Annotated in this window: 53 protein-coding genes and 6 pseudogenes; 44 read left to right on the forward strand and 15 right to left on the reverse strand. The window is 35.0% G+C overall.

The window, feature by feature from the left end:
• Together H280_RS23240 and H280_RS0107625 are read left to right on the forward strand one after the other, a co-directional pair.
• On the forward strand, positions 1–262 hold a 262-nt coding region (locus H280_RS23240; RefSeq protein ID WP_020060526.1), incomplete at its 5' end, for an IS30 family transposase.
• A 348-nt stretch (positions 263–610) separates the two neighbouring features.
• Complete coding sequence (locus tag H280_RS0107625; protein WP_020060527.1) at positions 611–1,558, forward strand: DNA-binding domain-containing protein; 948 nt, start codon at positions 611–613, stop codon at positions 1,556–1,558.
• 228 nt (positions 1,559–1,786) lie between these two features.
• On the opposite strand, the pseudogene H280_RS23245 reads toward H280_RS0107625, so the two are convergent.
• A pseudogene (locus tag H280_RS23245) lies at positions 1,787–2,613 on the reverse strand (flagellin N-terminal helical domain-containing protein).
• A 446-nt stretch (positions 2,614–3,059) separates the two neighbouring features.
• Between H280_RS23245 and H280_RS24875 the strand changes: the two are divergent.
• The gene (locus H280_RS24875) at positions 3,060–4,955 is read left to right on the forward strand and encodes a tetratricopeptide repeat-containing glycosyltransferase family 2 protein (protein ID WP_020060529.1); all 1,896 of its coding nucleotides are present in this window, start codon (positions 3,060–3,062) and stop codon (positions 4,953–4,955) included.
• A 250-nt stretch (positions 4,956–5,205) separates the two neighbouring features.
• Here the strand turns inward: H280_RS24875 and H280_RS23250 are convergent.
• From H280_RS23250 to H280_RS23255, 3 genes and pseudogenes are all read right to left on the reverse strand, one after another.
• Positions 5,206–5,597, reverse strand: a pseudogene (locus H280_RS23250) (sugar phosphate nucleotidyltransferase); the annotation flags it as partial.
• Positions 5,598–5,817: 220 nt separating this feature from the next.
• The gene (locus tag H280_RS0107645; protein ID WP_020060530.1) at positions 5,818–6,633 is read right to left on the reverse strand and encodes a flagellin N-terminal helical domain-containing protein; all 816 of its coding nucleotides are present in this window, start codon (positions 6,631–6,633) and stop codon (positions 5,818–5,820) included.
• Between the two features lie 891 nt (positions 6,634–7,524).
• Positions 7,525–8,840 (reverse strand): annotated as a pseudogene (locus H280_RS23255) (IS1380 family transposase).
• 991 nt (positions 8,841–9,831) lie between these two features.
• Between H280_RS23255 and H280_RS0107655 the strand changes: the two are divergent.
• From H280_RS0107655 to H280_RS23260, 16 genes are all read left to right on the forward strand, one after another.
• Entirely contained in the window at positions 9,832–10,539 is a 708-nt protein-coding gene (locus H280_RS0107655; RefSeq protein WP_020060531.1) for a lytic transglycosylase domain-containing protein, read from the forward strand.
• Between the two features lie 53 nt (positions 10,540–10,592).
• Positions 10,593–10,817 (forward strand): flagellar motor switch protein FliN, encoded by a 225-nt coding sequence (locus tag H280_RS0107660; RefSeq protein WP_020060532.1) that lies wholly within the window; start codon positions 10,593–10,595, stop codon positions 10,815–10,817.
• Positions 10,818–10,831: 14 nt separating this feature from the next.
• Positions 10,832–11,818, forward strand: a complete 987-nt coding sequence (fliM, locus tag H280_RS0107665) for a flagellar motor switch protein FliM (protein ID WP_020060533.1) — start codon at positions 10,832–10,834, stop codon at positions 11,816–11,818.
• A gap of 17 nt (positions 11,819–11,835) precedes the next feature.
• Positions 11,836–12,183, forward strand: coding sequence for a FliM/FliN family flagellar motor switch protein (locus H280_RS0107670; protein ID WP_020060534.1), 348 nt, complete (start codon positions 11,836–11,838; stop codon positions 12,181–12,183).
• A gap of 12 nt (positions 12,184–12,195) precedes the next feature.
• A complete protein-coding gene (locus H280_RS0107675) occupies positions 12,196–12,519 on the forward strand; it encodes a hypothetical protein (protein ID WP_020060535.1) in 324 nt (107 codons plus the stop codon).
• Entirely contained in the window at positions 12,516–13,274 is a 759-nt protein-coding gene (locus H280_RS0107680) for a flagellar type III secretion system pore protein FliP (RefSeq protein WP_020060536.1), read from the forward strand. Before H280_RS0107675 ends, H280_RS0107680 begins: the two co-directional genes overlap by 4 nt.
• A 56-nt stretch (positions 13,275–13,330) precedes the next feature.
• Complete coding sequence (locus tag H280_RS0107685; protein WP_020060537.1) at positions 13,331–13,606, forward strand: flagellar biosynthetic protein FliQ; 276 nt, start codon at positions 13,331–13,333, stop codon at positions 13,604–13,606.
• Positions 13,607–13,622: 16 nt separating this feature from the next.
• Positions 13,623–14,384 carry a flagellar biosynthetic protein FliR gene (locus H280_RS0107690; RefSeq protein WP_020060538.1) on the forward strand — a complete coding sequence of 254 codons (762 nt, stop codon included), beginning with the start codon at positions 13,623–13,625 and terminating at the stop codon, positions 14,382–14,384.
• Positions 14,385–14,394: 10 nt separating this feature from the next.
• Positions 14,395–15,441 (forward strand): flagellar type III secretion system protein FlhB, encoded by a 1,047-nt coding sequence (gene flhB / locus H280_RS0107695; RefSeq protein ID WP_020060539.1) that lies wholly within the window; start codon positions 14,395–14,397, stop codon positions 15,439–15,441.
• A 23-nt stretch (positions 15,442–15,464) separates the two neighbouring features.
• The gene (locus H280_RS0107700; RefSeq protein WP_020060540.1) at positions 15,465–17,531 is read left to right on the forward strand and encodes a flagellar biosynthesis protein FlhA; all 2,067 of its coding nucleotides are present in this window, start codon (positions 15,465–15,467) and stop codon (positions 17,529–17,531) included.
• Between the two features lie 17 nt (positions 17,532–17,548).
• On the forward strand, positions 17,549–18,820 hold the full coding sequence (locus H280_RS0107705) for an ATP-binding cassette domain-containing protein (RefSeq protein ID WP_020060541.1): 1,272 nt from the start codon (positions 17,549–17,551) through the stop codon (positions 18,818–18,820).
• 46 nt (positions 18,821–18,866) lie between these two features.
• Positions 18,867–19,640 (forward strand): flagellar hook-basal body complex protein, encoded by a 774-nt coding sequence (locus tag H280_RS0107710; RefSeq protein WP_020060542.1) that lies wholly within the window; start codon positions 18,867–18,869, stop codon positions 19,638–19,640.
• Between the two features lie 340 nt (positions 19,641–19,980).
• A complete protein-coding gene (locus tag H280_RS0107720; RefSeq protein ID WP_020060543.1) occupies positions 19,981–20,667 on the forward strand; it encodes a hypothetical protein in 687 nt (228 codons plus the stop codon).
• 307 nt (positions 20,668–20,974) lie between these two features.
• Complete coding sequence (locus tag H280_RS0107725) at positions 20,975–21,694, forward strand: AzlC family ABC transporter permease (protein ID WP_020060544.1); 720 nt, start codon at positions 20,975–20,977, stop codon at positions 21,692–21,694.
• Complete coding sequence (locus H280_RS0107730) at positions 21,685–22,005, forward strand: AzlD domain-containing protein (RefSeq protein ID WP_020060545.1); 321 nt, start codon at positions 21,685–21,687, stop codon at positions 22,003–22,005. Before H280_RS0107725 ends, H280_RS0107730 begins: the two co-directional genes overlap by 10 nt.
• 117 nt (positions 22,006–22,122) lie before the next feature.
• Positions 22,123–22,335, forward strand: coding sequence for a DUF3951 domain-containing protein (locus H280_RS23260; protein ID WP_020060546.1), 213 nt, complete (start codon positions 22,123–22,125; stop codon positions 22,333–22,335).
• Positions 22,336–22,530: 195 nt separating this feature from the next.
• On the opposite strand, the pseudogene H280_RS23265 reads toward H280_RS23260, so the two are convergent.
• The 5 genes and pseudogenes from H280_RS23265 to H280_RS0107760 form a co-directional block, all read right to left on the reverse strand.
• Positions 22,531–23,321: pseudogene (locus H280_RS23265) on the reverse strand (DUF4240 domain-containing protein).
• A gap of 312 nt (positions 23,322–23,633) precedes the next feature.
• Positions 23,634–24,230, reverse strand: coding sequence for a dienelactone hydrolase family protein (locus tag H280_RS0107745; RefSeq protein WP_020060547.1), 597 nt, complete (start codon positions 24,228–24,230; stop codon positions 23,634–23,636).
• 3 nt (positions 24,231–24,233) lie between these two features.
• Entirely contained in the window at positions 24,234–24,554 is a 321-nt protein-coding gene (locus tag H280_RS0107750) for an antibiotic biosynthesis monooxygenase family protein (protein WP_020060548.1), read from the reverse strand.
• A gap of 366 nt (positions 24,555–24,920) precedes the next feature.
• Positions 24,921–25,100, reverse strand: a complete 180-nt coding sequence (locus H280_RS0107755; protein WP_020060549.1) for an H-type small acid-soluble spore protein — start codon at positions 25,098–25,100, stop codon at positions 24,921–24,923.
• Positions 25,101–25,206: 106 nt separating this feature from the next.
• Complete coding sequence (locus H280_RS0107760; protein WP_020060550.1) at positions 25,207–26,421, reverse strand: helix-turn-helix domain-containing protein; 1,215 nt, start codon at positions 26,419–26,421, stop codon at positions 25,207–25,209.
• 116 nt (positions 26,422–26,537) lie between these two features.
• Between H280_RS0107760 and H280_RS0107765 the strand changes: the two genes are divergently transcribed.
• From H280_RS0107765 to H280_RS0107780, 4 genes are all read left to right on the forward strand, one after another.
• Positions 26,538–27,812 (forward strand): MFS transporter, encoded by a 1,275-nt coding sequence (locus H280_RS0107765; protein ID WP_020060551.1) that lies wholly within the window; start codon positions 26,538–26,540, stop codon positions 27,810–27,812.
• Between the two features lie 97 nt (positions 27,813–27,909).
• Entirely contained in the window at positions 27,910–28,071 is a 162-nt protein-coding gene (locus H280_RS0107770; protein ID WP_028411150.1) for a peptidase, read from the forward strand.
• Positions 28,072–28,318: 247 nt separating this feature from the next.
• The gene (locus H280_RS0107775; protein ID WP_020060553.1) at positions 28,319–28,891 is read left to right on the forward strand and encodes a histidine phosphatase family protein; all 573 of its coding nucleotides are present in this window, start codon (positions 28,319–28,321) and stop codon (positions 28,889–28,891) included.
• Between the two features lie 89 nt (positions 28,892–28,980).
• Positions 28,981–29,370: a hypothetical protein gene (locus H280_RS0107780; RefSeq protein ID WP_020060554.1), complete on the forward strand. Its 390-nt coding sequence runs from the start codon at positions 28,981–28,983 to the stop codon at positions 29,368–29,370.
• A gap of 189 nt (positions 29,371–29,559) precedes the next feature.
• Here H280_RS0107780 and H280_RS0107785 read toward each other — a convergent pair whose 3' ends face one another.
• From H280_RS0107785 to H280_RS0107795, 3 genes are read right to left on the reverse strand one after another with little or no spacing between them, the layout of a single operon-like run.
• Positions 29,560–30,462, reverse strand: a complete 903-nt coding sequence (locus H280_RS0107785; protein WP_020060555.1) for an alpha/beta fold hydrolase — start codon at positions 30,460–30,462, stop codon at positions 29,560–29,562.
• 12 nt (positions 30,463–30,474) lie between these two features.
• Complete coding sequence (locus H280_RS26375; RefSeq protein ID WP_020060556.1) at positions 30,475–30,804, reverse strand: DUF3147 family protein; 330 nt, start codon at positions 30,802–30,804, stop codon at positions 30,475–30,477.
• Positions 30,788–31,195 carry a transcriptional regulator, SarA/Rot family gene (locus H280_RS0107795; RefSeq protein ID WP_034303606.1) on the reverse strand — a complete coding sequence of 136 codons (408 nt, stop codon included), beginning with the start codon at positions 31,193–31,195 and terminating at the stop codon, positions 30,788–30,790. The genes H280_RS26375 and H280_RS0107795 overlap by 17 nt, the downstream gene beginning before the upstream one ends.
• Positions 31,196–31,838: 643 nt before the next feature.
• Between H280_RS0107795 and H280_RS0107800 the strand changes: the two genes are divergently transcribed.
• The 3 genes from H280_RS0107800 (at position 31,839) to H280_RS0107810 (ending at position 33,520) form a co-directional block, all read left to right on the forward strand.
• Positions 31,839–32,600: a protein phosphatase 2C domain-containing protein gene (locus H280_RS0107800; protein ID WP_020060558.1), complete on the forward strand. Its 762-nt coding sequence runs from the start codon at positions 31,839–31,841 to the stop codon at positions 32,598–32,600.
• A 209-nt stretch (positions 32,601–32,809) separates the two neighbouring features.
• On the forward strand, positions 32,810–32,995 hold the full coding sequence (locus tag H280_RS0107805; protein ID WP_020060559.1) for a Fur-regulated basic protein FbpA: 186 nt from the start codon (positions 32,810–32,812) through the stop codon (positions 32,993–32,995).
• Positions 32,996–33,136: 141 nt separating this feature from the next.
• The gene (locus H280_RS0107810; RefSeq protein WP_020060560.1) at positions 33,137–33,520 is read left to right on the forward strand and encodes a GNAT family N-acetyltransferase; all 384 of its coding nucleotides are present in this window, start codon (positions 33,137–33,139) and stop codon (positions 33,518–33,520) included.
• A 386-nt stretch (positions 33,521–33,906) separates the two neighbouring features.
• Here the strand turns inward: H280_RS0107810 and H280_RS0107815 are convergent, their stop codons facing one another.
• Positions 33,907–35,886, reverse strand: coding sequence for an IucA/IucC family protein (locus H280_RS0107815; RefSeq protein WP_020060561.1), 1,980 nt, complete (start codon positions 35,884–35,886; stop codon positions 33,907–33,909).
• A gap of 129 nt (positions 35,887–36,015) precedes the next feature.
• On the opposite strand from H280_RS0107815, the gene H280_RS0107820 reads away from it, so the two are divergent.
• The 18 genes and pseudogenes from H280_RS0107820 to H280_RS0107905 all read left to right on the forward strand — a co-directional run bounded on the left by H280_RS0107820 (position 36,016) and on the right by H280_RS0107905 (position 55,625).
• Entirely contained in the window at positions 36,016–37,209 is a 1,194-nt protein-coding gene (locus H280_RS0107820) for an MFS transporter (RefSeq protein ID WP_269208740.1), read from the forward strand.
• A complete protein-coding gene (locus H280_RS0107825; protein ID WP_020060564.1) occupies positions 37,193–38,998 on the forward strand; it encodes an IucA/IucC family protein in 1,806 nt (601 codons plus the stop codon). The genes H280_RS0107820 and H280_RS0107825 overlap by 17 nt, the downstream gene beginning before the upstream one ends.
• A 159-nt stretch (positions 38,999–39,157) precedes the next feature.
• Positions 39,158–40,255, forward strand: coding sequence for an alanine/ornithine racemase family PLP-dependent enzyme (locus H280_RS0107830; RefSeq protein ID WP_020060565.1), 1,098 nt, complete (start codon positions 39,158–39,160; stop codon positions 40,253–40,255).
• A gap of 149 nt (positions 40,256–40,404) precedes the next feature.
• Positions 40,405–41,367, forward strand: a complete 963-nt coding sequence (locus H280_RS23270) for an ABC transporter substrate-binding protein (RefSeq protein ID WP_020060566.1) — start codon at positions 40,405–40,407, stop codon at positions 41,365–41,367.
• Positions 41,368–41,380: 13 nt separating this feature from the next.
• A complete protein-coding gene (locus H280_RS0107840) occupies positions 41,381–42,412 on the forward strand; it encodes a FecCD family ABC transporter permease (RefSeq protein WP_020060567.1) in 1,032 nt (343 codons plus the stop codon).
• Positions 42,409–43,386: a FecCD family ABC transporter permease gene (locus tag H280_RS0107845; protein WP_020060568.1), complete on the forward strand. Its 978-nt coding sequence runs from the start codon at positions 42,409–42,411 to the stop codon at positions 43,384–43,386. The genes H280_RS0107840 and H280_RS0107845 overlap by 4 nt, the downstream gene beginning before the upstream one ends.
• Positions 43,387–43,419: 33 nt before the next feature.
• The gene (locus H280_RS0107850) at positions 43,420–44,241 is read left to right on the forward strand and encodes an ABC transporter ATP-binding protein (RefSeq protein WP_020060569.1); all 822 of its coding nucleotides are present in this window, start codon (positions 43,420–43,422) and stop codon (positions 44,239–44,241) included.
• A 234-nt stretch (positions 44,242–44,475) separates the two neighbouring features.
• Positions 44,476–44,979 (forward strand): DinB family protein, encoded by a 504-nt coding sequence (locus H280_RS0107855; RefSeq protein ID WP_020060570.1) that lies wholly within the window; start codon positions 44,476–44,478, stop codon positions 44,977–44,979.
• A 561-nt stretch (positions 44,980–45,540) separates the two neighbouring features.
• Entirely contained in the window at positions 45,541–46,944 is a 1,404-nt protein-coding gene (nhaC, locus tag H280_RS0107860; RefSeq protein WP_020060571.1) for a Na+/H+ antiporter NhaC, read from the forward strand.
• A gap of 124 nt (positions 46,945–47,068) precedes the next feature.
• Positions 47,069–48,457 carry a class II fumarate hydratase gene (gene fumC / locus H280_RS0107865; RefSeq protein ID WP_020060572.1) on the forward strand — a complete coding sequence of 463 codons (1,389 nt, stop codon included), beginning with the start codon at positions 47,069–47,071 and terminating at the stop codon, positions 48,455–48,457.
• Between the two features lie 357 nt (positions 48,458–48,814).
• A complete protein-coding gene (locus H280_RS0107870; protein ID WP_020060573.1) occupies positions 48,815–50,092 on the forward strand; it encodes a right-handed parallel beta-helix repeat-containing protein in 1,278 nt (425 codons plus the stop codon).
• Positions 50,089–50,607 (forward strand): nitrous oxide reductase accessory protein NosL, encoded by a 519-nt coding sequence (locus tag H280_RS0107875; protein WP_020060574.1) that lies wholly within the window; start codon positions 50,089–50,091, stop codon positions 50,605–50,607. The genes H280_RS0107870 and H280_RS0107875 overlap by 4 nt, the downstream gene beginning before the upstream one ends.
• A 51-nt stretch (positions 50,608–50,658) precedes the next feature.
• Positions 50,659–51,471, forward strand: a complete 813-nt coding sequence (locus H280_RS0107880; protein WP_020060575.1) for an ABC transporter permease — start codon at positions 50,659–50,661, stop codon at positions 51,469–51,471.
• Positions 51,468–52,166, forward strand: coding sequence for an ABC transporter ATP-binding protein (locus H280_RS0107885; RefSeq protein WP_020060576.1), 699 nt, complete (start codon positions 51,468–51,470; stop codon positions 52,164–52,166). The genes H280_RS0107880 and H280_RS0107885 overlap by 4 nt, the downstream gene beginning before the upstream one ends.
• A gap of 294 nt (positions 52,167–52,460) precedes the next feature.
• Positions 52,461–53,495 carry a hypothetical protein gene (locus H280_RS23275; RefSeq protein ID WP_020060577.1) on the forward strand — a complete coding sequence of 345 codons (1,035 nt, stop codon included), beginning with the start codon at positions 52,461–52,463 and terminating at the stop codon, positions 53,493–53,495.
• 99 nt (positions 53,496–53,594) lie between these two features.
• Positions 53,595–53,876 (forward strand): annotated as a pseudogene (locus tag H280_RS23280) (helix-turn-helix transcriptional regulator); the annotation flags it as partial.
• Position 53,877: 1 nt separating this feature from the next.
• Positions 53,878–54,233, forward strand: a pseudogene (locus tag H280_RS23285) (GIY-YIG nuclease family protein).
• 63 nt (positions 54,234–54,296) lie between these two features.
• On the forward strand, positions 54,297–55,625 hold the full coding sequence (locus tag H280_RS0107905) for an MATE family efflux transporter (protein WP_081625635.1): 1,329 nt from the start codon (positions 54,297–54,299) through the stop codon (positions 55,623–55,625).
• Positions 55,626–55,731: 106 nt separating this feature from the next.
• On the opposite strand, the gene H280_RS0107910 is transcribed toward H280_RS0107905, so the two are convergent.
• Complete coding sequence (locus H280_RS0107910; RefSeq protein ID WP_020060580.1) at positions 55,732–56,409, reverse strand: HAD family hydrolase; 678 nt, start codon at positions 56,407–56,409, stop codon at positions 55,732–55,734.
• Positions 56,410–56,585: 176 nt separating this feature from the next.
• Entirely contained in the window at positions 56,586–57,599 is a 1,014-nt protein-coding gene (locus tag H280_RS0107915; RefSeq protein WP_020060581.1) for a ketoacyl-ACP synthase III, read from the reverse strand.
• Positions 57,600–57,671: the final 72 nt, after the last annotated feature.

A 57,671-nucleotide genomic window follows, 5' to 3' on the forward strand; every position in this document is an offset into this window, starting at 1 on the left:
ATTTTCGTGTTATCAACGTGTAGAAAAAGATTTGGAAATCGCAGTGTTCTTTGCCGATCCTTATTCTTCCTGGCAACGTGGGAGTAACGAAAATGCAAATGGTCTATTACGTGAGTTTTACCCGAAAAAAACAGATTTGAGCCTTGTTTCACAAGAACAATTAAATCGAGCACTACTTCTTATAAATCAAAGACCAAGAAAATGTTTAGGTTGGAAAACTGCCCACGAAGCGTTTCAGGAGGAGCTGTCGCACTTAGATTGACAAACCGTCATATAGAAAAAAGACTTAAAAGCCCCTTTTTTTTAGGGGGACGAGAGCAACTGGCCGTGCGTAGAAGCGGTCAGGGCCTGTTTCTGCCACGGGCAATGGTTTAAAACATAGAGAGAAAGCGAGTGGGCAGGTTATGCTTTCTTCTGCATGGCAGCGACTTATAGGCTGAAAAAATTAAAATGGACTTATCTATATTATATTTTTATACTTTTTATATATTTTTTTATGTAAATTAATTGACATATAATTTACATATATTATATGATTAATATGTAAAATTTACTATTTTTACAAGTGATAAGGGAGCTATTTAAGGCAATAAGGGGAGTGCGATAGGAGATGGCACAAGACAGCGCAGTTTTCGTTTTAAAGAAGTTACAAGAGTTACTGAAAAAGAAAGATAGAATTAAAAATATGGAAGAAGAATTCAGAAAAATAGCAAAAAAATTCCATGTGAGATTTGAAGAAGTATTGGATTTGTATAATAAAATGTTTCTTTTTCAAATGGATGTAGAAAAAGTTGGTGGTTTTGAAGTATACGAACAGTCAGATATAGCATGGTTGAAGTCTGAGCTAGCATTATTACAAGAAGTTTATCAATTTTGTCAGCAGAACGGTCTGAACATTTTGGAGATTTCTGATTGGATAAGTAAGGAAAAGCTACAACTGTTTCTTAAAACACCTAGTCAATTGCAAAATACGTATTATAAATTAAGAAAAGAAGAAATTGGCCTAGAAAATATAAAAAAACAAAAACCAGGTCGAAAACGAAAAACTACTTTTATAAAACAATTACCTTTTAAGAAGGAAGAGTATAAAAAAGAAGTAAAAATAAAAGAAGAAAGTCTCAAAATAGATAATAATCTTGTTACTGTATTATCTGGAATTGTTAATAATTTTCAATTGATAGATGGAAAAGATGAACAAAATGCAACTGGGTTGTATCGTTTTATGGATGGAATTTATAAGTTGTCTAGCATGGCTGCAGAGTATGTTAAAGATGAACAAGATATTGCTGGATTTAGAAAAGAGATTACGGCGTTACACAGTGAGACAGAGCGCTTACGAAGAGAAAAAGAGGAACTTGTAGCAGATATGAGAGAAATGACAAATAATATGATTCGCTTTATTACAAGTTCTGATGTAGAACAGATTCGTACCTTGCCGTATTTCGTAAATATGTGCAAACAAGACTTGTATAAACTTGGACTATATAGTGGTATAACAGAAGGGCAATTAAAAGTCATGATTGATCAAAGTGGACAGGTTGTGTCAGTGGTGAAATAAGAGAAGTCATCCGGAAACGGACGACTTCTTTTTACTATATAAATATACATTGGAAAATAAAATACCCTCTCTTTTTTTGAGGAGGAGAGCATTTGACTATACATCGAAGGAGTTAGGACCTGCCGTTTCTAATACATGCAAGGTTTAGAGAAAGTGAGTGCAGATCATGTTATTTATGTATAACATAGACTTATACTATTTAAAATTATTTCAACATATTATATAGATTTACTTATTTAGAAGCTTAATAAGCATTTGTGGAATTTGATTAGCTTGTGAAACCATACTTAATGAAATTTCTGTAAGTAGCTTATACTTTACAAATTCACTCATCTCTTTTGCCATATACGTATCTTCAATACGAGAAGCACTGTCTGCCATGTTAGTGGCTTGATTGTTTAAATTTTCAATATTAAATTGTAAGCGGTTTATCATCGAACCTATATCCGTACGGTGCAATAAAATATTTTGCATGATCGTGTCTATTTTGGCAATGGCTTGATTTGCATCCTGTGTTGTTGAAATTTTCATATTGTTCGTTGGAGCGGGGGGGACTTTGATTAGATTGGAACTCATTTATAGATGAAAAGGAAAATTCTATCGTATCGCCAAGGTCATCCATTGGAATAATAAGCCTTCTATTCCCCACAAACAATGGATTATCATTAAATTCAGCTGTATCTTGCATATAGCCAATTTGTTCTGCAAGCCGTTGAAATTCTTGGTCTAGCATTTCTTAATTCTCACTGGAGTTTGTACCATTTGCTGATTGGACTGAAAGGTCACGCATTCGAATTAATATGTTTATCATAGTTTGCAAAGAAGACTCAGCTGTATGGAGCATTGAAATTGTATCTCCATTATTTTGAATAGCAACGCATTCCGATTTCTCTAGCACGCATCCGCGTTACGATCGTAAGCCCAGCGGCAGCATCAACAGCACTGTTGATGCATGTCCCTGTTGATAAACGTTCCATTGCTTTGTTCATATGCTGTTCGTTCTTATATAGTGAATGTAGTGCTTTCATACTGGGAATATTTGTGTTAATTCGCATTTGAATGTAGACTAACTATATTTTATTGGTTATATATTACGTTATACTGTAAAAATGGTTTATTACTATAAATTGCGAGTGATAGAATCCTTCTTTCCCTGTTGGATAAAGAATAAAACCGTATTGAGAAACTCCTTTTAACGCGGGATAAAACTTTTGACCATCTTAGATAGAGCTCTACAAAGATGAATTTGATAAAGATTTATCTATTTAGAAAATTATTTTTTCATATCTCTAAATATAAAATTATCTAATTGCATAATGGCAATCCTAAGTTACGTTGAGGAACTACAAAAATGTAATTTAAATGTATATTATTACACTGGAAAATAAGGAATAATAAAAATATAAAATCATTTCATAAAAATATTAAAAAAAACACAAAATGATAATATAATGATTATAGGATTATATATTTTTATAAATAAAGGAGTAAAAAAATTATTATGAAACCTTTTCTATCAGCATGTTTAATTGTAAAAAATGAAGAAGATATGTTACGAAGATGTTTAGAATCTCTGCAAGATGGAGTAGATGAGATTATCATTGTTGATACAGGCTCGACAGATAACACAAAGAAAATTGCAAATGAGTTTACAGATAAAGTATACAATTTTGAATGGACAAATGATTTTGCTGAAGCACGTAATTTTGCTGGTTCTAAGGCAAGTGGTGAATGGATTTTAGCAGTTGATGCAGATGAATGTGTGGAGAAAGGGAATATAGAAGTAGCTATAAAAGAAATGAAGTTAAATGGAGCGAAATATAATACTTATAATGTAGAAATTATTAGCTTTTTAGGAGAAGATGGACAAAATACAACGGCACATAAAATGAATCGAATATACAAAAATAACGGGGAAATTCGTTTTAATGGGGCAATTCATGAACAATTAGTAGCTGTGTCTGGAACACAAAAATTCGGGTTATCCTCACTTACATTGTACCATTATGGTTATTTAGCACATATAATTGAAAAACAAGACAAAAAGAATCGAAATTTAAAAATAATAAAACAAGATTTAAAATCAGGAAAGAATAAAGGATTTTCATATTTTAATTATGGACAAGAATTACGTAGCCTAAAAAAGACAAAAGAGGCACTAGATACTTTTATAAAAGCATATAAACTTAAAGAAAGTATAGATGAAGGATGGGTACGTACATGTCTATTTTTTATCATAGAAAGTTTAATGGAATTAAAGCGATATGAAGATGCATTGAAGATTGTTGAGGATGCTGAAATAATGTGGCCATCAGTTCCAGATTTTATCTTTTCAAAAGGAGATATTTATCTTTTACAAAATCGTTTCGATGATGCGAAACAAGTTTATCAAGCTATTTTAGCAAATCAGGAAGCATATAGTGAAGTAGTTCTTCATTTTGATCGTAAATCTTTCTTGCCTCAGGAACGACTGGGGCAAATTTATGAAATCGAAAAAAATGATGAAGAAGCATTGAAACATTATATTAAAGCTTTAAATGAAAATGCGTCATCACTTCCTATTATTAATAGTATAGTGCGAGTTTTAAGTGAATATCATACAGCAAAAGAAGTTTATGGGTTTTTATTAAACCAAAACATTGTTAAAACAGATACAATTCGTTTAGATGTCATCAAATATCTTCTAAATGAAGGAAATGCTGATTTGGTTGTAGAGTTAGCAAATGATTTAGAAGCGGGAAATAAAAGACTAATAAATGTAATTAATTTAAAAGGAAGTATGATTGCTAGTTCACCGAACGAAGATGAAACATTAATTATTGAGAAACATGATGTATTATTAGGGATTCAAGAAGGAATATTTGACCTCGCTGATTTATGTGTTTTATATCACATTACAAAAGATGAATTTATAGCAGAAAAGATTAAAAGTTCGAAATTCAAGTATATATTTACATGTTTATTCGAAGAATTGAAACGTTCTAAAAAGATGAAGCAAGAGGAATATTTAGCAATTTTAAGAAGAGCACTTTGTTATAAGCAAGTAGATTTTGTTGAAAACCTTATTTCATTAAAGGAAAGAGTTCATAAAGATATTGATGCGAAAATTGCAGATTTATTTTATGAGAATGGTTATGAGGATATTGCGATAGATTTTTATGAACGGTTAGATCGAAATCAAATCACGAAACAAGGTTATGTGAACATGATTGAATGGTTTATTTCTCAACACGCATTTGAAGAAGCACATCTATTGGCGATAGAAGCAATAGATAAGTTTAAAAAAGATTTTCGTTTTTATAAGTATGCTATTGAAACAACACAAAGTAATCGAGGAGCAATTGTGACGAAAGGACTTTGTGAATTTCCGGATAGTAACTGGTTAAAACTTAAATAGGTGGATCATTTTTAAACAACAATAAACTTTGTTCGTTGAAAACAGAGTTTATTGTTGTGATTAAGAGAATATAATGCAATAGTTAAATATTATACTAAAGTTATTCCGATCTACATGTGATTCTGCTATAAAATTAATCATATTATCAATATCACTTTTAATAAATTTGTAATTTGAGATGTTCTTAAAATTATTGGGATTTTTTAAATTATCCGCATAGGTAGGGGCATCTAAATTGGACAATTTAATAAGTTGAACCTTTTTTCCGTAAAGCAACTTGCTGGAGGAGGGGAGTTAAGTCCTGACTGTAAAAATATTGGCTTCTAAAATAAGTGCAACATTATCATTACCAATGAAACCTTCTCCGATTAGAAACGCTTGTACTAATCCTTCGGAGACTACTGCACGGCATATGATAAATAAATCCCCAAATTTTCCTCATCATCGAAATTTTTTTTGAATCGCTGAATATCTTATGGCGTCGAAATAATTAAAATATCTGTAATTCCGGCTAGCAATTAAGACGGATAAAGGATAATAAATCATCGGTTTTTCGTATATAAGTAATAATTGTTTTGAAATCATTTTTGATAGTGGATAAAGGTTTCTACGACTATCGCCTGCAAGAATAATACCTTTCATGTTGTACTCGCTCCTAAATATCTTCATTTTGAGTTGTATTTGTAGATATAAATATATTGGTAATTTTGTTAGTATTTTATATTTATAGAAGGAATGATATTGAAAATTAAATAAGAGAAAAGAGGAAAGAAGAGTGGTTATAGTAATGAATGTGACAAATACAGAATATAAAAAAACACATCCCATAAAGAGATGTGTTTTTTTATATTACACAAATGAATTATTGTAATAATTTGCTGATCATTTGTGGAGTTTGGTTTGCTTGAGAAAGCATGCTGATACCAGCTTCGTTTAAGATTTTGAATTTTGTCATTTCAGACATTTCTTTTGCCATATCAGCGTCTTCGATTTGAGAAGCAGAAGCTGCCATGTTGATAGCTTGGTTGTTTAAGTTTTCTACGTTGAAGCCTAAACGGTTTTGTGTAGCACCAAGGTCAGCGCGTTTTCCAGCAACAAATGCAAGAGCGTCATCAATGCTCTTAACAGATGCTAAAGCGTCAGCTTCAGTATCGATTTTAGATGCATTAACAGTGATTGAAGTTGTATCGATTTTAGATAAAACTACTTTAATTTGTTGACCAGCAGTAGAACCGTCAAGTGTTTCGATGTTAACAGTTTGGTCAGCATCTAATAAATGTTTGTCGTTAAACTCTGTATTAGCAGAAATGTAATCGATTTGGTCTTTTAAAGCTGTGAATTCTTTGTTTAAATCTGCTTGGTTACCAGTGTTGTTCGTACCGTTTGCAGATTGAACAGCAAGATCACGCATACGAGTTAAGATGTTAGATACAGAGCTTAAAGCAGATTCTGCAGTACGGATCATAGAAATACCGTCTTGTGTATTTTGAGTAGCTTTTCCTAAACCACTCTCACGAGCACGCATACGAGTAGCGATTGCTAAACCAGCTGCATCGTCAGCTGCAGTGTTGATGCGTTTACCACTTGATAAACGGTTCATAGAAGTGTTCATTTTGTCTTGGCTTTGGCGCATGTACTCTTGAGTACGCATGCTGTTGATGTTAGTGTTAATTCTCATAATTAAAACCCCCAAATTTTTTTGTTTTTGTTAATTGATATCTCCTTGAATCTTTTTATTAAGATATGCGGATCAATCAACCACAACCTTATTGTAATCTGTATTTTATAATATGTCAACACTTTATCGGAATAAATGAATATAAAAATACTAAATATAAAAATCATAGTAATAGAACTCGGTTTAACCCTTATATATCAAGGGTTTTGAGAACAAAGAGAATAAATAACTTCACATATTTTTATGTAATGTAAGTGGTAGAATTGATAAATTTAATAAAAAAACTTAAAAAAAGATGAATTTCTTAAATTAATATAGAGAAAAAATCTATGTACATTCATTTTGATTATTCAACATATCAGTGCTATGCAGAATACAGCATCATCCGCACTTGCTTTTTCCTTTTTTAAACTTGGCACGTGGGAGAAATAGGTCCTGATCGATTCCATGCATGGCTAGATACTCTTGCCCATCCAAAAAAGAGAGGCTTTTTGCCGTTTTTTCAATTTATATATATGAAGGAAAAGGAAATGGTATGAGATTTTTCATTTTATTCATCGACTACATTTTACTGTTGTTTCAAGCGATCTGATTATAGATAAGGGTAATCTTTTATGTTTTCGATGAATTATTATAGGGGAACTACTATTAATAGGTAGAAGTTAAATTAATTCCATGAGAGGCACGTGTGATTTTTGTTTCAAATATATATATACCTGAATTATTCACCGCAATCTAAAAAGTTAGGGATTTCATGAGATTTATAGTGCTAAGGCAAATTTGTACCAAGAAAATAGGCGAATGAAAGAAGATTTGAAACGAGTCTAGGAAGAAAACCGATTTTTAGACAGACTCCTCCCTTGGTGCGGATTCGTTTTTTTTTAGGGCTATTTAATTGAATGTTAGCTGCTGCACCCGGGTCAGCACGTCCCAAAAGAAGCGTTCATAGACAAAACTCGAGGACAGCTTGAAATACAATGAGCGCCCAGATTTCACCAACTTGCTTGCCACTTTAATCAGTCGTGTTCGAATGGTTTGGATTTGAATGCCTTTATACTTGTTCGGGAAACTCAGTGTGCGTAGCCAGTTTGTAAAATTATAGGCAAGCAGACTCAACATCATGCGTGCTTCATTGACGAGAAAATCATGACTTTTCATCTGATCAAAGCCAAAGCCATCTTTTGCTTCTTTGATAAAATTCTCCATTGTTCCGCGCTGTTTGTAGGATTGCACAATGGCTTGTGGTGAGAAGCTTTCACTGAGATTCGTCACAAAAAAAGCATGCGAAAAGAACAGTTCACCTGCTAGGCGCGTGGATTGAATCACAATGCGACGAGGAATCGACCAAGAGGACGCTTGATAAATCGACTCTTCCACATAGTTTTCTGTCACGGACACATCACGAATTTCATGTGTTGGGTGTAGTTCTTCCGCAAGTGCCTTTAACTTGGCGTTTGCTTTTAAACGAATGATATAGTAGACCGATTCCTTTTCGCACAATTTATATAGATCAGGCACCGCGAAGCCACTATCGCCACGGACAAGATAAGACTTTTCAGGGAAAACTTCGTTATAGTGTTCGATGAGTGGGCGCATAAAATCTACGACACCGTTGGAAGTATAAACGTTTCCCGGGCGCAATTGAGCTTTCAAGAAATCACCTGTTAGCCCATCAAATGCGACTAGTGGATGAAAGCCCATTGTACGATAATGTGCATTGTAGGATGAATTTTCTTGCTTTCCATATGTATCGGCATGTGTGGAATCAAGTCGAAAATGAGTGCCTTTGATTGCCTAGCATGATAAACTCGATCAAGTAACGCCTGATTCGCCGCTTGAAGTTGGCTGAGTGCTTGCGTGTCAAAGCGTTTAAAAAATTGTGATAACGACGGTTGAGAAGCAAGTGAAGATTTACCAAGAACTTGTGTAAAAATTGGATCATGTGTTAAACGATCCGCTGCATCATCCTCATGATAGCCAGCGATCAGCTGATAGATTTTTTGACAAAGTAACTGTTCATTCTTATGAATGCAATACGTGCGTTCATCTTTTAATTGGAGATGTTTTGAGATTGTTTGAGAGAAGCTGATTTTTTCATCAAACTCACGAAAAATTAATTCTCCAGTGTCAGAAGAAAGCACGCCTCCATCATTAGATAATTTAATTGAACGGTTGAAATGTAGAGTATTTTGAGTTAAAGTAGCCATTAGAAGAATCCTTTCTCTTTTGGTTGTTTCTTGGTCGTTATAACCTTAACAGAAATGGATTCTTTTTTCATCTTTTAAATGAAGAGAGAATCCCACGGAAAGGCTGACAAGTCAGCTTTTTCGTGGGATTTTGTGTTGGACGGTGAATAATCTGGGATATAAATATCAATTTTAATTTTCCTACATATAAGTTGCTGTTATGCAGACTGCAACACGACCTGTACTCACTTGCGCTCTTTGTTTTAAAACATTACATGTGGCAGGAAAAGGCCCTGACTACTACTATACATAGCCAGTCCCTCAGGGCCACTTAAAAAAATGCTTTTCTATCGGTTTTTCATAGAGTGACTGAGTAGTTACATAAAAAGATTTTAAAAAAAGTGAATTCCCTAAGTTAATATAGGAGAAAAAAGCTGCATAAACCCACTTTAATTTTTCAGTACTATGTAGAATAAACCATAACCGTTATCTTTTTACGATTACAAAATCTTTAGACCTAATTTTTAAAAACATGTGATGTCGTTACTTCATTTAAGTGCTCCGAAAAAATGTTTAAGTAATAAAAAAATAGCTGCGATTTGTTTTTTGCTTCTATATATGCTCTTATTAAATTGACATACTACATAATATACAGTTGTTTAAAGTTTTTTACATACCAGTCGTTACTATGCACAATGCAATATGATCTGCATTCGTTTTTTTTTTTTGGTTAAACAAAACATTGCATGTGGCAGAAAAAGGCCCTGACCGCTTCTACGCATGGCCAGACGCTCTCGCCCACATAAAAAGAAAAGGGTTTTTATGTTAGTTTTTTAAGCAGTGTTTTCAATTTATATCTATATAAAATGTAAAAAATATCCGTTATTACTTATTTTTAGTGGGAAATTTAAATTAATCTTATTAATTATCCGTATTTTTTTTTAAGATTATTGCAAAGTTTTATAAAAAACTCTAATATTAAGTTATCTCTATTTAATTAAAAGGTGATATTATGATAATTGGAAATGTAGTAAAAGAAGTTCTTTCTTATAGAAAAGGGCAGATAGAGAAAAAGCTAAGTAGTCCAAAAGCTTTTATGAGTAGTTCATTTGGAGTGGCACTTCAAAATGAAACTGCAAAGGAAGTGAAAATGGATAAGAAACTTTCTCAAGTAAGAGAGAATCAAAATGTAGTAACTGAGATGGACGTGAAAAATGCGGAACCTTTGCAGGTTGCTCAGCAGGAGTTTACACGTCGCTTTTCTGATGTAACAAGCACGGATATGGATACGTGGGGATTAACGAAAAAGTATAATATTCAAAATGTACGATTTAAAAATGAAGGGAAGTATGCGGATATTATTCAAAACGTAAGTAATACATATGGTATTCCAAAAACGTTAATTCAAAAAATAATCGAAGTAGAATCGGATTATAATCCAAATACAGTCTCTTCAGCAGGCGCAATGGGGTTAATGCAGCTTATGCCAGATAATGTGAAGGAACAAGGCGTGAAAAATCCATTTTCACCTGCTGAAAGCATCGAAGGTGGTGTGAAGGAATTAACGGGATATTTAAAAAAATATAATGGGGATCTCGTATTGGCACTTGCAGCTTATAATGCAGGGCCAGGAAATGTGAAAAAGTATGGGGGTGTACCACCGTTTCAAGAAACAGAAAAATATATTAAAAAAATATTAAACGTTGATGTTTCCAAATAAAGTTTCTTATATAAAATAGAAATTTTGTAAACACGATATGGGAGTTGCTAGAGATGAAATTACATGATGATATTCCACTAACAATTCATTTTGAAATTGGAAAGACGAAAAAGAAGATTGATGATCTGCTTCACATTACAAAAGGAACATTGTATCGCCTTGAACATTCCAAGAAAAATACAGTGCGTATTATGTTAGAAAATGAAGAAATTGGAACCGGCAAAATTTTGACGAAAAGCGGTAAAATGTACGTTGAAGTTGTCGAGTTGAAGAAATAAGAAAGGGGATTTTCATGAGCGGTGATAAATTAAGTCAAGAGCAAATTGACGCGCTGTTAAAGGCGATGGATGAAGGGGCAGAAATGCCAGATTTTGCGCAGGAAGCAGAGAAACAAGGCAAGTTTCAAGAATATGATTTTAATAGACCAGAGAAATTTGGTGTGGAGCACTTACGAAGTTTACAAACGATCGCGACGAACTTTGGGAAACAGACGGCTCAAGCGCTTGCAGCTCGAATACGTATTCCAATGGAGCTTGATCCGTCGACAGTGGAGCAAGTTCCATTTACGAGTGAGTATGTAGAAAAAATGCCGAAAGACTATTATTTATATTGTGTTGTTGATCTAGGTTTACCAAACCTTGGTGAGATTGTTATTGAAATGGACTTAGCATTCATCATTTATATCCATGAATGCTGGCTTGGCGGAGAACCGAAGCGTGATTTTACACTTCGTAGACCGTTAACATCGTTTGAATTTATAACATTAGATAATGTATTTTCTATTCTTTGCGATAATTTAAAACGATCGTTTGAAAGCATAATTGAGATCCAACCGCACCTGGTGGCAACAGAAACAGATCCAAATGTTCTTAAAATTACAACGGCAAGTGACATTATTTCGTTGTTAAATGTGGATATGAAAACGGATTATTGGAATACAACAGTGCGACTAGGCATTCCGTTTTTATCTGTTGAAGAGATTATGGATAAGTTAACGTCAGAGAATATTGTTGAACATTCTTCTGATAAACGAAAAACATATTCTACAGAAGTGGAAACAGAAGTACAAAAAGTTCGTAAACCGATACATATTGCGATTGGTGAAGAGAAGATTACAATCGGCAACCTAGAGCAGTTTGAGGAAGGCGATATTATCCCATTACATACAAAAGTAACAGATCAATTACGTGGGTATGTTGATGGGAAACATAAATTTAATTGTTTTATCGGAAAAGATGGACAGCGTAAAGCATTTTTATTTAAAAGCTTTGTAGAGTAAGAGAGGGAGAGTAGGATATGAAGCATGAAGTATCTTCTGTTATGTTAGTAGATTTAGATGAAGTTGTAAAAGAGTATAATGAGCAATCAAAAGCTCATATTGAAACAGTTTCAGATATCTCTATTGAACTTGGTGTGCGACTTGGCAGGAAAAGTGTAACACTAGCTGATGTGAAAAAACTGAAGGTTGGTGATATTTTAGAGGTAGAAAAAAACTTAGGGCATAAAGTCGATGTATATTTAAGTGATGAAAAAGTGGGAATTGGTGAAGCAATTGTGATGGACGGGAATTTTGGAATTATCATTTCTGAAATTCAGGCCGATAAGAAAAAGGCGATATTAGCTGCGGCGAATGAGAATGAATAGAGGAGGTGTCATATGAGTTATATGACAACCTTAGTGCAAGTTGTATTATTATTTGGTGCTCTCGGATATGGTGCTTTTTATATGATGAAAAAGACGAGAAAACATCAGTTTTATAAGCAAGGGGAAAATGGTTTGATTCAAGTGAAAGATGGCTTGTATGTCAACCATCAAACGAGTGCATTCTTATTTGAAGTAGATGGTAAGCAAGTGTTTACTGTTATAGGTAATAACGGCAGTCATTCCATCCAGTTGTCAGGCAATCAGTTTCATAAAGTATTAGAAGAAGTGATAAAAGAGGAAAAAATTCAGCAGGAAAAAGTAGAGGATGCATCATGAAAATTAAAAAAATTATATCTTCTATTAGTGTTATTTTTGCATTTTCTATTGTTTTTTGCATTATTTTTGCAAATACAGCGTACGCAGAACCAAATGGGTTTATCCATTTTGAAAATGGAAAAGAGTTTACGAATAACTCGAGTGTTCAACTTTTCCTACTTGTAACGCTATTATCGTTATCTTCGTCTATTGTGCTTTTGTTTACACACTTTACTTATTTTATGATTGTTCTTGGAATTACACGTCAAGGACTGGGGGTTATGAACTTACCACCTAACCAAGTACTTGTTGGCTTAGCTTTGTTTTTATCGTTATTTACGATGCAGCCTGTTTTGGGGCATTTAAAAAGCGATGTCTGGGATCCGATGACGAAGGATAAGATTACAGTGAGTCAGGCAGCCGCGAAGACAGAACCGATTATGAAAGATTACATGGCAAAGCATACGTATAAACATGATTTGAAAATGATGTTAAAAGTTCGAAATGAAGAGTTGCCAAAAGATGTGAAAGATATTTCATTATTTACTCTCGTTCCGTCTTTTACATTGACTCAAATTCAAAAAGGCTTATTAACAGGGATGTTTATTTATTTAGCGTTTGTTTTTATTGATTTAATCGTTAGTACATTACTAATGTATCTTGGAATGATGATGGTGCCACCGATGATTTTAAGTTTACCATTTAAAATACTCGTTTTTGTATATTTAGGTGGATATACGAAAATCGTCGATATTATGTTTAAAACGGTTGCTTAAGAGCCGATTAAAGGAAGAAATTTATTTGTACAATACGTGATAGGAGTCATATTTGCATGAATATATCACCGATAACAGAAATATTTCAAACTTTTTTCTATAAAGGTTTTGAAATTTTACTTCCGGTTGCGGGAGTAAGTATGATTGTTGTTATCATTCTTGCGGTATTAATGGCAATGATGCAAATACAAGAACAGACGCTTACGTTTTTACCTAAGATGGCAAGTATTGTTCTTGTTCTCATCATACTTGGTCCGTGGATGTTTCAAGAAATTACAACATTAGTTTTAGATTTATTTGACAAAATTCCGACGTTGCTGCGTTCGTACTGAAAAAAGGTGACGGAAAATGAATATGGACTTATGGGTTGCAACGTTTTTTGCATTTTGCCGTATTACGTCATTTTTGTATTTCTTGCCCTTTTTTTCAGGGCGATCCATGCCAGCGATGGTGAAAATTACATTTGGACTCGGATTATCGGTTACAGTCGCTGATAAAGTGGATATTTCTCATATTGAGACGATTTGGGATATTGTCGGTTATGCGGGTACACAAATTGTAATTGGATTAACACTTTCAAAAATTGTCGAGTTTTTATGGAACATTCCCAAAATGGCGGGACATATTTTAGATTTCGATATTGGTTTATCACAAGCGAGTTTGTTTGATGTGAATGCTGGCTCGCAGTCCACATTGATTTCGACAATGTTTGATGTGTTTTTTACAATTATTTTTATTGCGCTTGGCGGAATGGATTATTTTATTGCGACAATTTTGAAGTCGTTTCAATATACAGAAGCAATTTCACAACTATTAACCAAGAGTTTTTTAGATAGTTTATTAGCAACGTTATTATTTGCAATTACGTCTGCAGTAGAAATTGCCCTTCCGCTTATGGGCTGTTTATTCATTATAAACTTCGTATTAATTTTAATTGCAAAAAATGCACCGCAGCTTAATATTTTTGCGAATGCATACGTTTTAAAAATTACGTGCGGCATTTTATTTATTGCAATGAGTGTACCGATGTTTGGATATGTATTTAAAAATTTGACAAACGAATTACTTGATAAATATACGAAACTATTTGACTTTTTGTTAACGAAATAGAGGGACGGTTATGGCAAAAGATAATAAAACAGAAAAAGCCACCCCGCAGAAGATTAAAAAAGCACGCGAAGAAGGGAACATTGCCAAGAGTAAAGATTTAAATAACTTGTTTTCTGTGCTTGTTTTAGCAACAGTTATTTATTTTTTCGGTAATCGTTTGGGGTATGATATTGCCAATTCTGTTGCAGTGCTATTTGATCAAATTGGAAAAAAAGCTGATACAACCGAGTACTTTTATTTAATGGGTATGCTTCTATTAAAAATATCAATACCTATTCTTGTGCTCGTTTACGCGTTTCATATGATGAATTATATGATACAAGTACGTTTTTTATTTTCAGCAAAAATTATTAAACCGAAAGCATCTCGTATTAATCCGAAAAGCTATTTTACGAGATTGTTTAGTAGAAGAAGTATTGTTGATATTTTAAAGTCTTTATTTTATATGATTCTTCTTGGCTATGTGGCATATGTCATAGTTAAGCGGAATTTAGAAAAACTTGTGAGCATGATTGGGTTTAATTGGAGTGCGTCACTTGTTGAAATTATGAAGCAAATTAAATACGTATTTTTAGCCATTTTGATTATTCTTGTTGTTGTTTCTATTATTGATTTCATTTATCAGAAGTGGGAGCATGCACAAGATTTAAAAATGAAAAAAGAAGAAGTGAAAAAAGAGCATAAAGATAACGAGGGAGATCCAGAAGTAAAAGGGAAGCGGAAAAGCTTTATGCATGCGATTTTGCAGGGAGCAATTGCAAAAAAGATGGACGGTGCAACCTTTATTGTGAATAACCCAACTCACATTTCTGTTGCTCTTCGTTACAATAAGCTAGTTGATGCAGCGCCAATTGTTGTAGCAAAAGGTGAAGATGAGCTGGCATTATTTATGCGAACGTTAGCGCGTGAACAAGATATACCAATGGTGGAAAATCGTCCACTAGCACGTTCGTTATATTATCAAGTTGAGGAAAATGAAACGATTCCGGAAGATTTATATGTTGCTGTTATTGAAGTTATGCGCTATTTAATTCAAACGAAACAAATTGAAGTATAGGGCGCGTTTGGAGGAGATTTTGTTTGTTTAAGATAGATTCAGCTAAAACTTATTTTTCTATCTTTTTAGCAGTGTCGTTTATTGTAGCACTTTTAATTCCATTGCCGCCATTTATACTTGATGTCATTATCGTCTTTTTACTTGGGATGGCAGTGCTCGTATATATGCGAGCAACAAGTATTAAAGAGTGGGATGAGTTAAAGTCATTCCCAACGTTATTGTTGTTAATTGGGATTTTCCGTGTTTCGATTAACGTTTCGACGACGCGGGCCATTTTAACGAATGGGAATGCTGGTCATGTTATTGAAGAATTCGGTCAGTTTGTTATTGGTGGAAACTTATTAATTGGTATTGTTATTTTTATCGTACTGATTATCTTCCAGTTTATTGTTGCAAACGGTTCTTCTCGTACAGCAGAAGTTGCGGCACGTTTTACACTTGATTCTTTGCCAGGGAAACAGATGTCAATTGATGCGGATTTAAATCAGCGCATTATTACAGACACAGAAGCAAAAGACAAGCGTAAGAAATTAAATATGGAAACAGAGTTTTACGGTGCAATGGACGGTGCCGGGAAATTTGTAAAAGGCGACGTTATATTTAGTATCGTTATCTTATTCGTAAATATTATTTTTGGTTTAATTGTTGGGATGATGCAGCAAGGAATGGGATTCCAAGAAGCTGCCTATCATTTTACAAAATTAACAATTGGCGATGGAATCGTGAACCAAATTGGTTCGCTATTACTAGCTATTTCGACAGGGATTATTGTTACACGTGTATTTGATGGTTCAGACGATACAGTGAACGAAGGCATTTATAAAGAATTAATGGCCCATGACGTTGTTGTATATGCGCTTGGAGGCTTATTTATTGCAATGGGTGTATTTTCACCGCTACCACTTATCCCGTTCTTAATTGTGGGCGGAGGAATTATTTTCTTAGGATACACCAATAAGCAGCGTTTGAAGAAAGAAAAAGAAGAAGAGATGCAAAAAGAATTAGAGATGATTCAAAGTGATGAAGATCAAATGAAGAAAGTAGAAGATTCATTTGGTGTCTTTACGGATAAATATCCAATTATTGTTGAACTTGGTCTTGATTTAGCAGCACTTGTGAAACAAAAAATTAACGGGGAAACAGCGCGAGATAAAGTTGTATTAATGCGAAAATCAATTATTACAGATTTAGGTATTAATGTCCCTGGAATTAACTTCAAAGATAATACGAGTTTCAGACCACGCGGGCGGTATGTGATTCGTATTAAAGGAGCGAAGGTAGCAGAAGGTGTTTTAAAATCAGGTTATTTATTAGCGCTGAAAACACCAAATGTTATGGCTGATTTAGATGCTGAACCAGCAAAAGATCCAATCTTTGGAGAAGATGGTTACTGGATTTTAGAGCATGTTGTACAAGATGCACAAATGAAAGGCTATCAAGTATTAGAACCGCTAAGTATTTTAATTACCCATTTAGATGTAGTGATTCGTCGTAATGTGCATGAGCTGCTGCAACGTCAGCATGTAAAAGATTTAATCCAATCTTTAGAAAACGATCATGGCGTATTATTGGAAGAAATTAAGAAGAAGGAAATCGATTTATCTCTTATTCAAAATGTCGTGAAGCAACTGTTAAAAGAAGGTATTTCCATTCGAGATTTACCAACTATTATGGAAGGTATTATTGACGGAAAAGAGATTTATCAAAATCAAGCAGACGGTGTTACTGCTTTTGTACGGGAATGTATTTCAAAAGTAATTTGTGAACATGCGAAAAACTCTGATGGGAAAATTTATGCAGCGTTGTTCTCAGATGCAATTGAACTTGATGCTGACGTCGTAAATAACTCGTATCAAGGATATCTATTAAACTGGGATTTAGAGCAAGAAACACGTGTTATTGATCAAATTCAAAACATTTTTAAACAGTCTCGTTTAATGGGACGAGATCCAGTTTTATTAACCCGTCGTAAAGATTTCCGCTTCGGTATCGTAAGGTTACTTGACCGTTATCAAATAGAAGCGAAGGTACTATGCATAAGTGAATTGGCACCTGAAATTGCGGTAGACCAAATTGCATATATTGAGTAAGGCAGAGGTGAGAGAATATGGAAAGTGCAGCAAAGAATGAGAGCATGAAGCGAATTCAAGCGTATTCTAAAAACGAATTGTATCATAAACTTTTTGAAGAACACGGCAATGACTATTACTATGTTGTGGCTGAAACAGCAAAGCGAAAGATGCCGTTCTTTTGGAAAAAGCAATATGAAATGATTGTGAAATTTCCTGAGAAAAATGAAGGAAAACAAGAACAAGTTGCTACAGAAGTAAAAGAAGAACAATCACAAGAGACGATTCAGAAGCAGAAGATACAATCGATTTTACATGACCTTGAGAATGTAACGCATAATATTCCGTATAAGCCAAAGCCATTTGCTCAAAGTGAAGAGTGGGTGGAGAAGAAGCAAAAATTACTACAAGTGTTTGATAAAGGACTTGTTGTAATGAAAACTGTAGAAAAACAAGCAGAAAAAGTAGAAGTAACCACTCATGTTGCAAATCGGGCAGTACAAGAAACTGAGCAAGGTACATCGGTGCCGTTTATTATAAAAAAAGTACTACGTACACTTGAGCAAAATGAAGTGGAAGAACATTTCTTAGCAGTATATGAAAAGAAACTGCGAGCAAAGTTTGAACACACTTCGTTGATTACAGAAGAAGAAGTTTTGCAATTTATTTTTGAAGATATGAGTGAATATTTTCATACAGAAAATGTGTTTGAGAAGGAAGTACAAACGATTGCGTTAATCGGACCGACAGGTGTTGGAAAGACGACAACACTTGCAAAGATTGCTTGGCAGTTATATGAGCAAAATAAAACGGTTGGATTTATTACAACAGATCATTCACGGGTTGGAACGGTTCAGCAACTGCAAGAGAATGTAAAAAAAATTGGAGCAGAAGTTTTGGCAGTGCGTGATACAGCAGGAATATCGCAAGCACTTTCCTATTTTAAAGAGGAAGCACCAGTCGACTATATTTTAATCGATACAGCTGGTAGAAATTATCGTACGTTAGAATCTGTACAAAGTATGGTTGAAATCATGGAACAAGTTCAACCAGATTATATTTGCTTAACGTTATCAGCTTCAATGAAAAGTAAAGATATGGTCGAGATTATTACAAACTTCAAAGATGTGCGTATCGATGGATTTATCTTTACGAAGTTTGATGAAACAGCAAGTAGCGGTGAGCTACTAAAGATTCCAGCTGTTTCATCTGCACCAATTGTCCTTACAACAGATGGACAAAATGTTACCCAAAACTTGCATATCGCAACAGCTGAACATTTAGCAAAACAAATGTTATATATATCATAATAGAGAGTGAGGTGAAGAATAAGGTTTTTGCCTTATTCATTACAGTATGAATGGTTTATATGTTGGTTCTATGGGAATGATGAACTATATACAGCACATAAATGTGCATGCAAATAACATCGCTAATGCCCAAACAGTAGGATTTAAAGCAGATCAAATGACATCAAGAGTTTTTGATACACATGAAACGTACCGTCAAGTAAATAGAAGTGAAACTGCAATTGGAACAGTTGATTATGCAGTTGTACCAGCTGCCACACATGTAAATTTGGCTCAAGGTCCAGTACAAATTACAAATAGTGCTACTGATTTTGCTTTAGAAGATGGAAATACGGGTGCGGCTTCCTTCTTTGTCGTTTCAAAAAATAATCAAACGTATATGACAAAAGATGGTCATTTTAATGTAAATGCAGATCGCTACTTACAAACAACATCTGGTGCATATGTACTGGATAGTAATAATAATCATATTCGTATTCCAGAAGGTGCGAAACTCTCTGTGAAGCAAGATGGAACTCTTTATAATGAAGAAACGGGCCAAGCTATTGGACGTTTACAAACAAAGTCAGTTGATGCTAACTTGAAAGCACGTCTTGTAAAGCATGAAGATAAAGGCCTTACAATAGATGGAACGAACATTGCTGATTTACCAAATGGAACGTCAGTTGTTCGCAATTACATGTTAGAAAACTCTAACGTTGATATGGCGAAAGAATTGGTAGATGTGATGACGAACCAAAGAATGGTTCAATCATCGCAACGTGTGATGACAACATTTGATAAAGTGTATGATAAAGAATCGAATGAGTTATTAAGATAAAGAAATGCCCCCAAAGGGCATTTCTTTTTTGGTGTTAAAATATAACTATGCAGTTACTTTATGAAAAACCGACAGAAAAGCATTTTTTTAAATGGGATAGAGGGACTGGCGATGCATAAGAGCGGTCAGGTCCTTTTCCTGCCACGTGCAAGGTTTGAAAACAAAAGTAGCCAAACTGTGCAGGCTCCTGCCCTGTTTGCATGACAGCAGTCTATATGCAAAAAAATGAATTTATAAGTAATCGAGAGACACACCTTCACTAGAATCATCCCCTTTTCTAAATTTCTAAAAGGTATAGCTGAGTAGTTATGTTAAAATAAGGAAGAGGAGAGTGGGGGGAATGAAATTAGATATTGAAAGAGTTGTATTTATTGGCCGGACCTATGAAGAGTACTGTGACATGTTCCAATTGCGTGATGAGGACATACAAAATAACAAAATATTAGATTGCCCAGCTGGTGCTTGTTCATTTACTGCAGTCGCAAATGCAAAGGGCGGAGATGTCACAGCTTGTGATGTTGTATATCAATTTAATGGAGAAGCTTTATATGAAAAGGGATTACAAGATGTAGTACATACGATGGAGCATATGGAAAAGGCAAAAGATAATTACATATGGAATTACTTTTCGAGTGTAGAAGATTTAAAGAAACACCGTTTAGAAGCACTTCAAGTTTGCGGAGCGGATATGAAGCATAATCCAGAGAAGTATGTGTATGCTACGTTACCTAACATCCCTTTTCAAGATGAAGAATTTGATATAGCTTTATCAGCACACTTTTTATTCATGTATAGTGATCGCTTCGATTACGACTTCCATGTTGAGACGATTACAGAATTGCTCCGCGTTGCGAAACAAGAAATTAGAATTTTCCCATGTATCGATTTAAAAGGTGAACGATATGAATTTTTAGACGAGCTCATAGAAAACTTACGAAACAAAGGATGCGAAGTAGCAGAAGTACAAGTCCCATATGAATTTCAAAAGAATGGGAATACGATGCTGCAAATTAAGAAGGGCTGTTAGTAAAAAAGTGTCTGTTTTGTGTAAGTAACAGAATATCGATATACAGAAATCAAAAAGAAGATAATTTCCTGAATAGTAGGTGGTTATCTTCTTTTTTCTTTTAATGTCTTTTTGTTTAATTTAAAATTCAGAATATTGTTGACTTGGTGAGGATCTTTCCTTATATTAGTAGGTATATCTATAACTACTAAAGAGGTAAGGGTGAAACAGAAGGAGTTTATTTCTGCATAGAAGAGATTAGGGGGGATGAAAAAGTATGATTCAGCTTTAGTTCATCCTATATAAGGATAAAGGGGGCGTATAGGGAGTGGAGCGAGCAACAGTATTACAGTCGCAAGATGACACGTTTATACAAGGCGTGAAAGATTGTTTGCCGACAGTTCTTGGTTATTTGAGTATCGGGGTTGCATCGGGTGTTATTGAAAAAACAGCAGGATTTTCATTAACAGAAATTGCACTTATTTCATTACTGATTTATGCAGGCTCAGCACAATTCATTATGGCTGGAATGTTTGTAGCAGGTGCACCAGCTTCTACTATTATTTTTACAGTTTTCTTCGTAAACTTAAGACACTTTTTAATGAGCGCAGCATTAGCTCCCTATTTAAAAAAGGTATCATTTTTGAAAAACATAGTAATCGGTTCGCAAATTACTGATGAAACATTTGGCGTTGCAGCTCAGCATGTTACAGGAAAGCAATATATAAGTGAGAAATGGATACTCGGTTTAAACTTAACAGGTTATATAAACTGGGTAATTGCAAATATCATTGGCGGCATTTTAGGAGACTGGATACCAGATCCGCACACATACGGGATGGATTATGCAATACCGGCGATGTTTATCGGTTTATTTGTTTTACAACTTGTAAGCAGTCGTCCGAAGTTATTTGTTCATCTTTGCGTTGCCATTGTATCAATGATTATTGCATATGGAGCTCATTTCTTTGTATCAAATAGCGTAGCTGTTATTATTGCCACACTTGCAGCAGCGACAATAGGGGTGGTGATTGAAAAATGGAAGTAAGATGGGATTTGTTACTTGTTGTAATCGGGTGTGCAATTGTTACATTGCTTCCAAGAATTATTCCACTACTTGTATTAAGTAAAGTAGAAATTCCAGAATGGGGATTAAGATGGCTTAATCATATTCCAATTGCAATATTAGCGGCATTGTTAGCACAAGCGTTATTTATGCATGAAACGATGAAAGTAGATTATTTAGTAGCAGCTATTCCGACGTTCCTTGTTGCGATTTTCACGAGAAGTTTGCTCGGTGCTGTACTAACCGGAGTTATAGCGGTGTTTTTGTTGCGTTTCTTTCTGTCAGTTTCATAATTGGAAATAGAATTGACCAGAAAAAATGCTCAATAATGTAAGTTTCATAGTTTAGAAAAAGGAGTATCTCATATTGCATCGAACTTTGTAGTATAACGATTGCAAAGGGAGGTTGCCATGTTCATTTTAACAATTGCTGTTGTTACGTTTACAATGTTGTTATTTGTTATTATTGGGCTTACAACATATAAAATGCTTGTTCAAAAAGTGACGCCTCAAATTTACTACACACCGTTTGATTCTATTAGCGCACAATCACGTGTGGAGTTTCATAAAGAGCAAGAAGACAAAGGAAGAAATGCAGATAAAGGTAATGGTAATGAGAAATAAATGGAAGAATCATAGGGAAAAACCGCTACATCCAAATTCAATTTTATTGGAATTTGAGCGTAGCGGTTTTTTATAGTGGATTGTAAGTAGGTTTGTGTAAAAATAAGTTAGTTATTCAACTAACTCATAAAGAAGTTGCTGAAAGAGCGCCCCTTTTTAAAGAAAGAAGGGCTCTTCCTATATACTTATAGAGCATTACCACTCTAGCGGATTATCACCATAAGCTTCCCATAAACCTGGAAACATCGCTTTTAATCTTTCTTCGTCATCTTCATTCCAATCAAACTCTATATCCGCATCCTCAAATGTCTCATCTGACAATACATGGTATAAAGTAAAGTATGTATCGTCGTCAATTCCTGTTTTTTCTTCATACACTGTTTGTCCATAATATAGTGTGAGTTCTTCTATTTGTGGAAAATCATTTTCTTCCAATGATTCTAATACAGGTAATAAGCGTTCTGGATTTTGAATACATGCTTCATATGTTTCTTTTCCTTGAAATAAAAGCCATCCGCGGAAATAATCAAAGCAATCATCTGAACATCCCCCCATAATGATATAGGCAGCTGCCCATAACTGTGATGTGTAGGAGGATTTTATATTCCGATGTAAATGAGTGTCAAACGCCACAATTTCATGCACAGTTCGTTTAGACAAATGTGAGGTTAACCACTCCAATTGCTCCTCTTGATCCTCCCCTTTCGTTCTAGCAAGGTCCAAGAGTTCCCAAAACTGTTCTTCAGTTATTGTTTTTTTTTTATATAACTTTCCCCGTCTGCAGAATCCACATATCCTTTTTTTCGTTTCGAAGCGATCAGTTTATTGGCTTCTTTTTGACATACTTCCTCTGATTCAAATTCTTTCGCTTTTACACTACCAGCTGTTCCAATCTTGCCGTAAAATACAACATATTCTTTTTCTTTTACTATGATTTTCCAAAACTTATTCGATGTTTCATTTTGCTGAACTAATAACGTTTCCATTCGTACCCCCATTATGTTTCTCTATTGTTCTCCGTGATTGTATCACATGTATTTTCACTTGTAATGACAAAAAACATCATTTTGACAATTTCATTTTGTACTGCATACTTTCTCGTTTACTAGAAAGAGGGAGGTGTTTTTAAATATATAGTTATTCTTTCTGTTGAAGACGTTTTGCCATATGATTGTCACAAGTAAGATAGTATGTATATAAAGATTCGAAAGCTCATTTTTTGTTGCAAAATGACCATATCACAATCATTTCGCGTGATGGATAATGATAATATAAACGGAATGAAATATAAGTAGGTGTTACTTCTCTGTTATGTCTTGAAGAAAAGAGCGTACAATCTCATACCCTTGAGTTGTAGCTTCTTTGTTGTACGCTTTAGAAAATGGATCAAGAAAACCATGTTCTCCGTTAAGTTGTTTTATTTTTAAAAATGGATGACCTTTACTTTGCAAGCTTTCAATCAAAGCAGAAACTGAAAAACTAATTTCGTTTGCTGGGAATAATAAAAGCGTCGGGCATTTCGGTACAATATTTATGTAATCACGAATACGTGAACCGTAGCATCCAATTACAAAATCAATTCTAGAATCTTCACTACAAACCCAAGCAATTGTTGCGCCGACGCTAAATCCAAGAATTCCAACAGAAGCATAGTTATTTCGTAGTTCTGTGAGCAAACTGTCAATTTGTTGTTTTCCCTTTTTAAAACCAATGTTATTTATAAAATGTAAGTATGCTTCTGTTTCCTGATCGTAATGAAAAGGGGAGGAGCGCTGTAATAAATTTGGACAAACCACGTCTATAGCCGAGGATGAAAATGTTTGAATGACATGCTCCATATGTTGATTGATTCCGTATATTTCATGTAGAAGAAGAAGTGCAGTTTTCTGTTTCATAGATTAAGATTCTCCCTTTGTAATACGATACTCTCTTTCAACGAGACAAATTCTCGTATGGAATTGTTCATACCACTGTTCTCGTCCTCTTTTTTTAGCAACTGTATGGGCAGCGTTTTCTTTCCACTGCTTAATTGCTTCAAGCGATTCCCAGTATGAAATAGTAATACCAAATCCAGTCTCAGTACGGACACTTTCAACATTGATAAAGCCAGGTTGCTCAGCAGCTAGCTTTACCATTTCATCTGCAACAATTTCGTAATCGTCAGTTTCAGATGATAGCTGGGAAGTGAAGATGACGGCATAGTATGGAGCTTTGTTCATTGTATTTTCCCCCCTTACTATAAAATTTTTCTTTTTAGTTTATCATAAAACCTGAATAGTATGTCATTTCGTTTTAAAAAAATATTAATTTCACTTACCGTAATGAATGTAATGTTAAACAATAAAGAGAAGTATACATAAATCCATTTTAATTTTTCGACATCTTTGTCTAGCTCTGCCTATACAGTCGGCTCCGATTTTCTATTTAAGTCGCTGCTTTGTAGAATACATCATGACTGCTTCTACACATGGCCAGACGCTCTCGCCCACCTAAAAAGAAAAGGGTTTTTAGGTTGATTTTTAAATTGGATACATAAGGGGAAAATATAAGAACGCCCACTTCAAAATAAAATGAAGTGGGCGTTCTTATATTTCCTCTAAGCTATTAACGGGAACGGTAAGTTCACGATTTGGGTTTGTTGCCTCGTATATGCGCGCAGTTTCATTTGTTTCATCGACATGTTGAATCATAACAGACATGCCTTGAAATGTTACATTTGTTTGGTCCATTGATTCTGAAATTTCTTTTGCTCTTTGAATGTTCATTTTTAAACTCCTCTCTGTATCCGATTGGTAAATCATCAAGATGGAAGTTTTCTTGTACTATTATTTTTCCTTAAAGAAAGGGGAAATATACCAATCGATAGAGAGTTTAAAGCTTTTGAATCATTTGTAATGTTTCTTCAGTGAAAGAAGAGAACATCGGAGTATGGTAGCTTTGCATAGCATTGTGTGCTTGTTTTGCTTCATACAGTGCTTGTTTTTTATTTTCTAAGTGCATATAGCATAGTGCACGAAAAGAGCCAGCTGTAGTTAGTAATGCTAGGTCTATTGGATGGTGCGTATAAGTAGGAATTGTCACTTGTTGCAGAGACTGTAATGCTTCATGATAACGTTTTAAACCATATAACGCTTTTCCTTTTTCTAGATAATAGTACCCATCTTTTTCAGGGCCTAGTACCTGTATAGATTGTTCCCCATATGCTTCAATATGTGAAAGTGCGATCTCATATTGTCCCGATAACATATTGTGAAAGTAAGCTTGTAATATATGGAGAACAGTTTTTGATACAGGATTTTCTGTGAATATAGCAAATTGTTCTGCTTTCTTTAAATAGTATAAGTAACCCTCAGTATCTTTAGAGAATGTGGCTTGATAGGATAAAATCCGATAAAAATCATCTGTTTTATAGTACACTTGGTTCTCTTTAGAAAAAGCAAGTGCTTGTAAAATTGTTTTCTTGCAGTCGTCATAATTTCCGATTGCCAATAAAATGATTGCCTCGTCGAAAAAAAGTTCAATTTGCAAAATTAAATCCATTTCTAAATGTTTTTCATTATATTCATCATGAATAGACGTAAGTAATTGTAAACACTCGTTATATTCTTTTTTGAGAAACAATAATTTAAAGAAGAGGAGCTTTGTTTTTGTACTTTCTCGATATAAAGCATATTTTTCAAAAATTATTGTTGCTTTCTCAATATACGTATGTACATCGTAATCTTTCATATTAAGTGCTGCCTGGACGTATCGTTTATATAAGCGTGCAGTATCTATGGTAGATGGTAGCACATCATGCACAATAGGATGGAGGGTTTCATAGATATCTTTAAAGCGCATATCTTGTACATATTGTTCCATCTTTTGTACAAGAGCAGTAAGTTCATTCGCGTCTTCTTCTAATAAAAAACTTGCATCGCAGCCGAGTTTGTTAGCAAGATAATGCAATGTTTTCATAGAAGGAGTCGCTTTCCCATTTTCGATTTGACTGAGCATGCTTTTTGTTAGTTCTATCCCAGCAAGTTCAGATTGGGTAAGTTTTTTTTCTTTTCGTAATGTCCGTATTTTTTCTCCGAGAGTAGCCATGGAACTTCTCCTTTTATACAAAAGTTAAATATAATTAAACTTTTCGTTGTCAAATTCTGAAAATTGATTATATAATAAGTTTAACACAATTTAACTTTTAAGGGGAGAGTGAGTGTATGGAGGGTGTATTAAAAAATCAAGATGATACACGATTGAAAATGGCAACGCGAAATATCGTATTGATGATGATTGGAAAATTATCATCAATACTTGGCGCAAATATTTATACGTTCGCAATGGGGTTATACGTTTTAAAAACGACAGGATCTGGAATGGGATTCGCGATTACGCTTGTTTGTGGATCCATTCCGCGTTTAATTTGTGGGCCCATTGCCGGAGCAGCAGCAGACCGAATGAACCGGAAGAAGCTTGCTGTTGGAGCAGATATATTAAGTGCTTTTATTATGTTCACCATGTTTTTACTTTCAACCTCATTTGGACTTTCAGTAATCTTCATCTATGTATCTGCTGCACTGTTATCAATATGTGCAAGTTTTTTCTCTATTGCATTAACATCTTCAATTCCATCTCTAGTTGATACAACACGTATTCAAAAAGCAAATTCATTAAATCAAACAGCTACATCGCTTGCAACGATTTTAGGACCAGTTATTGGTGGTTTAGTATACGGATTATTTTCGATAAAATTCTTTTTCTTACTAAATGGTATTACCTTTGCTCTTGCAGCGCTGGTAGAAGTATTTATGGTCTTTGATTTGTATAAAACAAACAAAACAGAAGAGAAAGGTCATTTTTTAACGAGCATAAAAGAAGGTTTTGTATATGTGAAAGAGAAAAGTGACATCTTTTCGATGGTAAAACTTTCATTTTGGCTAAATTTCTTTTTTTGTGCAGTTAACGTTTCACTACCATATATAATCGTTCAAAAATTAGCACTTTCCTCTCAGCAATTTGGAGTCATAGAAGGAATGTTTGCGGTTGGAATGCTAATTGCTTCTATTATTTTATCCGTTCGAGCAGAGACAACAAATAAGTTTCAGACGATTCGCAGGAACCTTTTCATATTATCAGCCTTATTGTTTTGCATTGGATTGCCAATGTTTCTTTCATTATCTAATACAATGATTTTCATATATTACATTACCCTTATGATTCTTTTTGGAGTGAATTTAATTGCAATTAATGTTCCAATGCAAGTATATGTTCAAAAAACGACAGCACCTGAATATTTAGGACGTGTATTTGGGTTAATTGAAACGATTGCAACAGCAATTGTCCCACTTGGAACGCTTTTGTATGGTGTGCTTTTAGACTATATACCAGCATACATTGTTATTTTTATATCAACAATCGGACTGTTTGTTGTTGTTTCCTTTGGAACGAAGCAATGGAAGGATATTAGGCATCAAGAGGGAGTGTCTATGTCTTAAAAATGAACAGTCATTGTTACAAAAATATGAACTTCCTACATTTGGAGAAAAAAAGGAGTATACTAATATCATAATCCAATTACAAGGAAGTGTCGGAATGAGTACGGTTAGTGTTGTATATGGAGTTATTCTTTCTTCTCTTTTTGTTTCTTTCGTTATAGGCGTAACACATTATATTCGGAAATGGAAAAAAGGAATTGCGAAGCTAAACCATATTGAAGAAGAAGTAAGTGATTTCATGTTACATCACGGGAAATAATTTTATAAAGTTTATTATCCGTAACATTTTTAATCTTATAATTTTATTATGTAAACAATAAAGCATGGTGTTTGAATAAAACATCATGCTTTTTGCTAAGTAAAGTATGATACCATTAAACTTATATAAGTACAGTTTACAAATGATATAGGAACCCTTTTTGGGTAAGGGAATGAGAGCAACTAGCTATGCATTGAAGCGAGTTATATGTTGAAAAAATAATAAATAAAGTAAAGGGGACAAGGGAATGACTACTATTTATTTTGTACGGCACGCACATTCTACATATACACCTGATGAGAGGGAAAGACCGTTATCTGAGAAAGGTTGGCAAGATGCAGAAAGAGTGACAGAAATATTGAAAAATGAACAGATAGATGTTGTCATTGCTAGTCCATATAAGAGAGCTACTCAAACGGTAGAAGGGGTTGCCAAGCATTTTCAATTATCAATTGAGTTAGAGGAAGGCATAAGAGAGCGTTTATTAAGTTTGCAGCCTGTTCAAGATTTTGAACAAGCTATTACAAAAGTATGGGAAGATCCCTCGTTTCATTTAGAAGGTGGAGAATCGAACGTTATTGCTCAGGAGCGCGGAGTTTCTTGTATCATGAAAATCTTGGAGAAATATAAAGGGAAAAATATTGTAATCGGAACACATGGAAATATTATGGCTCTTATCATGAATTATTTCGATTCCAAATATGATTTTTCATTTTGGAAGGAACTACAGATGCCTGACATATATAAGCTGACATTTACAGAAAGCCAACTAGTTCAAGTAAATCAAATTTGGAAAGAAGATTTTGTAAAGAATGTATGAAGATTGATGAAAAGAGCAGGAGATGATAAAGCGTTTATAGAAATAAATGGCTGGAATACAAAAGCTTTTAATAAAAGGAGGCTGTTCATATGTTCGAGAAAAACAATCGATTTTCATCCATGCCAGGAGAAGTTGTAGAAGTTCATAATGTGTATGAGATTTTACCACCTGACGGAACAATTATTGGTATGGCAACACCTGAAGAAATGGAAATTGCTGCAGAACTAGAACTAAAACATTATGCCTTTTCACGTTTAATGGAAGCAAATATTCAATTAGACGGTGCCTCCTATAAAGAGATGCTAGAAGAATTTGAAGAATATGAAAGAAAGTCAATGGCTTTTTGGCGGGCATTGCATGAAAGATTATCTGTACCATGGGCGTGGGTATTACGTGTTGATGTCGCAAACGGCCCGATTCATGTGAGTACTGGGAACTTGTTTTATGATGTAGAAGAGTTAGAAGAAGACTTTGAATAAAAGAGAGAGGAAAGCAGTGTTTTTATTGCTTTCCTCTTTTTATATAACCAAATTATGATCCGCACTCGCTATCTCCCTTTGTATTAAACCTTGTATGTGGCAGAAAAAGGCCCTGACCGATTTATACATGGCCAGATGCTCTCGTCCATCTAAGAAGAAAGGTTTTTTTATGTCCATTTTAATTTATATTTATACGTTCTGCGTATGTGTGATTAGTTTTGCCGCTTCTATTATTATATCAGGTCGGTCTACCTCAATAGAGTGTCCCGATTTAGTAGCAACAATAAGTTGACTTTGTTTTGAAAGTGTAGTTTGTTCATGAATTAGTTCTTGCCATACAGTTTCTAAGGCTACTGCTTCTTCATAAGGAATGCCATCTTGAATAGCTTGTTGGATAGAATGATGGGCATCTCTTCCCATAATTATTAATGGTATGTTAGGGAATGGTTGCATACTCTTCATCTTTTGAGCACAATCTTTCCAATGAATGATTTCCGAGGAAACGGCTTTATAAAGGGCTGGAGAGATTGGAAAAGTTAGCAATCGTTTTTGTATTTCGATAGGTAATGTTGCTTGTGCAGTTGTTAGTTTTGGGAATACTTCTTGTTGTAATTGGGCGGTGTTTAAATTGGCATAGAATAAACATTTTTCAATCCATTTTTCATCTGAATCTGTCTCATCTAAAGTAGGTAAGTGGAGTTCATCTAAGCGGTGCAAATTCATAGACGTTGAATCTACAAGAACAAGCGCAGTAACTTGTTCTGGATAGAGCATCGTAAAATGTTGTGCGCATAAACCACCATAAGAATGTCCAACTAAAATAAACGGTTCTTGAATGTGTAAAACATGTAACAATTCTCGCAATTCATACACGGTTTGCTCAGTTGTCCGCTCTTTCCCATTTAATTCGCTAGTCCCGTAGCCAGGGCGATGAAATAAAACAACTTTGTAGTATGAAGAAAGTTCGTTTGCAATTTCAATCCAATTGTAAAAGGAGCAAAACATTCCGGTTTGAATCACAACGGTTTGTTTCCCTTGTCCTGTTATCAGTACTTCAACTTTTTTTCCGAAAACATCTACATGTGTAATCAAAATAACGCCCCCTTAAGCTTGAAAAAATCTCTGACACACCAATAATATTCCCCATACTCCTATACCGAATAAAATTGAAGTGCTAAGTGAAAATGAGGTGCGAAGCCCTAAATAAACGATGAATAATAATAAGGCTGATGCAGGAAACCCACATAACACGCCAAGTGCAAAATCACTTAATTTTTCTTTAGAACCTCCTTCAACAGAAATCCAGAATAAACTGAGCAAGCTAATTAACGGAAGTGCGGCAATGAAGCCGCCAAGTGTACTATAGTGTTTTGCAATCTCTGTAACGCCCCCAATAATAAGTGCAGAGACGATTACCTTAATGAGAAAAGACATCGTAAGCCTCCTTTGCTAATAATTCGAATGCAGATTGAATTAGCTTTTTTTCTTCTTCGGATAATTTCTCTTCTATTTGTTTTAGTTTTACTTCATCGAGTAGTGTGTGTGTAGCTAGTGCTTGCTGTCCTTTTTCTGTGAGCTTTACAATTACAACTCGCTCATCTTGTTGGCTACGTTCTTTTAATACAAATTCTTTTTGAATTAATCGTTTAATATGTTCAGAAGCAGTGTTATGTGAGAGTTTCAGCTTTGCTGCAATTGCACTAATGGTTTGTGCCTCTTGACGAGATATCATTTGTAAAATGCGAATGGCTTGGTGAGTTAAATTTTCTTCATATTCATAACGTAGATAAAAATAAATTGTTTCCCAATGTTTGTTGATTAGCATAATTGCACCTCTTTTTTTAAAATCGTACAACACGATATAATCGTTTGTAAAGATATATATAAATTCAATTTTCCTTTCCAACATACAAATCATCGCCATGCTAAGCAAACAATACCCTCATACTTTCTTTCCTCTTTGTTTGAACATCGCATGTGGCAGAGAAAGGCCCTGACCGCTTCTACTTATGGCCAGACGCTCTCGTCCATCTAAAAAGAAAAGGGTTTTTATGTAATTTTGTAACTACTCAGTCATACATTTCGTTTAGAAGTTTGGTAAGGAGTATGATTCCAGCGAAAATACGCCCCGCCCCTTATTGCATATAGAAAGTTATTTTTATTTTTCAGCATATAGATTACTGTCATGGAGATAGAAACGGGCCTACACCTCGCTACCTCTCTTTGTTTTAAAACTTTGCGCGTGGCAGGAAAAGGCCCTGACCGCTTCTATGCATAGCCAGTCCCTCTCGACCATTTTAAAAAAATGTTTTTCTGTCGGTTTTTCAAAGAGTAACTGAGTAGTTACGTAATTTTTTTAATTTGGACATATATAGTTTGATATGTCCAAATTTTTCTTTGAAAAAGTATCTTTTTTTTAGTAGATACTATAAGCTTATCTTATAATCATAATGAAACGAGGGATGGGGATGAAGGCTGTACATACCTTTAAATGGATTGGTAATGATAAAGCGTATTTAAATGAAATTCATGTTGAAGAGCTAGGTCCTCTTTCTATCGGATTATATAGCGGGAATACAAATGAAGATGCTGTTCTTGCTTGGTGTGATCCACACGGTTCATGGGAATTTGTGATGATTTTTGAAGCTGAACATACAACTGAAAGAGCAAAGTTTATTATAGAGATAATTTGTGAAAGAAAAGAGAAATTACTACAACTGTTTTCCTATCCAAATCATTTAGTTTTTCATCATACGCATATGTATTTATTATCGCTATTTACAGATGAAACATTTATTAAAGAAAGTGAAAAGATGCAAGGGCAAACAGATTGTCTCATTTGTCTTCGGAGAGACCAGTTTGTGTATTGGTTGTCAGTAGGAGAGTGCTTCATTTATTTATTTCAACCAGAGTCAGAGCAATGCAAACAGGGCCGTTTAAATGAACAACAGTTTTATGAGCGAATTGGTAGACCGAATGTTTTTGCAGCAGCAACGCCTTGTTTTACATCTGGAGTTCGTGAATTACAGAAAGGAACCAATCATCTTGTGGTAGTAACAGATGGAATCATTACATGTGGCGAACGAATGTTTACAGATGATTATTTATTATACCAATCATTGTTTAATGTTGGATCTATACTAGAAAAGATGAATGTTTGGAAAGAACAAAATAGTGCCGCAATGATAGGTTGGACCGTGGATATAAATTGTCAAACTGAAAATAATTAAAACAAATATAATGAAAGATATGCCATTTTACAAAACGCAGAAGAAAAAACATTCTTCTGCGTTTTTCTTTATGATAATAGCCTAGATTGTTATTGGTATGTCAATGCTCAAAATAAAATATGAATCTTTTTTATTTACCATCATACATATATATAATGTGGCCACAAAACGTTCATGCAGTAAAGTGTCGAAAGGAGTTTGGAAAAAGAATGAGTTATGGGCTTCGTTATGCTGTAGAGAAAAGGAAGAAACAATTAATTGAGAAGTTAATTGATGTAGGAATATATAAAGTATTAAATAAACAGTTGTATGAATTAACTTTAGGTGAATTAGAAAAAGAGTATGAGGATCTTTTAAAATATGAAGGTGTGAAAGCCTCTGTATATACTATATAAAGCTGTGCATAGAAGCGGTCAAGGCTAATTCCTCTCAGTGCAGAAAACTTGAAATTACTAATTGATAATCCAAAGAAAATGGAACTAAGGTTATCTTTGAGTGAATCAAATAGATTTCTTAGCCTGGAGCTTAAACAAGCTATGGAAACAAGGCTTTCAAAGCTGTTAATTGATGAGGGGAATTATATATGGTATACCAATTGGTTAATTGTGTCGAAAGATAAAAATTGTAGTGTTGGAGGAATCATGTTAAAAGGTCTTCCAAATGAAACTGGTGAAGTAGTAATTGGTTATTATACTTTTCCTGAATATCAAGGAAACGGCTATATGACGGGAACAATTCATACTATGAAAAACTGGTTGTTAAATCAGAACGGTGTTATGTACGTTATTGCTGATACTGATAAAGACAATATCCCATCGCACAGGGTATTACAAAAATCAGGTGCGGAAATGTATAAAGAAACAGATGAATTATATTTTTGGAGATTTGGCCGGAATCAGTTCCCTGAAAAAAATAGTTAAGAGTCATCTTCTTATAGTGATGGTCCTTAGTTAAGGCATTAGTGCAAAGTTGATCAATAAAATTGCAAAAACTTGTTCAATTAACGAATGCCTCAGTTGAACAAAAAAACAAAAAATGATTAAACTTTTTATAAAAGAGTGATACATTAAAATAGTTTAAGAGCGTGTTTTGATTAAATTTTTCAAAACACGCTCTTTCTTTTGGGTCGTTTATTCATATAAAACCCTGCTATGCAGAATACAACATGACCTGCACTCTCATCCTCCTTTTGTTTTAAACCTCGCATGTGGTAGGAAAGGGCCCTGACCGTCTCTATGCACAGCCAGATTCTCTCATCCCCTTAAAAAGAAAGGGTTTTTATGCCAGTTTTAAACTTGTATATATTTCAATCACATAATGGATTTTTAACTTTTACATAAAAATAAGCATGAGCTTCTCCCATCATCCGCATAAGGGTTAAAGCTTTATAATCTACTTGATCTGCAAAAAAGACAGCATAGTCAGATATTGCACATTCTTTGTAGTTAGGATCCTCTTGTAAATCTACAAATATATTATGTAAGACTCGTTTTACTATATTCCATAGCAGTTGTTCATCTAATTCATAGAACTGACTGATATGTAAAAATAATTCGCCAAAGTGATTTTGCATTACAGAGTAAAATACTTTATTACGCATACTTTTTTCATCGTCTACTAAAATTCTTGATTTATGATGAAACATGTTTAAATCAAACCCTGCATTTTGTAAACGGTTACGATGAACACGAATACCTTCCCAATCACGCACGAGTAATCGATCCGGTGTACCATCTTTTTTAAAGACAGGGACTGTGTTTTGCAGGTGACCTTCTAAGCCAATGCCGTATTTCACCATGAGCGGAATAAAACCGGTAAGAGCATTTGTTACATATTTCTCAATAAACATAACAATTGCATCGTGTAATGGTAGGTTATGGTTCTCCTTATATAGTTCAATTAGTTCTACTATGAATGGTTTATTTGTACCGTGTACGGAAGCGACAAGGGCAGATCCGACAATAGCCCATTCATCTTGATTCACATAAGCATGGATATTATCACGTATGACGCAAGCAAGATTTTCACTTCGTAATGTTTGGAATTCTTCGTCTACGTCATTTGGATGAAGAAAATGAGCACCAGCCCGCTCCAAAATAGGAACAAAACGAGTATCGTCAATCATTGTATCTTGCGTAACAATTTGTTTTAAAATGTTGCTCATAATTGGCCCGTTGTGAATCGTTTGTTCTGATAAAGTTCGTACTTCCCCAGTTAAATGAATATTAGTTGTTAGTTTATAATGTGGTCTAATCGTATCATACTGGGCGGGAAAGATTGTGCGAAATGACATCCCCGCTAAATATTTTGCTTTATAGTCCAATAAAATAATATCTTGTTTCTCAAGTTCAGTACTATAAATTTCACGTAACGTATGAGTAGCTTGCCATGGATGAATTGGTAATAGAATATAGTCGTCTAGCTTATCACCGATTTTTAGTTCAGCTTCTACTTGTAGTGCAGGTTCAAAAGAAAATATTATTTCATTCCAATTTTGGTCTTCCATAAAAGCTGAGCTTACGTAATTTTGGTGTACTGCTACGAAGCGGAGTGGAATCGTATTCTTAAACTCTGCTGAATAAGCTAATGTTTCTTCTGGGCTTAAACCCTTCCTCATTTTGGCACCAGGGTGACAAGGGTGTCCTTCTATAACGAGCTGTTCGAAAAAGGCATAGGAATCGCGGGCCTGAGAAGCAGCTTGTAGCGCCTTCGTATTCTCAGTTTGTTCATGAAATGTATAAGCAAGAGCCAAATTAGCAGCACTATTTGTAACATCGTCTTCAAACATCTGAAAATAGGAAGAAGGCCCTTGCCAATCTTCCTGTATTAGCAGTGCTAATGCCTCATTCGGATGCGTAATTTCTTTTTCAGTAGAAGGTGATACAAGAAGATACGGCCCACTGATAACTGGTCGTTCAAAAGCATATATGTGCCGAATAGGTATAAGCAAGTATGTGTTTTGCTTCTTAAAATATAGTCCTTGTACTATTGAAAACTCGTTAAATTGCTGTGTATGAGTATTTATATAATCTAGTAAAAAGTCTGGACAGCACTGTTCTGAAAATGAAACAAATACTCCTTTATGTTTACGAAGCAAAATCCCGGTCTCTGTCATGTTACATATATTTTCACGAATGAAGGAAGAGAGTAATCGTTCAAGTATACCAGCTCGTCCTTTTTGAATCATTTGTTGATAGGTTTCATGTAGTGGTGCGTAATGTTGCTGTAAAAAAGAAAGCAAGTTTTGTTCCTCTAATTCTAATGTTTGAACTTTATTGAGTTGCATAGAAACCACCTTTCTCAAGTTTTCTGTCTTTACAGATAAAAAAGAATAATTTATATTATTTTACATAGATAATGATAATCAATATCAATTATAAAGAGTGCATGTGAAAATGCAACAAAAAGTTTCGGGGTGGTTTTTATTCGTAAACTATTTTTTAGTAGTTCATTTTTCTTATTTATGGGGAATTGGCTTGGAATGACTGCAATCAATTGGTACGTCTATGACTTGTATCATAGTGCCACGTATTTAGGATGGATCAACTTTGTACGGCTGATTCCTATTGCGTTGTTTAGTGTATATGCAGGGAAGCTTTGTGATCTGTATCCACGTATTAAGTTGATGAAGACCTATTCATTCTGGGGGCTAGTAGTTACAACTCTACTTGCCATGTATGTTGTGTTTATTACTCCTTCTTTTTTTATTTTTCTTCTATTCTCATTTATAAGAGGAGTAATTAGTGCATTAGAAACACCAAATCGAAATACGCTTCTCTCAGATATCGATACGAACCAGCAAATTAGTAAATTGATATCTATGAACTCATTTGTGATGAATGTTTGCCGCTCAACAGGGCCAGCTGTTGCTGGTTTTTTGATTGCAGGAGGACATATTGAGGTGACGTTTATGATGCAGGCAATTTGTTCATTTGTTGCATTTATTCTCGTATTACCAATGAAAGATCGAGAGATGAAAAAACGAAAGGAAAAGAAAAAAGCAAGTTGGGAACAAATTGTTCAATATTTTTCCCATGATCAAATGGGAAGAAATATATTTATGACATCGATGATCACAATGGCTTTTGGCTTCTCTTATACGTCTGTACTGCCTGTACTCGTTTCTCATCAATTTACTGGAAAAGCGGAAATATTCGGCATTGCGATGTCTGCGGCAGCAATTGGGGCCATTATAGCAACGATTATTCTTCCTAGAATACTAGAGTATATTTCAGAAATTAAGATTTATTACATGAGTTTACTTTTGTTTTCTATTAGTATACCGCTCCTAGTTATTAGTAATACATTTGTGTTTTTTATACTTCTATTCTCTATCGGACTTTTTGGACAGTTGTTACGTTCTAGTAACCGTGTTTATTTTCAAAACAATGTTCGTGAAGAAGAACGAGGTCTCATGCTTAGTGTTGTATTAATGGACCGAGGAATGATTCCGCTCGGTTCAATTATAGTAAGTTACGCAATTGAGTATGTGGGGATTTCTGAAACATTTGTGATGATGGGGATTTTATGTATGATCCCATTTGTATTGCAATACATAAAAGTGAAAAAACAAAATAGGAAGGTGAAGAGTTTTGTCCATTCAAAATAAACAATCCAATCGAGTACAAGCAGAATATCGTATTTTAAATCGTTTTTGTAATGCGTTAATTCGTGAAAAAATTTTATTAGAAAGTTGTGCTGTGCTAAAGCATGAGCATGGTATTGAAATTATAGATAGTATGAATGAAGCAGAATTATTACTACAAGTGCAACAAGAAGGGGCATTTGAACGATATGAATTTTCTTTCCCACTTCGCTTTAAAGTAAGAGGGCATATTAGATGGATTGATTCATTACAAGTGTTTTTTGAAGAGGTAGCACCATTCTTTCAGCTCCATGTTTCAGATGCTCTGCAAAATGAATTACAGAACAGCGTTGAGAACTTAGAACTGGCTTATGAGGCATGGGAACAAAAACAGGAATGGGTAAAGCAACAGCTCGAAACAAACATGATGTTTTATGCGAAATACAAACCAAATAATCTATATCAATTCTTCGAAGAGTCAAAAAGATGTACGTCGTTTGATGAACTCTTATATACAGAGTCATTAGTAATTGAAGGACATCCACTGCACCCTTCAACAAAAACAAAACTTGGTTTATCGAAAGAAGAAGTAAAGCGCTATGCACCTGAATTTGAACAAGTTGTTCCGTTATATGTATTACTTGTTCATAAAGATGTAATAACAGTTACAGGAGAGCGTTTTGACAAAAAATTATTATATACAGCTCTGCTAGATTTATATGAAACAGCATATGAAACACTAATAAATCAAAGAAAACAAATGGAGGATTATTATCCATTTCTTGTTCATCCATGGCAATATGAACATGTGCTAACCAAAGAGTATGAGACCGATTTAGCGGAAGGGCGCATCATTCCAATTCCGTATCAACTTCTGTCCCGGGCGACGCTTTCATTTCGAACGATGAATCTACTAGAACTGCCGTACCATGTCAAGCTTCCGGTACGCGCGCAAGCTACGAGTGCGGTCAGAACGGTATCACCAGAAATAACTGTAAACGGACCGGTTCTTTCTTCGTTATTTGATACCATTTACGCAAATGAGAAAGAGTTAGCACAGTCGGTGGTTGTTGTTCGTGAACGAGTTGGGGCTACTTTTACGAAAAATGGTAATGTTGATTTAGGACGGAATCTCGCATTTATTTTACGAGAAAGCCCACATGTATATAAGCAAGAAGGAGAATTACTATGGGTTGGAGCTAGTTTAACAGCAAGTAATCCATTAAAAGAAGATGAACCAGTTATTGTAGATATAATGCGCACATATTTTGAAACAGAAACGATTGGCAAAAAAGAGGTATTTCATTATGTTGCTCATTATACAGAGAAAGTTATGATTCCTTTACTACAGCTTGTTTTACAATATGGAATTGCATTAGAAGGGCATATGCAAAACTCTATTATTGTTACAAAGGGCGGAGCAATCCAACGAATTTTTGTGCGTGATTTAGGAGGCGTGCGAATTCATAAGAAGACATTAGCGAAGGTAGTAGATATTGCGAATCTGAAAGAAGCAGTTGTATTTACAGATGATAGAAATGAAGTTTATAACAAATTTATTCATTCTGTATTGCAAAACCACTTTGGAGATGTGTTATTTACGTTAGCTCTTGCGATAGACGACGTACAGGAAAAAGAATTATGGAGAATTGTTGCTGCGATTGTGAAAGAGTATATGGTAGATGCAACAGAAGAGCAAAAAGCAGCAATATTTGCAGATCAAATTGAAACAAAAGCATTGTTTTCTATGAGAATAGAAGATCAAGCGAAAGCTTATTTGTATACAAAGTTTCATAATCCGCTTTGTATATAAATACAAAGTGGAAAAAAGACGTAAAAGAATCCTTTCTTTTAGGGGGATGAGAGCAACTGGCCGTGCATAGAAGCGGTCAGGGCCTTTTCTTGCCACATGCAAAGGTAAAACAAAGATGTCGAAAAATTAAAGTGTATTCATGTAGTAGGAGGAGTGAGCATGCTACCTATTATGAAAGTAAATCTTTCAAAATTGAAGCATAATGCCATGATGATGAAGCAATTATGTGAGCGCTCAAATATGATATGTTTTCCGGTGACAAAAGGAGTCGGCGCTGTAAAAGAAGTAGTTGAAACGCTTCAATCAGCAAAGTATACAAGATTTGCTGATTCTAGATTACAGCATCTTCATCACATTCGTTCTATCGTTGGAAAAGAAGCTGAGCTCTTATTGATTCGTACGCCAGCTTTGTCGGAAGTAGAAGAAACGGTTCTATGTGCTGATATTAGTTTGAATTCTGAGCTATGTATTATAGAGGCATTAGGAAGAGCAGCGAGAACATATGGGAAAGTACATCGTGTCATTTTAATGGTTGATTTAGGTGATCTTCGCGAAGGAATGCTGCCGCATCAGGTAGTAGAAACAGCGCAAAGAGTATCGAATATACCGGGAATTGTACTTGATGGTATTGGAGCAAATTTCACTTGCTTTAGCGGTGTCATTCCAACTGAGAGTACTTTGCAAGAGTTAACACAATTAGCAAAGTTAGTAGAGAAAACAATAGGGATACAGCTCCGATTTATCTCGGGAGGGAATTCAAGTTCGTTACCACTTATTATGCAAAAGAAACAAATTGGGCGCGTCAATTCTTTACGGATTGGAGAAGCAATTTTTCTAGGAAAAGAAACAGCATACGGAAAAAATATTCCCTTTATGTATCAAGATGTATTTTCAATTGAAGCAGAAATTATTGAAATAAAAAGAAAGCCGTCTATGCCAAGGGGAGTCATTGGAAGAGATGCGTTTGGTCAAGTTCCCTCTTTTGAAGATAAAGGGGAGCGACTACGAGCAATTGTTGCAATTGGAAGACAAGACCTTGATATTAACGGTTTAAGAGTCTCTAATAAGAATATTGAAATTCTTGGTGGAAGTAGTGATCATTTAATTGTTGATATAACGGATAGTACACCACACCGCATAGGGGACAAAATGACATTTGTTCCAGCATATAGTGCATTGCAAAGCGGTATGGTTTCATCACTCGTACGAAAACAATATGTGTATGATGAGGTGCTGCAAAAAGCGCTTATTTTATAAAGTGAAACTTTCATTAGCGGGGCTATTTACTGCCCATGAGTCATTTCCAAAAAATATTTTTTTTGGAAAAATGATAGACAATTTCTAAAATTATGCTATCATATTAAATGAAAATGATTATCAATATTGCTTGTATGGGGGATTACATAATGAACAAGAAAAAAATGAGTACTTTACTTGTAGCGATGACATTAGCGGTGGGAGCGCTTGCTGGCTGCAGTGGAGGAGCAAAAGAAACAGCTAAAAAAGAAGATAAAGCGGAAGCGAAAAATCAAGCAGGATCAGTGAAAATTAAACATGAGTGGGGAGAAACAGAGTTAAAAGAGACACCAAAAAACATTGTAACTCTCGACTTTTCATTTATCGATACATTAGTAGATTTAGGTGTTACACCAGTTGCAAATGCTGGAGTGGGGAAAACAAAAGTTCCAGAATATTTACAAGATAAAGCATCGAAAGTTAAAGATGTTGGAGAGCGAAAAGCACCAAACTTAGAAGTGATTTCATCTGTGAAACCAGATTTAATTATTGCGAGTAAAGATCGCCACAATATGATTCAAAAAGAATTAAAAGATATTGCGCCAACAATTGCATTCGATGATAACAGTTATGACGAAGTAATGAAGAATATGGATACCATTGCGAAAGCAGTTGGAAAAGAAGAGCAAGCGAAAAAGATTCGTACAGAATTACAAGATAAAATTTCAAAAGCAAAAGAGAAAATAAAAGGAAATCCAACAATACTTGTTATTGGTGCCTTTGATGATGAGTTTTCTGTATGGATTAAAGATTCATTTATCGGTTCTTTAATGACAAATGTTGGTGTGAAGTACGCATATGAAGGGAAAAAAGAAAAAACAGAAGGTAAAGCAGAAATTGCTAAAATTACGATGGAACGTCTAAATGAAATCAATCCTGACTATATCTTCCTATATGGAGAAAATGTAGAGAAGTTTAAAAATAATCCGCTATACAATAACTTAAAAGCAGTAAAAGAAAAGCATGTCATTGATGTGGATCGTAATCTTTGGGCACGTGGGCGCGGACCAATTGCAGCAGATAAAATTTTAGATGAGGCACTTCCAGCATTAACGGGTCAGTCTTCTAGATAAGGAGTTGGAGACTTTGTATCAAATACAAACTAGAAGCAGACGGGCATTACACCCGTATGCTTCTTCTACTTTGCAATTTATTTTCTTTTTTCTACTATTAGTAATGGTTGGAGCTCTCTCCGCATTATTTCGTGTAAAAGGATTATCATTTCATAACATATCGGAAGTATTTGAAACGGATACAAAAAATTTAATTTACTATACAGTATGGCAAGTACGTGTACCGCGTGTCATGCTGGGAGCTTTACTTGGCGCGGCATTAGCTGTTGCCGGGTGTCTATTACAAGGGATTACGCGAAATCCGTTATCTGATCCAGAAAATATGGGAATAAATCAAGGAGCTTCTTGTTTTGTTGTCATTGCCCTTTTACTATTTGGAGAAAAGGATACGAGTTTCGTTATTTTACTAGCAGCTTTTCTAGGGGCTGCTGCAGGTGGAAGTGTGATTTATTCATTAGCATTTCGCGGTGAATATACACCTTCACGTCTTGTGCTTGCTGGCATTGCGATGAGCCTATTCCTTGGATCATTAACGACAGGAGCAATATTGTTATACGAAACACAATTAACAGAAATTTTATATTGGATGGCCGGAAAGTTATCAGGGGCAAACTGGCAAGATATAAAAATGATGTTAGTTTCGGCAGTTCCTGTTATGATTCTTGTGTTTTTTCTAGCAAATCAATTGAATATTTTATCTCTTGGTGAAGAGACAGCACGTGGACTTGGTGTAAATGTACTTTGGATTCGGAGACTATTTGCGTTTTTAATTGTTATTCTTGTCGGTAGTGCGGTTGCGGTAGCAGGACCGATTGGATTTATCGGACTCATAGTTCCGCATATCGCAAGAAAACTAGTTGGTCAAGATTATCGCATTATTATACCGTTTTCGGCATTGCTTGGTGCTAATCTTCTTGTTATAGCAGATTTTGCGGCGCAATGGGTGTCTTATCCAGCAGATACACCTGTTGGCGTTATTACAGCACTTTTAGGTACACCATTCTTCATTTATTTAATGAGAAGGAAGAGAGGTGCTGTGAAATGAAGAAGTTTGGCCGGTTTACAATGGTTATAATAGTAGGTTTTTTATTGTTAATTGCAGTTTCTCTATTAAGCTTGCGTCTTGGCGCTGTACCAACACCACTTGCTGACATTATAGAAGGGTTGATGACAGGAGAAGGTGTTGTATTAAAATATCGTTTACCACGTCTTATCATCGCAATTTTAGTTGGGATTAACATGGCATTATCAGGATCTATTTTACAAAGTGTTACACGAAATCCACTTGCAGCACCTGATATTATTGGGGTTTCTGCTGGTGGAGGATTAGCAGCTGTTATTATGCTCCTTATGTTTCCGAGTGTGCCGGCAATTATGCTTCCAGTGGCTGCATTTGTCGGGGCAATGATTGCGAGCTTGCTTGTGTATGTATTATCGTATCAAAAAGGAGGAGTAAAGCCAGAACGTCTTGCACTATGCGGCGTTGCTATTTCTACAGGTTTACAGGCGCTTATTACATTTATTATTGTGAAATTTGCGGTTGATTCCTCACAAGCTCTTGTATGGCTAAAGGGAAGTTTATATGCAAGGTCTTGGGAACATGTTGATATGCTATGGCCATGGACGATCATTGGAGCGGTCATTACATTTGCAAGTTATAAGCAAATGAATCTGTTATTATTAAATGAAGAAACAGTAAAAGGTTTAGGTATGCGTATTCATGTTGTTCGTCTTGTGCTGATTGGCGTAGCTGTTGCTTTAGCTGCAAGTTCAGTAGCAGTAGCAGGGACAATTAGTTTTGTAGGCCTCGTTATCCCACATGCGGCGCGTTTACTTGTTGGATCAGATAGTAGATTGTTTTTGCCAGTTTCAGCGTTATTTGGTGCATTACTTGTTACGAGTGCAGATATGGTGGGAAGAATTATTATTCCGCCAATTGAAATACCAGCTGGTATTATCACAGCTCTTATTGGCGCACCGTATTTTATATATTTACTCGTGATTAGAAAAAGAACATAGTCTTCTATAAATAACAAATAAGGGGTGAATAAAATGACAAGTTTACATACGGAGCAGTTAGAGCTTACGTACGGAAATCAAACCATTATTAATCATCTTGATTTATATATTCCAGAAGGGAAAATTACGGCATTAGTTGGCCGAAATGGATGCGGGAAATCAACAATTTTAAAATCTTTAGCACGGCTGCTGCAACCAACTAAGGGTCACGTATATTTAGATGGTAAAGCAATTCATACGATGCCAACAAAAGAAGTATCAAAGAAATTGGCAATATTACCACAGTCACCGACGGCACCTGAAGGATTAACGGTAGAAGGTCTTGTTTGGCATGGTCGTTACCCGCACCAACGTCTACTTGGAAAGCGAACAGAGAAAGATCATGAAATGGTAAACTGGGCGCTTGAAGTAACGGGAATGAATCAATTTACAGATCGTACATTAGACGAACTGTCAGGTGGACAGCGGCAACGCGTTTGGATTGCGATGGCACTTGCACAAGATACGGAGTTATTATTATTAGATGAACCGACGACGTATTTAGATATGGCCCACCAGTTAGAAGTATTAGAGTTATTGAAAAAGTTAAATGAAGAAGAAAATCGAACGGTTGTTATGGTTGTACATGATTTAAATCATGCCGCAAAATATGCACATCATATTGTTGCGATTAAAGATGGAGATAAAGTGATGGAAGGAGCACCAAGTGATATTTTAAATGATGAATTGTTTGAAACCGTGTTTGGTGTGAAAGCGCGTGTTGTATACGATCCAGTTGCAAAGACGTATATGTGTACACCGTATGCGTTACTTTCAGAGAAAAAAGAAAAGCTCGAAGAAAGAATTGTTGGGTGAAAAACTGTTGAGAGAAGATTCTCAGCAGTTTTTTTATTAGGAATTTTAGCTCGCTATTTAGAATCTCAGGACGGAGAAAGAAGTGCAAATAATAAAGTTATTTCATTTTATTTTAGATTCTTTTCTCAAAGAGTGTTGTTTTTGTAACATAAAACATAAAAAAGAACATACGTTTCAGTCTCTTGGGATTTTATGTTATAATTATATTAACTTAATTTAGAAAGAGGGATTCATTTGAGTGAAGTGAAAAATATAATTCATCATTTTAATCATTATTCATCTTGGTTAACCACTTTAAAAGAAATCGATGAAACATTATGGTTTAAACCGATAGCTGATGGTAAATGGTCTGTAAGTGAGATAATAGCACATATTATGAATTGGGATAATCATTTATTAACAGAAGTCCTCCCATCTGTACAAAATGAAAAGGGAATGAAGTTTCCTGATTTTGATACACATAATAAAAAGGCGTCAAACTACGCAAAATCAGGTATACCACATTCAAAACTTCTTGAAGAAGCAAAAAATACAAGGGAATTACTTGTAAGAGAACTTAACGAGCTACCAATCGAAACGTTAAAAAAGCCATTAACTGCAAACGGTGTAACTCATTGTCCACATACTGGAACTCCTTATTCACTTATATATATTGTAAAGGAATTTACAGACCACGATAACTATCACCAAAGACAAATTATACAATTCCTAGGGGAAAACAGCCTATTTATAAAATAAGGGTGTAGCTTAAAATTAGGCTTGATTAAAAGTGGTCCTCAAAACTGGATTGTACGACAAAATAAAGTGAAGGCATTAACGGGCAATTATCCCCAACCTATCTTCTTTGCTTCCCTCTGAATCTTGATGTGGGGGTCTTACCGCCCGTTAATGCGGGATAAAAAGAAGCCATTTTGAAAAAGCCTAGTCGAAATGGTTTTCATTTTTGAAATTAGATTTTTGGTTTTATAAAAAAGTTGATTATTTATATTTATTTGATTAAATGCATCATACAAACTTTTGGAAGTTGAGAATATAAAAAGAAACTATTTCTATCAATTTTAAAATAGTTTCTTTTTTTGAATTGGATTGAATATTAATGAAATAAGAAAAATTAATGTATTTTTTCAAATTAACATTGCGAAATGCAGGCTGTACTTTTACAATAAAAAGGTCGTATATTTATTATACTAAAAAAACAAATCGGAATAATGTGAATATTTATGTTTTATCTAGTTATATTTATGTAAAAATAACTAAACGACATGCATCATGTTATTGCTTCATAAGGAGAGAAGAAATTTGAAAAGTGTAAGATTACCATCGATGATTGAAATCATCATTCTTTTGTTGTTATTTTTAGGCGTTGTCTTTTCATTTCAGGCAATTTTTGATTTACCGATTCAACTTGCGTTATTTATTTCATGGTTTCTTGTCATTGCGCTTGGATTAAAACTTGGGTTTCGTTATCAAGAATTACAAGATGCAATTACAAAAGGAATTTCGAATGGACTTGAAGCCATTTTAATATTAGTAGCGGTTGGTTCTCTTATTGGAACTTGGATTGCTGGCGGTGTTGTGCCAACACTAATTTATTATGGTTTAGAATTTATTCACCCGAGTATCTTTCTATTAGCGACATTAATTATTTGTTCGATTACATCTATCGCAACAGGGACTTCTTGGGGGACGGTAGGTACAGCTGGTATTGCCATGATGGCAATCGGGGAAGGACTTGGATTACCACTTCCTCTTGTAGCTGGTGCAGTTCTGTCCGGTGCGTATTTCGGAGATAAATTATCACCATTATCTGATAGCACTGTACTTGCAGCTTCTATGGCGAAAGTAGATGTTATTGCGCACGTTCGTGCTATGTTGTATTTAGATGTTCCAGCTTATATTATTACTGGTAGTATGTTTACAGTTGCCGGCTGGATATATGGCGGAAAGAATGTAGATTTAGAAAAAGTAGATTTCCTAAAGGCATCATTACTAAAGCAATTTGATATTCACATTTGGATGCTTGTTCCAGCGGTCGTTGTCATTATACTGTTAGCGATGAAACGTCCATCTATGCCTACAATTGCAATGGGTGCTCTTCTTGGTGCGATCTGGGCAGCTCTGTTCCAAGGTATGCCATTTGGGGAAGCGATTGGTACAGCTTACAAAGGGTTTTCTATTGATTCCGGTATCGATTTCATTGATAAGTTATTGAATCGCGGCGGAATTGAAGGAATGCTCGGTTCAGTTGCAGTAATTATTTTCGGGCTTGGTTTTGGTGGTTTACTAGAAAAGCTTGGTGTTTTGAAAGTTATTGTTTCGAAGTTTGAGAAAAAATTAACTTCTGCAGGCAATGTAACACTTTCGACTTTAATTGTTGCATTTTTAGCAAACGTATTTGGCTGTGCGATGTATGTATCGTTAATTTTAACGCCAAAAATTATGGAAGAAAGCTATGATAAATTAAAATTAGATCGCCGCATTTTAGCTCGTAACTCCGAAGTCGGCGGAACGCTTACATCAGGGATGGTTCCATGGTCTGATAACGGGATCTTTATGGCGGGTATTTTAGGTGTTTCAACACTATCTTATCTACCATTTATGTGGCTGAGCTTTGTATCATTAGCGCTCGCTGTCATTTATGGATATACAGGTAAATTTATTTGGTATGTAGATGACGTTGAGAAAGAAAAGCAAGTATCATAGTATGAAAAATCATCCTTTCGCTTATAGAGGGGATGTTTTTTTTGTTTCCGGTGGTAATATTTGTTATTTTCTATGTTTTCGGTAAAATGTAAGAGAAGGTATTTAATACTAAGGGGATGAAAACATGGAATATAGAATTGAAAGAGATACATTAGGAGAAATGAAAGTTCCAGCTGATAAATTATGGGCAGCGCAAACGCAGCGTAGTAAGGAGAACTTTCCGATTGGAACAGAGCGCATGCCTCTTGAAATTGTTCGAGCATTTGCAATTTTAAAGAAAAGTGCGGCACTTAGTAATCAAAAGTTAGGGAAGTTAGCAGAAGAAAAGGTTAATGCAATTGTAGGAGCGGTTGATGAAATTTTATCGGGAAAATGGGATGATCATTTTCCGCTTGTTGTTTGGCAGACTGGAAGTGGGACACAGTCTAATATGAATGTGAATGAAGTGATCGCCAACCGCGGAAATCAAATTTTAAGAGAAAAAGGACTAGATCTTCATATTCATCCGAACGATGACGTGAATATGTCTCAAAGCTCAAATGATACATTTCCAACAGCACTTCATATTGCGTGTGTAGTAGCTGTAGAAGAGCAAGTATTACCAGCAGTAGCAAAATTAAAAGACACGTTACAAGAAAAAGTAAACGAGTTCGCTCATATTATTAAAATTGGTCGTACTCATTTGCAAGATGCAACACCATTAACGTTAGGACAAGAAGTGAGCGGATGGCATTGTATGCTTGAAAAGACAGAGCGGATGATTAGAGAAAGCAGTACATATATGAAAGAACTTGCAATTGGTGGTACTGCGGTTGGAACAGGGATTAATGCCCATCCAAAATTCGGTGAAATGGTTGCAGAAGAAATTAGTCATTTCACAGGAAAACAATTTGTATCGGCGCCAAATAAATTTCATGCGTTAACAAGTCATGATGAAGTTGTTTATACGCACGGGGCTTTAAAAGCGTTAGCCGCTGATGTAATGAAAATTGCAAACGATGTCCGTTGGCTTGCAAGTGGACCGCGCAGCGGTCTTGGGGAAATTACGATTCCAGCAAACGAACCAGGGAGCTCTATTATGCCAGGAAAAGTAAATCCAACGCAAAGTGAAGCTATAACGATGGTCGCAGCGCAAGTTATGGGAAATGATGCAACGATTGGCTTTGCGGCAAGTCAAGGAAACTTTGAATTAAACGTCTTTAAGCCGGTCATTGCTTATAATTTCTTACAATCTGCTCGATTATTAGCAGATGCAATAATTTCATTTAATGATAAATGTATAGTAGGTATTGAAGCAAATGAAGAAATTATTGGGCAGCACTTAAATAACTCGTTAATGCTTGTAACAGCACTAAATCCGCATATTGGTTATGAAAATGCAGCAAAGATTGCCAAGCATGCACATAAAGCAGGATTAACATTAAAAGAAGCAGCACTGCAATCAGGGTTATTAACAGAAGAACAATTTGATGAAATTGTAGATCCGAAGCAAATGATTGAGCCGAAGGAATGAAAAATTGTATAAAAGATAGGATTCTCAAGTGAGGATCCTATTTTTTGGGTCTATAAAGGAATCATATATTAATATAAAGTGAAAAACCTTTTTCTTTTTTGCGGGGGCGAGAGCAACTGGCCATGCATAGAAAGCGGTCAGGGACTTTTCCTGCCACTTGCAATGTAAACTTGGGAGGAAAGCGAGTGTCGGTCATGTTTTGTTCTTTATACGAGCGACTTATATGTTGAAAAAATAAAATGGATTTGTATTTAAAAATATCTTTTTTTGTCAAAAAATACAAAATTACTTCACAAATTCCACACAATTGTTTGTTATCCTTCATATAGGTCGACTGATATTTGAGGAGATTGCTATATGAAAATAACTCGAGTTTTTTTTCTCTTTTGTATCATTTTTTTAAGTTGTTCATTCCATACTTATGCACAGGATACGTTGCAATCTCAAATTGACGCTGCTCCTGAATATGGGATTGTAAAAATACCGAGTGGTAATTATGATGAAGCAATCGTTCTTTCAAAGCCTGTTACTTTGGAAGGGACGGGAGAAGTTACTGTTCGCTCTTGTCGTAAAGAACCCGTTATTACGGTAAAAGGGCAATCTGTCACCTTAAAGCATATAAAGGTAGAACAATGCAGTAGTAGTGCAGATACGGAAGCTATTCATGTTACTGGTAAGAATCATCGGTTGAAAAATCTTCAAATCTACACAAAGCAGTTCGGGATTAAATTAAATAGGGCGAGTGGTACGGTTGTAGAAGGCGGTTTGATTAAAGGGAATTCTAAAGGAAATGGAATTGACTTATGGGAATCAAATAATAATATGATTCAAGGAGTCGAGATTGATAAAGTAAGAGATGGCATTTATATAGAAAATAGTCATTTTAATCGAATAACTCGTAATGCTATCGGAAATTCTCGTTATGGAATACATATTATGTTTTCCAATCACATAACCGTACAAAATAACAAGTCTTACAACAATATTACAGGTGCCATGGTGATGGGAACAAAAGACACAAAAATTGAAAGGAACGAGTTAACTTTCAATAATAGGAATGTCAACGCACAGGGATTATTGCTGTTTGATGCAGAGAAAACAGAAGCGATTGGCAATCGAATTTCTTATAATCGTGTTGGGATGTATGTGGAAAATGCGAATAACAACCGTATTTCAGACAATGAAGTAAACGGGAATTTTATTGGTATGCAATTTAAAAATGCGAATGAAAATCATGTGTCTAACAATGGCTTTGTTGGAAATGTAAATGAGTCTCAAGCGATAAACAGCACTGAAAACAAAATTATACATAATTATTGGGACACATCCTTGAAGCTGGATACAAAGGGGAATGGTATTAGTAGCATTCCACATAGAGCAGATCCGTTTTTTCTAACACTAACAAATGAAGTCCCTGAATATCAGTTGTTTTTCCAAGCACCTGGTATGATTGTACTCCAAACATTGTTGAAAAGTCCTGAAAATCAAGTTTTAACTGATTATGAGCCTATGATGACAATCAGAGGAAAGAAGGAAGAAAACAAATCCTCATTTAAGATGCAAATCGGAATGATCAGTGTGAGTATGTTAGCAATAAGTATCACTTTATTTAAAATTGGGAGGAAAAGAAGATGAAATGGAAAGGTTTATTTATTACAATAGTTGCAGCTCTTTTGTTGACAGTAGTTGGCTGCGGGAAAAAGGAAGTTAAGCCAGTAGCAATTGACGAGAAAAATGATAAATGTGCAAACTGTAATATGCTTGTGACGAACGATCAATTCGGAACAGAGGTCATTCTTGAAAATGGTAAATCATTGAAATTTGATGATCTTGGTTGTATGTATAAATGGATGAATAAAAATAAGAATGAAAAGTTACAAGCGAAATTTGTACGTGATTACAATACAAAAGATTGGATTGAAGTAGACAAAGCGACTTATGTTTATGAAAAAGATATTAAAACGCCAATGGCTTATAATGTGATTTCTTTCAAAGAGAAAAAAGATGCGGAAAGCTTTGTGTCTAAAAATAAAGGTGAAGTATTAACGGCAAAAGATTTGGAAAAGCATGAATGGAAAAAGAACACAGATATGATGATGAAAATAAAAGAAGAGAATGCAAAGAAAAAGGATATGAATCATTCTCATTAATAAAAAAGGACAACCGCTCCGGTTGTCCTTTTTTGTGGAAAGAGGGGTACTATGTGGCACATTTGGCAATCTGAGTGGCGGATCACGATAAGACAACGTTCATCCTATACATTTGTAATCCTTTGGACGAGTGTCATGTCGTTACTATTTTTATTAGCGCGAAATACACCTGTTATAACAGGTTACACAAATATGACAGGCACAATGGCAAATATAGTGCTGTATGTTATACCGCTATTTATGCTTATTATCAGTTCTTTTTCGATTGCGAATGAAATGGAAAACGGACAGTGGCGCTTATTAAGTACGTATCCCATTTCTAGTGTTGCTTACGTAATGGGAAAAGCATTTGGACAATTTACAGCGCAACTCATTATTTTTACACTTAGTTATGGTATAAGTCTTATAATCGGCCTTATTAGTGGAAGTATATTATCTATGAAATGGGTGCTGGCTCTTTATGTATTCGGGGTAGTATTAATGCTTTTCTTTCTAATAATCGGTGTTGTGATCGGTTCTTTTGTCATAACAAGATGGCAGGCGTTAACAATATCTGTTGGGGTTTGGTTTTTCTTCATTATGATTTGGCCTACTGCGCTTATCTCTGTTCTTAGCTTTGTTCCGTATCCGATGATTGCTGTGCTTCTAAAAATAGCTTTGTTTATTAATCCAGCTGAATTGCTTCGCATTGTATTTGTTGTTCAATTAGGCGGCGGTGCGATATTTGGACAAGCATATGATACTCTCATTACTTTCTTACAATCTGAGGCGGCGTGGGGAGTTCTCATTTTATATACACTAATCTATATGGCTTTTGGTTTCACTCTCTCTGCATGGAAGCTAGAAAGGAGAAAAATGCAATGACACTTCTACAAGTTACAGAGGTTTCAAAAGAATATAAGACAAAACAAGCACTTTCTCACTTTTCACTTCAAGTAGACGAAGGAACGTGCATTGTGCTATGCGGCGGGAACGGTGCAGGAAAAAGTACACTTCTTCATATATTGGCAGGTATTTTAAAACCGACAGAAGGTACGATCGTCTTAAATGGTATTACTCTCCATGAAAACAGGAATAAATACGTGTCGCAAATTGGATATATGCCAGATGATTTTCATGCGCAGGAAATGATGACTGTGCATGAATTTCTTACTTTTTATGGTGTGTTACGAAAGATAAGTCAAAAGCAAATACAAGAGATTTTAGAAAAGATCGGTTTGATTGAAAAAAGAGATGAACTTGTAAAACATTTATCGAAAGGAATGCGGCAACGCTTAGTATTTGGACAAGCATTGTTAGGGAAACCGAAACTATTATTATTAGATGAACCAACAAATGGTTTGGATCCATTTTGGGTCAATGCATTCGTTGAGATTTTACAAGACATCAAGAAAAATGGGACAATTGTTATTTTTTCCACACATATGATGGACGTGGCAGCGGAGATAGGAGATTGTATTTTGTTTATGAAAGATGGGGTTGTGACAAAACGTATTGAACATAAAGGGAGTAAAGAGGAGAAAACACTACACTTGTTGCAATTGCACAGGCAGGGATGAAGAAAAATAATTTCCTATAAAAGAAAAGTTTAATAGCGTTAATAACAAATAGGACTAGACTGGTAGCTAGTCCTATTTGTTATTTTATCTTCATGACAGCAGTCTATATAAATACAAACTAAAAAACCGACATAAAACCATTCTTTTCCGGTGGGCGATAAACTGCCCGTAAAAGCCCGATTGGTTCAACTAATAATCAGTGGGGGATGAATCGTTTGTTTTTTTGTATATATAGAAACGTATGTTCTTATTTGGTGTACTTTGTGTATACCAAATAAGAAAGGAGTGTGTCCAATGAAAAAAGCATATTTTTCAATTCGTATCTATAAGAATGCACTGAATCCGAAGTATGTTGAAGCTATTGGACATGCTCTTTTCGTGTTTAACCGTGCGAAACATTTCGCTTTTCAAACGCAAGTGTTAGAAAAACGTTCTGATAGTATGCAAATTGCTGTGAAATCACGATTTAGTTTGAATGACTATTATGCAAATAGTGCCGTGCAGAAAGCAAATGCACTATTTTCTTCTCAGACAGAATTGAAGAAATTGTATATCGAAAATAAAAATGAACAAATAAAAGCTGTAAAAAAGAAGATGAAGAAAACCAAGTCAGATTTGACAGTGCTGAATAAAATGAAAACATCTTTTATCAAAGGGAAGCCAACGTTCAATAAAACGTCTAAAGAACAACAAAGGGGACAATATTTTGTTGTGCAATTTAAAAAGAGAACGGATATTTACTACCATGCCTATCAATTTGAGCATGAATATTTAGATGTGCGTATTCAAACCCTTCGTTCTCGTTTAGGTAGCCTGGAATTTCGGTTGGATAGACTTCAAAAACTACTTCATAGTTTAAAAAACAAAGTTTCTTCTGTTGTATTTGGAAGTAAAAAACTTTTCAAAGCACAACATACTGTAGATACTTATGTTCAAAATCATACACTTTGGGTGCAAGATTTTGAACAGGCTCGTTACAATCAAATGTTGATTTCAGGTCGAAAAGACGCAAAATCAGGAAACTTTGTATTTACATACAATACAGAAACACAATCTTTACATTTTACAACACCAAACGCTGTTGCAGTTGAAATTCCTAATCTTACGTTTCCGTATGGACAAGAACAAGTGAATGTAGCTGTTCAAAAGCAATGGAAGTGGCTGTCTGGCATCCTATCTGATTTGCGTGTTCACACATTCTATCAGATAGAGCTTTCGAACCATAACAAGATTTGTTCTATGAAAGAACTTTTCCCTCCAAGGGCTCTTACAGACTTGGAAGTAAAAGGTTTGTCTAAGTTTGAAAGCAGAAAAACCATACCTTGTTGAATGGGTATGGTCTGCGAAGCATTTTGTCTTCGTTGTCCCTTTTGGGAATCCTCTTCCTCAAAAATCTGTAGGATTTTAGATGGGGATAGTTCAATAGGGTTAGATAAGAAATTGACAGGTTTAACAGATTTGCAGAAGAAGATGCTTCAGTTCTTTCATATGGGTTTAAACGATAAAGAAATCGTAAAGGAAATGGACGGTGGAAGCACTTCAACAATTCGCAATCATCGTTTTACATTAAGGGAGAAGATGAAGCAGGCAAAGGTGTTTCTTGCGCTTATGGAGTTGTCGGAAGAAAAAACAACAAATCAATCTAAAGTTCTCCCCATTCATCGTACAGCAACGATGGTTGATCAGCGGTATAACATTACCGAAGAGGAAATTGAATAGAAGAGAAGAATTAAAACAAGTGTATAAAGAAACCGAAATTGAAGGGGGGATTTATTGCATTCGAAATACAAAGAACGAAAAAGTGTATGTAGAGAGTACAAGAAATTTCAAAACGATGAGTGGAAGACGACTTTTACTTAATATGGGCTCTCATACGAATAAGGCATTGCAAGATGATTGGAAGGAATACGGGGCAGATGTTTTTGAGTTTGAAATATTAGAAGTGTTGAAAAAAACGATACTGGATATTTTAACGAAAAAGAAGAGTTGAAAAAATTAGAAGAGAAGTGGTTAGAGAAATTGCAGCCGTTTGGAGAGCGAGGATATAATCGCGACATTTCTCGATAAAAGGGGTTATGAAACTTGAAAATAACTGAAGAAGGAACAGAAAATAAACCAATATGGCGTTCTATGGCTATGTTTCTCATTCCTTTACTGCTAAGTAATGTATTGCAGTCACTTGGACAATTGTTTGGTATGGTAGTGGTAGGACGTTGGCTTGGAATTAATGAATTAGCTGCTATTTCCGCTTTCTTTCCATTGTTTTTTCTACTCATTTCATTTGTAATTGGGATTGGTTCTGGTAGCTCGATTTTAATTGGGCAGGCTTTTGGAGCTCAGAATGAAGACCGCTTAAAAGCCATTGTCGGTACTACGTTGACATTTACGTTTGTACTTGGAGCAATTTTAGCAGTAGTGGGTAGTATGTTTGCAATGGATATTATGCGTCTTGTTGGTACACCGGAAAATATTATTCATATAAGTGTTCACTATGCACGAATTTTATTTATTTCCATGCCAGTACTATTTTTGTATTTTGCATATACAACATTTATGCGCGGGGCAGGAGACTCTAAAACACCGTTTTATTTTTTAATTGTTAGTACAGGACTAAATATGGCATTATTACCTATTCTTATATTTGGTTGGCTTGGCCTGTCGAAACTAGGTGTGTACGGTGCAGCATATGCTTCTGTTATATCAACAATTGTTACATTTATTATTCTGTTAGTTTATTTAAGAAGAACGAAACATCCATTGCAATTTGATGCAACAGTTCGAAAGTATCTTCGCATGGATGGGGAGTTGTTAAAATTATTATTACGTCTTGGCATTCCAGCAAGTATTAATATGATACTTGTTTCATTATCAGAGATTGCCGTTATTTCGTTTGTAAATCGCTTCGGATCAGATGCAACGGCAGCGTACGGAGTAGTGAACCAAGTGGCAAGTTATGTACAGATGCCAGCAGTGAGCCTTGGAATTACCGTCTCCATATTTGCAGCGCAGTCCATTGGCGCAAATCAATTTGATCGCCTGCAAAAAGTAATTAGGGCAGGACTTATTATGAACTATGTAATTGGTGGAATATTAATCTCTTTTATTTATTTGTTCTCAAAACAAATTTTAGCGCTCTTTTTAACGAGTCAGAATACGATTGATATTGCACATAGTCTCATTATGATTACGTTATGGAGTTACTTAATTTTCGGTCATGCGCAAATTATTGGGGCAACAATGCGAGCGAGCGGAACGGTATTGTGGCCGACTATTTTTGCGGTTATTTCAATTTGGCTTGTAGAAGTTCCAGTAGCCTATTTCCTTTCGTATCATACGAGCCTTGGAATAAAAGGAATATGGGTTGGGTATCCGGCTGCGTTTATTGTGAGTTTGCTCCTGCAATACGGATATTACAGGCTATCGTGGAAGAAGAAGCGGATTACGCGTCTTATAAGTTAGAATGAAAGACGTAGATAGGAGCGCCCCTTCAGATAAGCAATCTGAAAGGGCGTTTTGTGGTTCTAGATAAGGAATAAAGAACTATTCAGTCATACATTTTCTTGTACTACTCCGCAATCGTACTCGTTTGTGGAAAATAACTTAATAATCTATCAAAAGAATGGATCTCGGCATATGGTTTTATTTCGGTATCATTCTCGATCATATAGGGATTGAACCAAATGCCCTTTATATTTGCATTCTGACAACCACCGATATCCTTTTCTATGTCATCTCCAACGAATAATACGTCTTCTGGTTGCACATTAAGCTTATTTAATGCTAATTCAAATATGCGTTTGTCAGGTTTACTAAATCCCACTTCTTCAGAAATAATGATTATATCAAAACAACTATTTAAATTCGTGTTCATTATTTTAGCTTTTTGTCTCTGAGTTAGGCCGTTTGTTATAATCGCAACTTTAACATGCATCTTTAGAGTATTTACGATATTTATAGTATTTTGGTTTATAGAAAAACAATGAGGAAAATTATTATTCCAAAAATCTTGAATGTAATGGCGTGGCAATCTATATTTTGGTGGGAATTCATCAAAAAATAATTCCAAAACTGTTGTTTTATCACCATAGCCGTAGCTTTTTTTATCGTATTCTTTGAATTTCTGTAGCATTTCGTTTTTTACTGAATGTTTAACATCCTCATAACACTTTTCTAAAATCATTAAAAACATGTTATCTACTGCCTTATCCCTATTAAGTAAGGTATCATCTAAATCAAATAGCATTGCTTTATAACCTCTCAAATAACTTCACAACCTTTCTCGTATTATATAAATAATCCCTAGTTTGTACCTTCAAACTTTTGTTTTATCAAAAAAACGTTATCTTCAATTATCACGCCCGATAATTGAAGATAAGAAAAACTGAGTTTTCAATTGGCAACCAGTTCTTAAAATCAAATTTATCTTAACGGGGTTGGAGCATTAATTAGTCGGTCAAAATTTATTTCTAAAAGTTGTCCAGCGTGAACCAAACCAGATCCAAAACCGTACATAAGAACTCGGTCCCCACTTTTGACTTTTCCTTCACGGATTCCAAGGTCAAGAGCTAAAGGAATTGTAGCAGCAGAGGTATTTCCAAAGTTGACCAAGCTATAAAGGGTTTTCTCCAATGGGTATTTTAATTTTTCGCAAATTGGCTCTATCAGCCTTAAGTTAGCGCTATGAGGTATAAACCAATCAACTTGATCTAAACTCGTTTGTGTTTTTTCTAGAAGCTGTCTTATATTATTAGGAACATTCCTTACAACCCATCGAAAAACTTCGCTACCATTTTGTACAAGATACTGAGTATCGATTAACTCAATCCCATTGATCTTTTTCGATAGTCCAGGCCGATATACATGTTGTGCTCCTCTTCCGTCACTTCCTAGGTGAAATCCAATAAAACTGTTTGATTGTTCATCCCTTTCAATTAATACTGCACCAGCACCATCACCAAATAGAACACATGTACTTCTATCGGTATAATCGGTAATTTTTGAGAGTGTGTCTGCCCCGATAACGAGTACCTTTTTGTGGAGACCAGAAGAAATTAAACTGTGCGCCGTATGCAATGCGTAAACAAATCCTGCACACGCTGCACTTAAATCTATAGCACCTGTTTGGGAAATATTTAATCGGTCCTGTATGATACTGGAGACAGAGGGGAATGGGAAATCTGGCGTGCTTGTTGCCACAATAATCATATCTACATCTTCGACTTTTTTATTATACCTGCGCATTAAATCTTCTACAGCAGATACACATAAATCACTGGTAAATTCATCAGGCCGAGTTATTCTACGTTCATGAATACCTGTTCTTTGAATAATCCACTCATTGTTTGTTTCAACCATTTGCTCAAGCTCAAAGTTTGTTAACTTTTTTTCAGGTACATAGGTACCAATAGCTGTAATTCGTGTTTTTGCACTCATTTATTTTCCTCCTTTACCATTTTGATACCTGCTTATATAATTTAATATTAGTAGTAGATGCTAATGTGTGTC

It is taken from the genome of Bacillus sp. 123MFChir2 (assembly GCF_000383235.1).
Classification (GTDB): Bacteria; Bacillota; Bacilli; order Bacillales; family Bacillaceae_G; genus Bacillus_A.

What these genes read in the sequence shown, in the direction of transcription:
- H280_RS0107680 (WP_020060536.1), top strand. Translation starts at nt 12,516, where the DNA reads ATGAAAATTAAAAAAATTATATCTTCTATTAGTGTTATTTTTGCATTT.
- H280_RS0107720 (WP_020060543.1), top strand. Translation starts at nt 19,981, where the DNA reads ATGAAATTAGATATTGAAAGAGTTGTATTTATTGGCCGGACCTATGAA.
- H280_RS0107795 (WP_034303606.1), bottom strand. Translation starts at nt 31,195, where the DNA reads ATGCTAATCAACAAACATTGGGAAACAATTTATTTTTATCTACGTTAT.
- fliM (WP_020060533.1), top strand. Translation starts at nt 10,832, where the DNA reads ATGAGCGGTGATAAATTAAGTCAAGAGCAAATTGACGCGCTGTTAAAG.
- H280_RS0107775 (WP_020060553.1), top strand. Translation starts at nt 28,319, where the DNA reads ATGACTACTATTTATTTTGTACGGCACGCACATTCTACATATACACCT.
- H280_RS0107875 (WP_020060574.1), top strand. Translation starts at nt 50,089, where the DNA reads ATGAAATGGAAAGGTTTATTTATTACAATAGTTGCAGCTCTTTTGTTG.
- H280_RS0107885 (WP_020060576.1), top strand. Translation starts at nt 51,468, where the DNA reads ATGACACTTCTACAAGTTACAGAGGTTTCAAAAGAATATAAGACAAAA.
- H280_RS0107750 (WP_020060548.1), bottom strand. Translation starts at nt 24,554, where the DNA reads ATGAACAAAGCTCCATACTATGCCGTCATCTTCACTTCCCAGCTATCA.
- H280_RS0107810 (WP_020060560.1), top strand. Translation starts at nt 33,137, where the DNA reads ATGGAAACAAGGCTTTCAAAGCTGTTAATTGATGAGGGGAATTATATA.
- H280_RS0107850 (WP_020060569.1), top strand. Translation starts at nt 43,420, where the DNA reads ATGACAAGTTTACATACGGAGCAGTTAGAGCTTACGTACGGAAATCAA.
- H280_RS0107685 (WP_020060537.1), top strand. Translation starts at nt 13,331, where the DNA reads ATGAATATATCACCGATAACAGAAATATTTCAAACTTTTTTCTATAAA.
- H280_RS0107880 (WP_020060575.1), top strand. Translation starts at nt 50,659, where the DNA reads ATGTGGCACATTTGGCAATCTGAGTGGCGGATCACGATAAGACAACGT.
- H280_RS0107760 (WP_020060550.1), bottom strand. Translation starts at nt 26,421, where the DNA reads ATGGCTACTCTCGGAGAAAAAATACGGACATTACGAAAAGAAAAAAAA.
- H280_RS0107625 (WP_020060527.1), top strand. Translation starts at nt 611, where the DNA reads ATGGCACAAGACAGCGCAGTTTTCGTTTTAAAGAAGTTACAAGAGTTA.
- H280_RS0107730 (WP_020060545.1), top strand. Translation starts at nt 21,685, where the DNA reads ATGGAAGTAAGATGGGATTTGTTACTTGTTGTAATCGGGTGTGCAATT.
- H280_RS0107905 (WP_081625635.1), top strand. Translation starts at nt 54,297, where the DNA reads ATGGCTATGTTTCTCATTCCTTTACTGCTAAGTAATGTATTGCAGTCA.
- H280_RS0107670 (WP_020060534.1), top strand. Translation starts at nt 11,836, where the DNA reads ATGAAGCATGAAGTATCTTCTGTTATGTTAGTAGATTTAGATGAAGTT.
- fumC (WP_020060572.1), top strand. Translation starts at nt 47,069, where the DNA reads ATGGAATATAGAATTGAAAGAGATACATTAGGAGAAATGAAAGTTCCA.
- H280_RS0107765 (WP_020060551.1), top strand. Translation starts at nt 26,538, where the DNA reads ATGGAGGGTGTATTAAAAAATCAAGATGATACACGATTGAAAATGGCA.
- H280_RS24875 (WP_020060529.1), top strand. Translation starts at nt 3,060, where the DNA reads ATGAAACCTTTTCTATCAGCATGTTTAATTGTAAAAAATGAAGAAGAT.
- H280_RS23270 (WP_020060566.1), top strand. Translation starts at nt 40,405, where the DNA reads ATGAACAAGAAAAAAATGAGTACTTTACTTGTAGCGATGACATTAGCG.
- flhB (WP_020060539.1), top strand. Translation starts at nt 14,395, where the DNA reads ATGGCAAAAGATAATAAAACAGAAAAAGCCACCCCGCAGAAGATTAAA.
- H280_RS0107690 (WP_020060538.1), top strand. Translation starts at nt 13,623, where the DNA reads ATGAATATGGACTTATGGGTTGCAACGTTTTTTGCATTTTGCCGTATT.
- H280_RS0107815 (WP_020060561.1), bottom strand. Translation starts at nt 35,886, where the DNA reads ATGCAACTCAATAAAGTTCAAACATTAGAATTAGAGGAACAAAACTTG.
- H280_RS0107675 (WP_020060535.1), top strand. Translation starts at nt 12,196, where the DNA reads ATGAGTTATATGACAACCTTAGTGCAAGTTGTATTATTATTTGGTGCT.
- H280_RS0107910 (WP_020060580.1), bottom strand. Translation starts at nt 56,409, where the DNA reads ATGCTATTTGATTTAGATGATACCTTACTTAATAGGGATAAGGCAGTA.
- H280_RS0107770 (WP_028411150.1), top strand. Translation starts at nt 27,910, where the DNA reads ATGAGTACGGTTAGTGTTGTATATGGAGTTATTCTTTCTTCTCTTTTT.
- H280_RS0107655 (WP_020060531.1), top strand. Translation starts at nt 9,832, where the DNA reads ATGATAATTGGAAATGTAGTAAAAGAAGTTCTTTCTTATAGAAAAGGG.
- H280_RS26375 (WP_020060556.1), bottom strand. Translation starts at nt 30,804, where the DNA reads ATGTCTTTTCTCATTAAGGTAATCGTCTCTGCACTTATTATTGGGGGC.
- H280_RS0107870 (WP_020060573.1), top strand. Translation starts at nt 48,815, where the DNA reads ATGAAAATAACTCGAGTTTTTTTTCTCTTTTGTATCATTTTTTTAAGT.
- H280_RS0107830 (WP_020060565.1), top strand. Translation starts at nt 39,158, where the DNA reads ATGCTACCTATTATGAAAGTAAATCTTTCAAAATTGAAGCATAATGCC.
- H280_RS23260 (WP_020060546.1), top strand. Translation starts at nt 22,123, where the DNA reads ATGTTCATTTTAACAATTGCTGTTGTTACGTTTACAATGTTGTTATTT.
- H280_RS0107780 (WP_020060554.1), top strand. Translation starts at nt 28,981, where the DNA reads ATGTTCGAGAAAAACAATCGATTTTCATCCATGCCAGGAGAAGTTGTA.
- H280_RS0107645 (WP_020060530.1), bottom strand. Translation starts at nt 6,633, where the DNA reads ATGAGAATTAACACTAACATCAACAGCATGCGTACTCAAGAGTACATG.
- H280_RS0107915 (WP_020060581.1), bottom strand. Translation starts at nt 57,599, where the DNA reads ATGAGTGCAAAAACACGAATTACAGCTATTGGTACCTATGTACCTGAA.
- H280_RS0107710 (WP_020060542.1), top strand. Translation starts at nt 18,867, where the DNA reads ATGAATGGTTTATATGTTGGTTCTATGGGAATGATGAACTATATACAG.
- H280_RS0107745 (WP_020060547.1), bottom strand. Translation starts at nt 24,230, where the DNA reads ATGAAACAGAAAACTGCACTTCTTCTTCTACATGAAATATACGGAATC.
- H280_RS0107845 (WP_020060568.1), top strand. Translation starts at nt 42,409, where the DNA reads ATGAAGAAGTTTGGCCGGTTTACAATGGTTATAATAGTAGGTTTTTTA.
- H280_RS0107805 (WP_020060559.1), top strand. Translation starts at nt 32,810, where the DNA reads ATGAGTTATGGGCTTCGTTATGCTGTAGAGAAAAGGAAGAAACAATTA.
- H280_RS0107705 (WP_020060541.1), top strand. Translation starts at nt 17,549, where the DNA reads ATGGAAAGTGCAGCAAAGAATGAGAGCATGAAGCGAATTCAAGCGTAT.
- H280_RS0107660 (WP_020060532.1), top strand. Translation starts at nt 10,593, where the DNA reads ATGAAATTACATGATGATATTCCACTAACAATTCATTTTGAAATTGGA.
- H280_RS0107800 (WP_020060558.1), top strand. Translation starts at nt 31,839, where the DNA reads ATGAAGGCTGTACATACCTTTAAATGGATTGGTAATGATAAAGCGTAT.
- H280_RS0107755 (WP_020060549.1), bottom strand. Translation starts at nt 25,100, where the DNA reads ATGAACATTCAAAGAGCAAAAGAAATTTCAGAATCAATGGACCAAACA.
- H280_RS23275 (WP_020060577.1), top strand. Translation starts at nt 52,461, where the DNA reads ATGAAAAAAGCATATTTTTCAATTCGTATCTATAAGAATGCACTGAAT.